The organism is Streptomyces yerevanensis, assembly GCF_000716805.1.
Taxonomy (GTDB): Bacteria; Actinomycetota; Actinomycetes; order Streptomycetales; family Streptomycetaceae; genus Streptomyces; species Streptomyces flaveus.
Map to the genome: position 1 here is coordinate 57672 of NZ_JNWJ01000024.1, position 56673 is coordinate 114344.

Sequence of the window (56673 nt, forward strand, 5' to 3'; positions counted from 1 at the left end):
ACATGAATGATCACGAAGTCGATGGGATGGTTCCTCGGACGGTCGGAGACTGTGTAGTTGGAGGGGCTCGCCGGAACCCATTCGGCGAGCGGGTAGTCGAACGCCGGGGTCCGGGCGCCGGCTCGTGTGCTGGGCAGTAACGCGGTGGAGAGTGTGGCGAGGGCGGCTGTCTGCAGGATGCGCCGCCTGCTGGGAAGTGACTTGGGCAGGAAGCCGGGACGATTCAAAGGGGGACTGCCTTTCGGTGGTCAGTGGTGGTGAGTCGTTTCGCGCAGCCGAGCGTGCAGCCCGCGAGGTATCTCGCGTTCTGACAGCCGCTCCTTGCGGAGCTTGGCCACGCACGGAAACCCGCCCGCCTCCGACCCGTTCCGGCACCGCAGCAGTACTACTCCTGACATGTGAATCCCCCGATCCCCAGTCCTGGACAACACGGTCCATGGACAAGTCTCCGTCGCCCTGACAGCGGGCGCCTCGCGTGAATCACGGTACGGCGCTTGCCGGTTGAGGAGTAAGTGGGCCGGCCAGATCCGTGGACAACTCGGGAATTGTGGATAACTCGGTCATCCGCAAGGGGGATTGGGGTAGGAGGTACGGCCACCGGACGGGGCCCGGAAGAGACCGCCACGCGGCCGAGCGAGCCCAGGCTTATGCCCTGCCCCCGCCCCCCACCGCCGCCGGATCATCGAGCACGGCCCGCACCACCGAGTGCGCGGCGCCCAGCAGCGGACCCTCGGACCCGAGCCGGGAGACGGCCACCGCGCACACGGGACCGGCCGTGCGCCGCGCCAGCTCCCGTTCCAGCGACGGCAGCAGCCACGGCGCGAGCTCGGACAGGGCCCCGCCCAGCACCACGGCTTCAGGGTCCAGCAGATTGACCGCTCCGGTCAGCGCGATGCCCAGCGCGGTTCCGGCGTCGTGCAGAGCCCGCCGTACGTCCTGGTCATCCTGTGCGGCTCGCTCGGCCAGCAGCCCGACGCGGTCCTCGCCCGGTTCCAGGCCGGCCACGCGCAGTACGGCCTCCTCGCCCGCGTACTGCTCGAGACAGCCCCGCCCGCCGCACGCACAGGCCGGCCCATCAGGACGTACCGGCACATGCCCCAACTCGCCTGCGAACCCGTGCCTGCCGCGCAGCAGCCGACCGTCCACGACCACCGCTCCGCCAATACCGATCTCCGCCGAGACATGCAGAAAGTCGCGCGGTGCCGCCTCGTTGAGCCAGAGTTCGGCGAGCCCGCCGAAGTTCGCCTCGTTGTCGACCGTCAGCGGGAGCTCGCCGGGCAGCAGCGCACCGAGGTCCGTGTCATGCCAGTCGAGGTTGGGGGCGCGTACCACGGTCCGGGCGTCGCGGGCCACCAGCCCGGGCACGGCGACGGCGAGACCCGCGGGCCACAGGCCTTCCCGGTCCGCGTCGGTGATGACCTGGCGCACCAGCGCGGTCAGGTCTCTCAGCACCGGTTCGGGCGACCGGCCACGGTTGGCGGTGTGCCGCACCGCCCGTGCCCGCACCTCGCCGCGCAGATCCACCGCGCACACGGCGAGATGGTCGACGCCCACTTCCGCGCCGATCCCGGCGGGACCGTGCCCGCTGACGGCCAGCGCCGAGCCGGGCCGCCCCACCCGGCCGGGACGCTCGGGGCCGAGCTCTTCGAGAAGCCCCGAGCGGATCAGTTCGTCCACGAGCGTGGAGACGGCCGCCCGGGTCAGCCCGATGCGGGAGGCGACGGCGGCACGGGACAGCGGCCCCTCGGCGCTGACGGTGTGCATCACGCGCGAGAGGTTGCGGCGGCGCATGCCCTGCTGGGTGTCGGGCAGGCGGCGGCCGGGACTGCTCGGGTGGGCCTCGTGCAGCGGTGCGGTCATGCCTCCGTCAGTCCTCGTCCGGCCGACCCCTGTCAGGGCCGGCCTGGTCAGTGCGGGCCGACGCCCGCGGAGGTGGGTCTCGTCAGCGCTGATCCGGCCGGCGCTCCAGTAGCGGGGCCGCGTCGGAGAGTACCCCGGCGATTCGCGCCAGTGCCGCCTCGTCCCGCTCCACCGCCTCCAGCACCGGTCCGCGCGCGGTGTCCCAGCGCCGGGCCACCGCCGCCGCGTCCTCGCCGGTCAGCACACCTGCGGCCTGCGCGGCGGCGCCGAGCGCGACCAGTTCCTTGGCCTCGGGCACCTGAACGGGGCGTCCCGACAGGCGCCGTACGGTCTGCTGCCAGGCCGTTCCGCGCGAGCCGCCGCCGATGAGCAGCAGCGGAGCCGAGCGGTCCGCGTCCGCGTCGAGCACCAGGTCGAGGGCGCCGAGCAGCGAGTGGACCGCGCCGTCGTACGCGGCCTGCAGCAGTTGCCCGGGCGTCGTGTCGTGGCGCAGTCCGTGCAGCAACCCCGAGGCGTGCGGCAGGTCCGGTGTGCGCTCGCCGTCCAGGTAGGGGAGCAGGGTCACGCTCGTACCCGGCTCGACGGCCTCGCGGTCGATGCCCAGCAGGGTGGCGACGCGGTCCACGGCAAGCGTGCAGTTGAGGGTGCAGGCCAGCGGCAGCCAGTCGCCGCGCGCGTCGGCGAAGCCCGCCACGGTGCCGGTCGGGTCGGTGGGCCGGCGCGTCGAGACCGCGTACACCGTGCCGGACGTGCCGAGGCTGAGCACCGCGGTGCCCGGGCGCAGCCCGAGTCCGAGCGCGGCGGCGGCGTTGTCCCCGGTGCCCGGGGCGACCAGCGTGCCCTTGGAGAAGGGCAGGTCGCCGCTGTCGCGCACCGTTCCGACCACCTCGCCGGGCCGGACGACCCGGGGCAGCAGGGCCGGGTCGAGGCCCACGTGGCGGAGGACCTCCTCGTCGTACGCTTCGGTCCCGGACGCCCACCAGCCCGTACCGGAGGCATCGCCCCGGTCGGTCGTGCCCAGACCCGTGAGGCGCTCGGTGAGGTAGTCGTGGGGCAGCCGCACTGCCGCGGTCGCACGGACCGCCTCGGGCTCGTGCTCGGCGAGCCACGCCCACTTCGTGACCGTGAAGGACGGGCCCGGCACGCTGCCCGTGCGCTCGGCCCAGGCCTTCGGGCCGCCCAGTTCCTCCACCAGGCGCCGGGCCTGCGGGGCCGAGCGCACGTCGTTCCACAGCAGGGCAGGGCGCACGGGGTCTCCCTGGGCGTCCAGCGTGACGAGCCCGTGCTGCTGGCCGCCCACGGACACCGCCGCGGCCTCGTGCGCCGCGTCGCCGCACTGGTGCAGCGCTTCGCGCAGCGCGTCCCACCACTGCCGTGGATCGCTCTCGCGTCCCGCCCCGGAGGAGACGGTGTGCGGCGCCTGCCCGCTCGCCACCACCTCTCCGGTGGCCGCGTCCACGACCAGTGCTTTGGTGGACTGGGTGGACGTGTCCACGCCGACGACGAGCGGACCCTCGGCTGCTGACATCGGGCTCTCTCCCTCTTTCCGCGGCTCCGCGGGATACGGCCTGCTTCCGGGCGCCCGGACCGACACGGGTCCGGCTTTCACACCTCGTCTCTTCCCAGAGATGCCTCCGCATACTAATTTGTTAAGCGCCATGACGAAATAGTCGGAGCGAACAAGGAGCCGCGGCATGAACTACCAGCCCACCCCCGAGGACAGGTTCACCTTCGGCCTGTGGACCGTCGGCTGGCAGGGAAGGGACCCGTTCGGCGATGCCACCCGGCGTGCCCTTGACCCCGTCGAGTCGGTGCAGCGACTGTCGGAACTGGGTGCCTACGGAGTGACCTTCCACGACGACGACCTGATCCCCTTCGGGTCCTCGGACACCGAGCGCGAGTCGCACATCAAGCGCTTCCGGCAGGCGCTCGACACGACCGGCATGACCGTGCCGATGGCCACCACGAACCTGTTCACGCACCCCGTCTTCAAGGACGGCGCGTTCACCGCCAACGATCGGGACGTGCGCCGCTACGCGCTGCGCAAGACGATCCGCAACATCGACCTCGCGGTCGAGCTGGGTGCCCGGATCTACGTCGCCTGGGGCGGCCGGGAAGGCGCCGAGTCCGGCGGTGCCAAGGACGTACGCCTCGCACTCGACCGCATGAAGGAGGCCTTCGACCTTCTCGGCGAGTACGTGACCTCCCAGGGGTACGATCTGCGCTTCGCGATCGAGCCCAAGCCGAACGAGCCCCGCGGCGACATCCTCCTGCCGACGGTCGGCCACGCCCTGGCGTTCATCGAGCGCCTGGAGCGGCCGGAGCTGTACGGCGTCAATCCCGAAGTGGGCCACGAGCAGATGGCCGGGCTGAACTTCCCGCACGGCATCGCCCAGGCCCTGTGGGCGGGCAAGCTCTTCCACATCGACCTCAACGGTCAGTCCGGCATCAAGTACGACCAGGACCTGCGCTTCGGAGCCGGTGACCTGAGGGCGGCGTTCTGGCTGGTGGACCTCCTGGAGAGCGCCGGTTACGCGGGGCCGAAGCACTTCGACTTCAAGCCCCCGCGCACCGAGGACCTCGACGGCGTGTGGGCTTCGGCCGCCGGCTGTATGCGCAACTACCTCATCCTGAAGGAGCGTTCGGCCGCCTTCCGCGCCGATCCGGAGGTCCAGGAGGCCCTGCGCGCCTCGCGTCTGGACGAACTGGCACAGCCCACCGCCGCGGACGGCCTTCAGGCACTGCTCGCCGACCGCGCGGCCTTCGAGGAGTTCGACGTGGAGACCGCTGCCGCGCGCGGGATGGCGTTCGAGCGCCTGGACCAGCTGGCCATGGACCATCTGCTGGGCGCCAGGGGCTGATCCGCCTCCGCTGATGACGCCCTGCGCGGAATTCTGCGGAATCGTGCGGTCCATGCCATGAGTCCGTATCAAGTTCCGCGCAGGGGTCGCATGATGACCGGTTGGAGGCGACTCTTGACGGTATGGCCATGCCGCCCTTACCGCCCCAGCCACCTCGGCCGCCGGACGACACGCTGCCTCCGGGCAACGGCGGCTTCGGTCCGCTGCCCGAAGGCTTCGGTCCGCCTCCCGAGGGTTACGGCACGCCTTCCGGGGGTTACGGCCCGCCCCCTGGGGGCTACGGGCCGCCGCCCGGAGGCGGTGGCCCGCCGTGGCAGGGCGGCGGGGACTGGCAGCAACCGCCGCCCCCTGGCCCACCTGGCGGTCCGGGAGGGCGCCGCAACGCGCTGTTCATCGTGCTTGCCGTGATCGTGGCGATCGGGGCCGTCGCCGCGGTGGTGCTGGTGGTCACCAGCAACGACGGCTCATCGGGGAAGCAGTCGCCTGCCGAGAGCAGCGACACCACAGGGAGTACGCCCACGCCGTCGCTGAACATCCCCTCGGACCTGCCCAGCGAACTGCCCTCCCTGCCCTCCGGTGTGCCCGATCTGCCGAGTGACCTGCCCAGCGGCCTGCCCACCGACCTGGAGTCGCTGCTCCCCACTCCCGCGGGCAACGAAGTGCCGTACTACATGCTGAAGGTCGGTGACTGCTTCAACGTCGACAACAGCAGGCCCGGCCAGGCCGAGAAGCGGTCGTGCCGTACGGCGCATGACGCCGAAGTCGTGAAGGTGACCGAGCTGGAAGGCACCTACTCGACGGATGCCGCCCTCAAGAAGGCGGCATCGGACCTGTGCCGGAAGCCCCTGCAGGCCAAGGCGGTCAAGCAGCCGGCAGGGACCGTGCGCGGCACCCTGGTGCAGTATCCGGACTCCACCGGCTTCAAGCTCGGCATCGACAACGTCGCGTGCAGCCTGTCCGCGGACCCCGGCGGGAACCGCAAGCTCACCAAGCCGCTGACGTGAGCCACGCGCGCGTAGTGCACGAACGTCGGCTACGCGCGCGTACCGGATGAAAACGCGAGCCGCGCGTTCAGATTCCGCTTCCGCGCGGCAGCCGTACGTACGTCACCGTCGTCTCGACCCCGCTGTCCACCAGGCGTCCCTGTGCGTCGAACGCGCCCTCGCCGTCCGTCATCCCGAAGTCGTTGTCGTTGATGAGGGCGAGTGTGTCGTGGTCCACGCGCGCGATGCCCTCGATCTTCCCGGGCACCCCCTCGACCTTGCCCAAGTCGACGAGGAGGCGCTTGCGCAGCACCGGAACACCGGAGGCGGCGGGATCGTCGAGCTGCTCCAGGGACGGGGACGTGGTGTCGTCGTCCCACTTGTCACCGAGGATGTCCGCGCCGCGGCTCAGCTTCGCGACCTGCAACCTGACGGCCTTGTCGGTGCGCTCCTCGACGAGCAGCCGGTCACGGCCGACGGCCACCACAGAGGAGATCTTCAGCTCGGAGGTGTCGTCCTCGCTCGGGTCGACCACGTTCACCGGATCGAAGCGGTACGCGTACTCGGCCGTGACGGCTCGCTTCTTCGGCGAGAAGCGCAGCAGGCGCGTCGTGAGCGATGCCTCACCCGCGTCCTCGTCCGGCACGGACAGCGGGCTCTGTACGGCCATCACCAGGTCCCCGCCCGGGAGTTGGGCGAGCCCTTCGAAGCCCCGGTTGACCTTCCTGTGCAGCAGGATCGAGGGCAGTGCCTCGACGACCGGGTAGTCCGTCCCGGTCAGGTCCAGCCCCTCGGGCACATAGCGGGTGAGGACCTTCCCGCGCGCGGAGACATGGATCAGCGAGGGCCCGTACTCGTCCACGAGCCAGAAGCTCCCGTCCTCGGCGCGCACGATGCCCTCGGTGTCCACACCGTTCGGGTTGTACGAGAGCGGTGTCTTCGCGTCGTACGAGTACGGCGCTTCGTCGCGCCCCTTCTGGTTGGGCAGACCGGTGACGGGCTTCCCGGATGAGGCGGTGACCGGGATCGCGTCCAGCACCTTCACGGTGTCCCCGGACACGCGGATCTTCACGATGGCCGGATCGAAGCCGGGCACGGGGAACGTACGGCGCTTCTTGCCGTCGACCGTGATCTGGCCGTTGGGACCGCGATCGGTGACCGTCCAGAACTCGCCCTTGCGGCCGGCCGGGTAGATGTCGCTGCCGATGCCACCGAGGTCCACACCGCGGTCGTTGTCCACCGTGCCCGGCAGCGACGCGTTGCTGAACGCGCCGAGCGGGATGTCGCCGAGCGTCGCGGTGTGCGTGACCCGCGCGTCCCCTGAGGGGGTGCCGGCAGCCGTGCCTGCCACCACGAGGGTGGCCAGCAGGGCCAGCGGCACGCCCGCGGCGACGGAACGGTGGACGTGGCGCCGACCGACGGCGTGCGGGGACATCGGGCCTCCTGAGGCACAGGTTCGTGGACAGCGGCCAGATTTCGCCCTCGCACCGAACGCCGTACGGCCGACAGGTGAACGCCGAGCGTCAACCACTCATCCGCTGGGCGGTGTTGGGTTCACTCGTGGCCTTCCGCCAGAGCGAGGGCTGTCGCCGGATCCTGTGCGGCCGGGCCCACGGGAGCCCATCGTCCTCGTTCCTTGCGATACGGCCACCAGCGGCCGTCGAGTCCCAGTCGCAGTTGCGCCTGTCCACCGACGACGGTCCAGCGACTGCGGGACGCCCGCAGTCGCGGCCGCTCGTCCTCCTCCCAGGCCGACTCGAGAGCGGCACGTGCGCGTGCGAGCGTTTCCGCCTCCACCGTCCACTCGGACTCGAGTACGTCGAGCGCGGCCACACCTCCGTACTCCCAGGCGCGGACGCCGAGCTCCAGCCCCTCACGGTCGCGGCCCGACCCTTCGCAGAGCCGAGCGGTCACCGGGAACTCCGGGGTTTCCGCGGCACCCACGGCCAGCCGCACCGCATCCTGCGCGGCCGTAAACTCCGCTTCCACGGGATGCGCTTCGTGATCGGGCCGGAGCGCCTCGGCGAGCAGCCGGTGGGCCTCGCGAGCCGTCTGCGTCGCCAAGAACGCCAGGGCGTTCGGATCGACGCCGGGTGCGGGTCCTGTCTCCGTGTCCAGCAACGGCGGCTGTCCCGGCTCTCCGGGCAGCACAGGAGCGGCGGGCAGCGGCGGCAGGATGTCCGCCGCCGCGTACGCCTCAGCGGCGTCCACGCCCTCGTACGGCTCATCCCGCGCGGGGGCCGCTTCGGCCCGCGGGACACTCCGCTCCTGCAACTCGTCCAGCAGTTCACGCTCCGCCCGGCCGCGCATCAACAGCAGCACGAACGGGTCCTGGTCCAGCAACCGCGCCAGCTGGTAGCACAGCGCCGCCGTGTGACCGCAGTGGTCCCACGCACCGCAGTCGCACTCGGGCTCCAGATCGCCCAGCCCCGGCAGGAGTTCGACGCCTGCGGTCTCCGCGTCCTCGACCAGATGCGGCGGCATCTCACGATCGAGCAGCGCCGCGATGTGCCCGGCTCGCTCGACAGCCATGCCCAGGAAACGGTCCCACTGGTCCTCGGACAGTTGCTGGAGCAGGACATCGGCGCGATGCGGAGTACGGTCGCGGTCCTGGACCACCGCGGTGATGCGCCCCGGACGCACCGACACGGCTCCCACGGCACCCGCGCGCGCGAGACTGCGGCCCGTCTTCACCTGCTGCGAATCCAGTGCCGCGTCCTCCAGCGCCTTCAGCCAGGCCTGCCCCCACCACGTCTGTGCGAAGCCCCGCCCGCGCGCGGGCGGCAGCGCGTCGAAGGTGCGCTCCGGGCTGTCTTGATACGAATCGCTCATCGGGTGCCTCCTCGCAGCTCCACCAGGTCGGCCAGTTCGGTGTCGGTCAGTTCGGTGAGAGCCGACTCCCCGGAGCCGAGCACCGAGTCCGCCAGCTCCTGCTTGCGCGCCAGCATGTCCGCGATACGGTCCTCGATCGTCCCCTCGGCGATCAGCCGGTGCACCTGCACCGGCTGGGTCTGCCCGATGCGGTACGCGCGGTCGGTGGCCTGCGCCTCGACGGCCGGGTTCCACCAGCGGTCGTAGTGCACGACATGCTCGGCCCGCGTCAGGTTCAGACCCGTGCCCGCGGCCTTCAACGACAACAAGAAGACCGGCACTTCGCCCTCCTGGAAACGCTGCACCATGGCTTCCCGCCCGGCGACGGGCGTGCCGCCGTGCAGGAACTGAGTGGGCACCCCACGCGCCGCCAAGTGGCGCTCGATCAGCCGCGCCATCCGCACGTACTGCGTGAAGACCAGAACACTCGCCCCCTCGGAGAGGATGGTGTCGAGCAGCTCGTCCAGCAGCTCCAGCTTTCCGGAGCGGCCCACGATCTTCGGGCTCTCCTCCTTGAGGAACTGTGCCGGGTGATTGCAGATCTGCTTCAGCCCGGTGAGCAGCTTCACGATCAGGCCGCGCCGCGCCATGCTGTCGGCGCCCGAAATCTCAGCGAGCGTCTCGCGGACCACCGCTTCGTACAGGCCCGCCTGCTCCTTGGTGAGCGACACGGCACGGTCGGTCTCGGTCTTCGGCGGCAGCTCGGGAGCGATGCCCGGGTCCGACTTGCGGCGGCGCAGCAGGAACGGCCGTACGAGCTGGGCGAGCCGATCCGCCGCGCCGGGGTCCTGCCCGCCCTCGACGGCCTGTGCGTACCTGCTGCGGAACGTGCCGAGCCTGCCGAGCAGTCCAGGAGTCGTCCAGTCGAGAATCGCCCACAGCTCGGAGAGATTGTTCTCCACCGGAGTCCCGGTGAGTGCCACGCGCGCGCGTGCGCCGATCGTCCGCAGCCGGCGTGCCGTGTCCGAGTACGGGTTCTTCACGTGCTGCGCCTCGTCCGCGACGACCATGCCCCATGACGCCGCGGCCAGCTGCTCGGCGTCGAGTCGCATCGTGCCGTACGTCGTGAGGACGAACTCACCGTCGGCCAGGTCCTCCAGGCTTCGTCGCGGCCCGTGAAAACGGCGCACAGGGGTGCCCGGAGCGAACTTCTCGATCTCGCGCTGCCAGTTGCCCATCAGGGACGTCGGGCAGACGACGAGTGTGGGACCCGCCGCCGACTCGTCGCTCTGCCGGTGCAGATGCAGGGCGATCAGCGTGATCGTCTTGCCGAGGCCCATGTCGTCGGCCAGGCAGCCGCCGAGTCCCAACGAGGTCATCCGGGCCAGCCAGTTGAGGCCCCGCAGCTGGTAGTCCCGCAGAGTCGCGGCGAGAGCGGCGGGCTGACCGATCGGCTCCTGCCCCTCCGGGTCCGCGAGTCGCTCCCGCAGCGTGGCCAGCCACCCTGTGGGCCGTACGTCGACCTGGCGGCCGTCGACCTCTGTGGAGCCCGTCAGAGCGGCGCTCAGCGCGTCGATGGGCGTGACCTTGTGATCCTGCTGCGCACGAGCGCGGTGCACCTCTTGCGGATCGACGAGCACCCACTGGTCACGCAGCCGCACCATGGGCCGGTTCGCCTCGGCGAGCCGGTCCAGCTCCTGCCGCGTCAGCTGCTGATCACCCAGCGCGAACGACCAGTTGAAGGCCAGCAGCGCATCGGCCGACAGGAACGACGGCACGTCCGACGACAGCCGCCCCGGACCCTGCTCGTCATCCGGCGGTCCGATGACCGCGCGGGCCGTCAGCTTGCGCGCCAGCTCCTTGGGCCAGTGCACCTCGACCCCGGCGGCCGCGAGCGTCCGCGCACCTTCGCCGAGCAGTTCGGTGATCTCCTCGTCGGCGAGGTCGAGCGCGTCGGGCACGGCCGCCGACAGCAGGGGCGTGAGTGGAGCCCAGGCCCGTGCGGCCCGGCGCAGGGCGAGCAGGGCGTCCAGACGCGCGCGAGGACCGAAGGCCGGACCCGACGAGCCCGCTTGGGCCCACACTTCGGCGGCGTCCGCGATCAGAGCCGGATCGCTCACACTGTGCAGCTGGAGCACCGCACGGAAGGGCAGCCGTGTCTCGTCCGCCATGGCCGAGTCCAGGCCCGGAACCTCGATACGCAGCGAGACCCGTACGCCCGCGTCGTGCCCCGCGGCGACGTCGGCGGCCCAAGCCCGCTGCTCGGGGATGTGCTGCGGTGCGGGCGCCGCGAAGGCCGCGCCGCCCGTGGCGAGCGGCGCCGCAGCGGACCGGGGGAGCGTGTCGGCGACCGCGTCGAGGAAGGCGCGCACCAGCCGCTCCGGGTCGGGCAGACGCAGCGGCTCGGTCTCCTCGACCGGCACCGCGTGCGCGTGCGGTGGCATCGCGGCGGCGAGTTCGCGGATCCGTTCCACGTCCTCCGCCCGCAGTGGACCGACACGCCACGCGTCATGGTCTGCGGCGCTCAGACCGGGCAACAACAGTCCGCGCGCAGCCAGTTGAAGCGCGAGCAGGGTCGCCGCGCCCCAGAAGGCGGCCGCCCTGTGTGCGTACGCGGCGGCACGCGCGCGCGTGAGGACCGGAAGCGCGGCTCGTACCGGCAACAGCACGGCCGGCACGCTCACCAGCTCGACACCGCCTTCGCCGGGCAGGACGACGGTCAGCTCCTCGACGGAGCCTGTTCCGACGGCAGGAGGATCGTCGCCGTCGGGACGCCAGAAGGCGACGCTGCCGGTGCGGGCCGGTTCGGCGGGCACGAAGACAGTGCAGCAGCGGGCCAGTTCGGAGATCTCGGAGGGAGTTGCCGCGGGATTCCTCTGCACAGGAATAGCTTATTCCTCAAACTTGACTACTGGGGGACGGAGTGGCCGAGGGTACAGCACCGTGGGCATTCGAGAGGCAGGGCATGGCTATGACGTAGGCCACTTCCTCTGAGGGTGTTATCAGATCCACCTGAAGGCGGGTGGATGCCCCAGCGTGGATACGGGTGGTGCCGCCATGGTCGCCCAAGGTCACTGATCCGTACGTTTCTTCAGGTCAGCCCGTTCCCGGAGAGACCGGAGACCACCATGCCCCAGACCGCCGCAGCCGTCGCGGAACACCCTCCCCGAACTGCCGTCGGAAGCGAGTTCACGCCGCTCCTGCGCACCGTCAAGGGTCAGGGTCTCCTCGACCGCAGGCACGGCTGGTACGCCCTCGGCATCACCGTCAACGCACTGGCCCTGGCCGCTGTCGTCGTCGGCGTCGTCCTGATCGGCCACTCCTGGTGGGTGCTTCTCCTGGCCCCGCTGCTCGCCGTCCTGTCCGCGCGGACGGCCTTCATAGGCCACGACGCGGGCCACTCCCAGATCACCGGCAACCGGTCCGCGAGCCGCCTGATCGGGCTCGTGCACGCCAACCTGCTGCTGGGCATGAGCTACTCGTGGTGGAACGACAAGCACAACCGCCACCATGCCAACCCCAACCACATCGACAAGGATCCCGACGTCGCCGCCGACGTCCTGGTCTTCACCAGCGAACAGGCAAGGAGCCGGGCAGGCTTCCGCCGCTGGCTCACCCGCAACCAGGCCTGGCTGTTCTTTCCGCTCACCCTCCTCGAAGGCATTGCCCTGAAGATCTACGGCTTCCAGGACCTGCGTCGGCAGCCTCCGCGCGAGCGCACGGTGGAGGGCCTCCTGCTGGTGGCCCATGTCGCCGCCTACGCAACACTGCTCACCTCCATGTCCGTCGGCCAGGCCCTTGCCTTCGCCGCACTCCATCAGGCGCTCTTCGGCCTCCACCTGGGCATGGCCTTCGCGCCGAACCACAAGGGCATGGAAATGCCCGACCCCGAAGGCGAGCGCTGGGGCCATCTGCGCCGCCAGGTGCTCACCTCCCGCAACATTCGCGGCGGCGCTCTGACCGACTGGTTCCTCGGCGGCCTCAACTACCAGATCGAGCACCACCTGTTCCCGAACATGCCGCGCCCCCACCTGAGGCTGGCCCAGCCCCTGGTGCGCGCCCACTGCCGAGAGTTGGGTATCCCTTACGCGGAGACGGGTCTCGTCGACTCCTACCGTGAGGCCCTGCGCCACATGTACGAGGTCGGGGAGCCACTCCGGAGCAAGTAGGGGTCGCGACTCAGGGTTGTATCAGGGTCGCGTCCTGGAACCGCGAAGGGCACGGACCCGTTCTCACGACAGAGAGCGGCAGTGGCCGCGAAGGAGGCGACACAAGATGTCGAAGAACGCGAAGATCGCCGCGGGAGGCGTGGCGGCCGGGCTCATCCTGTTGATCTGGCTGCCCTGGTGGGCCGCCTTTCTGATCATCGTGGGGGTTCCGGCAGCAGCGTATCTGACGCTGGACCCCTCACAGCGGCGCAGGCTGCGCCGCGTCACGCGCAAGGAGCTCGGCCGCTGAGACTTCACCGACCGGGTCAGTTTCCTTCCAGTGCACGGGAGTTGACCACACCGCCGCTCGCGGGCCTGCCGACGGCACGGTTCGCGAGCGGCGCTCCATCCCGGCGATGAGCGCGTACGGATCAGCTCGGGCGTACGGCCATCTTGTCCAGTGCGGCCAGCAGTCCGGGCAGCTCCGGTCCGCGACCCACGGGCAGGATCTCTCCCGGCTTCTCATCGAGCAGGACGAAGGCGATGTCGTCGGTCCTGGCCACCATCGACCACCCCGGGCCGTCGGCCCGCAGAGTCCGAGCGTCACCCGGCGCGAAGGACGAGCGCACGCGGCCGAGGGGCGGTGGCGTGTCCACGTAGGCGCGGACCTCCGCGAGGACGCGCCGGACACCGCTGCGCGGCTTGCTCCCGCCGTCGCCGCCCTCCTTCGTGTCGTCGTCCCTCTGTGCTGCCGCTTCGTCGGGAGCCTCGCCGCCCGGACGTACGAATTCCGCGTCGTCGATCTGCTCCCGCCAGGCCGCCCACTGGAGCGCTATCTCGTCGGCCCCGAGCCGCCGTTGGGCGGGTCCCCAGACCGAGGTGTCCGGCGGGGACAGCGGCTCCTGTTCGACGACTTCGGGCGCGGGGTCGTGCGGGGCGGGCACATTGGGTGCCGCGACGGCCACGGCCAGCGGCCACCCGGGCAGCGCCGCGACCATCGAGCGCTCGTCGGGCGAGAGGTCGTACTCCATGCCGCAGTCCCACGACGCGATGGCGACGGCGACCAGCGACACGTCGTCGACGACGACCGTCCACCGCGCTCCGTCCCCGTCCTGCCCGAGCACCAGGCCGTATCCGTCGGCGAGGGGTGCCAGTCCGAGCGCCGCGCAGGCCTCCGGGTAGTCGTCCCCCAGCACGCTGGGGAACTGCGCGGGCGTCAAGAGCACCGCCGTCAGCACATACAGCGCGTCGTCGTCCACGGCGGCGACGGTGGTCTCGTCCGTCCCGGCCATCCCAGCCTCCCCATTGCTCCGTCCGTCGGCGCACCTTAGTGCGATCGCTCCGCGGTTGTCACGGGTCCTGGGTGCGCGCGAGGCCGCAGGTATCCGGCCGGCCAGAGGTGAAACGGCCGTCCGTCACGGCCCGGGTCGGCCGTCCGCCGCGTCCCTTGGGTTCTGTCCGGTACCAGCGTCGGTGTCAGACGGCAGGCAGACCGAGGAGCGTCCGCGCCACCGCTGTGGGCGTCTCGTCGCGCTCCCGCGCGAGGGCGATGACCGCCCGGCACGCCAGCTCGTTCACGCCGAACGACAACGCCTCCGGCGACACCCAGGCCGCGGCCTCGTCGATCCGGTCCTGGTCGTCGTCGGCGCACGCCGACACGTAGGCCGCTGCCGCCTCGAACAGGTTGTGAGTGCGCTTCTGAGGACGCCGGTCCTCCTGAGACCCGGCCGCTTCCGGGCGCGAAAGGAACTTGCGGAGTCTGGCTAGCATGCCGGACATGCGGGCCACCTTCCCCCTGTGTGAGTGCCACCGCTGATCGCTCACCTGCTGGTAATCAACGTAGAGACGAAGTCCCGGCACCAGAAGAGGGACGGTGCGGTGAACCGGCACGGCGCCGCAACCCGGGGTTACCGGCGCAGCCTCGCCGTAGTGTCCTCAGGAGTCTCGTACAGCGAGTGCGAGGAACCGGGCGTCCTCGTCGACGTACGACGTCATACGCCAGCCGGAGCCGGACAGAAGCGGGCCGAGGTTGGCCTCCGCACGCAGGTCGTCCGGTGTGATCTGCCGTCCCTGGCGGGCTGCGAGGGCCGCCCGGCCGATGGGATGGAAGAGCGCCAGCTTCCCGCCGGGCCGTACGACACGTGCCAACTCCCGCAGATTCTCGGCAGGGTTCGGCAGATGTGCGACGAGGCCCGCCGCGAAGACCGCCTCGAGCGAGGCCGTGCGCAGGGGAAGCGCGGCCACATCGGCCAGCAGCAGCCTTCCCGCACGGTCCCGTCCCGCCCGTACCGCGGCCTCCAGCATGGCGGGAGTCAGGTCCGCGCCCAGAACCACTCCGGAGGGTCCCACGGCCTCCCTCAGCGGCGGCAGGGCCCGTCCTGTGCCGCAGCCCGCGTCCAGTACGTGATCGCCCTTCCGTAGGCCCAGTTCGGCGACCGCCGCGGTGTACGCCGGACCGTCGTCGGGAAACCGGGCGTCCCACTCGGCCGCGCGGGCCGAGAAGAACTCCTGCACGTGTGCGTGGTCGTCGCTCATGCTCCGCATGATCTCGCACCGGCGCCCAGCCGGATGTTTTCGTACCAGCGCCGAGCCGCATGATCGGCACTGACGTGAACCGCGAGGCGGTGCACACGTTCGAGCATGACGCGATCGTTCAAGTACACCTTGGCGTCATATTCCAACACCTTTCGAAATGCGCCCCCTTCATGTACTCCAGACCGGGCTAGCGTCCCGGAGCCATGGGACACCTGGACCACGCCACCTTCGGCTGGCTGACCCCCGCGTTGTCGTACGTGATGGCCTGCATAGGCGCCGCCCTGGGGCTGCGCTGCACGGTCCGTGCGCTGGGCGCCTCGGGGCGGTCGCGCCGCAACTGGCTGCTCACCGCGGCCTCCGCCATCGGCACGGGCATCTGGACCATGCACTTCGTGGCGATGCTCGGCTTCAGCGTCAGCGGCACCGAGATCCGCTACGACGTGCCACTGACCATCCTCAGCCTGCTCGTCGCCATGGTCGTCGTCGGCGCGGGTGTCTTCGCCGTCGGCTACGGCCATGACCGAGGCAGGGCACTGGTCCTCGGCGGCCTCACCACCGGCATCGGCGTGGCGAGCATGCACTACCTGGGCATGGTCGCCCTGCGGCTGCACGGTGACGTGAACTACGACCCGGTGCTGGTCGGGATCTCCGTCGTGATCGCCGTGGTCGCGGCGACCGCCGCACTCTGGGCGGCACTGAACATCAAGTCGCCCATCGCGGTCGCCGTCGCCTCCCTCGTCATGGGAGTGGCGGTGAGCAGCATGCACTACACCGGGATGATCGCGGTCAGCGTGCGTGTCTCCCCTTCGGGCGATGCCCTGCCCGGGGCCACGGCGATGCAGTTCATCTTCCCCCTCGCCGTCGGCCTCGGGTCCTATCTCTTCCTGACATCGGCGTTCGTCGCGCTCTCCCCGACCGCTGGAGAACGCGAGGCATCCGCATCGGCCCAGCGACCCGTCGAGAGCGCCGCCCACTAGCGCAGAGACCGCGACCTGCAGGCGCGCCCCGAACCACTCCGAGCGAGGAGGCCATGCGTACACCCCGTAGGACCCCAGCAGGCGGCTCCCAGCCGCCGCCCCCGACTCCCGCACGGGGCCGCCGCGCGCACGCCGGGCCACCGGCCGACGAAGACTCCGCACCGGAAGAGCAGGCCGGTATCGCGCCGAGTGAGATACCCACGCGCGCGGGACGTTGGAGTCCGCGCCCCCGCACCGTACGGGCGAAGATCGTCTGCCTGTTGATGGTGCCCGTCATCTCCTTGCTCGCGCTGTGGGCGTACGCCACCGTCACCACGGCCCAGGATGTCGCACGGCTGCGGCAGTTGCAGCGGGTGGACTCCCAGGTACGTACCCCGGTGGCCGCCGCCGTCGCCGCGCTCCAGGCCGAGCGCACGGCCGCCGTACGCCGTGCGACCGACCCCGCCGCCGAGCAGGAGAGCCACCTCAAGCAACTGGCGGCACGCACCGACCGGGCCGTGGCGAAGCTGCGGCTCGGGGAGCACAACACCGTCGCCGACAGCCAGGAACTGCCCTCCGGAGTGGCACAGCGCCTCGAAACCTTCGTCACCCGGGCCGAGCAACTGCGTTCCCTGCGGACCGCGGTGCTCGAACGGCGGACGGGATGGAAAGAGACGTACGCGCAGTACACGCAGACCATTTCGACGGCCTTCTCGGTGGGCGGTGCGCTCACCGGCATCCAGGACGCCGATCTCGGCTCCGACGCGCGCGTGGTGCTCGAGTTCGCCCGCGCGGGGGAGGCCCTGGCCCAGGAGGACGCGGTGCTCGCCGGCGCCCGGCTCTCCGGAACCCTTGACGGAGAGCGGCTGCGACTGTTCAACGGTGCCGTCCACACACGCCGGTTGCTCACCGAATCCGCTGTCCCGGACCTGCGCGGGCCCGAGCGGGCCGCGTGGGGTGGACTCGCGGAGGAGAGCGCGTACGCCGGCATACGCGCCGCCGAGGACAAGGTGCTCGCGAGCCGAAACGGCTCCAGGGCCGTTCAGGCCGCTCCCGAGGAGGACTGGAAAGCAGCGCACGCGCGCGTGCAGGACGCCATGCGGACGATCGAGGCGGGCGCGGGTCACGGCGTCGCGGATCGCGCCGACCCGTTCCGGCGCGGCCTGCTCTCACCGGCCGGTGCCGCGGTCCTTCTCGGCCTCGTCGCTGTGGCGGCGTCCCTCGTGATCTCTGTACGTATCGGACGCGGTCTCGTCGTCGAGTTGGTGAGTCTGCGCAACAGCGCACTGGAGATCGCCCGTCGCAAACTCCCGCACGCCATGCGCAGACTGCGGGCGGGAGAGGAGATCGACGTCCGCGCCGAGGCCCCTCCCGGCCCGCCCGCGGAGGACGAGGCAGGCCAGGTCGCGGAGGCCCTGGGCACCGTGCACCGCGCCGCCCTGCGCGCCGCGGTCGAACGCGCGGAACTCGCCAGCGGCATCTCCGGAGTCTTCGTCAACCTCGCCCGCCGCAGCCAGGTCCTCGTGCACCGCCAACTGAACCTGCTGGACAGCATGGAGCGCCGGTCCGAGGACCCGGACGAACTGAGCGACCTGTTCCGGCTCGACCACCTGACCACGCGTATGCGCCGGCATGCGGAGAGCCTGATCATCCTCTCCGGAGCCGCTCCCGGCCGGGCCTGGCGGATGCCGGTGTCGCTCGCGAACGTGGTCCGTGCCGCCGTATCCGAAGTCGAGGACTACGCGCGCGTGGAGGTACGACACCTCCCGGAGACGTCGGTCGTCGGAGCCGCGGTCGCGGACCTCACCCACCTCCTCGCCGAAATCGTCGAGAACGCCGCCCAGTTCTCGCCGCCCCACACCAAGGTGCGCATCACCGGCGAGCCGGTCGGCAACGGCTACGCGCTGGAGATCGAGGACCGGGGCCTCGGCATGGGCAAGGAGACCCTCGCCGAAGCGAACCGCCGCATCGAGCAGTCCGAGGCTCTCGACCTGTTCGACAGCGACCGTCTCGGGCTCTTCGTGGTGAGCAGGCTCGCCGCCCGGCACGGCATCAAGGTGCACCTGCGGACCTCGCCCTACGGCGGCACCACCGCGGTCGTCCTGCTGCCCACCGCACTGCTTCACACAACGGCCGCGGAACGTTCCGGTGCCAACCGGGCGGAGACCGGACCGCCCGAGGAACGCGAGTACGCGCGCGTGCCCGCCGCCCCGCAACAGGACTCCGTGGAGCCCCTGAGCGAACGGCCCGCTCTGGTGGCCCCCGCACAGGCGGCCACACAGGCCTCCGGGAACCTCCCGGGAGCCTCCGGGAACGGCCCGCACGACGCCCCACCGCCCGGCGTCACGACCCTGCGGCTGCACCGCCCGGCCGACGACGCCCAGGAATCCGAAGGGCTCCCACAGCGCGTACGACAGGCAAGCCTCGCCCCGCAGTTGCGTGAGGAGCGCCCCGCCGAGCCCGCGGCAGCGGCGAACCCTCAGGTCGACGAGGAGCGCACCCCCGAGCTGGTACGGGACCGTATGGCGGCCTACCGCGCAGGCTGGGCCCGCGGCGGCGGTCGCTCGCCCGGCCTCGGCGCAATTCCCGACCCCGCCTCGGACGGCGACGGCAGCGAAGGAGACCTCGCATGATCCACGACCGGGATATGGGAACCGCGCAGCGGACCGGTGAACTCGACTGGCTGCTGGACGACTTGGTGATGCGCGTCGGTGAGGTACGCCATGCCGTGGTGCTGTCCAACGACGGGCTCGCGATGGGCGCGTCCGGCGGCCTCACGCGGGAGGACGCCGAGCACCTCTCCGCGGTCGCCTCGGGCTTCAACAGCCTGGCCAAGGGCGCGGGCCGCCACTTCGGCGTCGGCGGCGTACGCCAGACGATGGTGGAAATGGACGATGGCTTCCTGTTCGTGGCCGCCGCGGGCGACGGCTCCTGCCTCGCCGTCCTCAGCGCCGTGACGGCCGACATCGGGCTGGTCGCCTACGAGATGGCGCTCCTGGTCAAGCGGGTGGGCGAGCACCTCTCCACGGCGCCGCGGGTCGCCGCACGACCGGCCCCGTCCGGGTGAGCGAAGGGCGGCCAGACATGACCGAGGACAGAACCGGCCCTCCTGAGCAGCCGGGCAGCCAGTGGTACGACGACGAGGCCGGGCCGCTCGTCCGCCCGTACGCGATGACAGGCGGACGAACCAAACCCGGACCCACCGGGGTGCGCTTCGACCTGATCGCACTCGTCACCCTGGACATGAGCGCCCCGGACGTCGGCGACGACACCTCACTCGGCCCGGAACACCTGGCCCTCATCGACCTCTGCCGTGCGGAGACCCAGTCCGTCGCCGAACTGGCCGCGGGCGCCGACCTGCCTGTCGGCGTGGTCCGAGTGCTCCTCGGAGACCTCCTGGAGCTGGGCTGCGTCACGGTCAGCCGCCCGGTGCCACCCGCCCAACTGCCCGACGAACGCATCCTGCGCGAGGTCATCGAGGGACTGAGAGCGCTGTGAAGACGGACCCGAACCCACACCGGCCATGGCCGGCACTCCCGAGAGAAGTGATCGATGGTCTCCGAGCACTCCGACACCCCGAACGGTGAGACGGCCCCACTGGCCTTGAAGATCCTGGTCGCCGGCGGATTCGGCGTGGGCAAGACCACCCTCGTAGGAGCCGTCAGCGAGATCAGGCCGCTGCGCACCGAGGAACTGCTCAGCGAGGTGGGCCAGTCGGTCGACGACACCGGCGGTGTGGACCAGAAGGTCACGACGACCGTCGCCATGGACTTCGGCCGCATCACCATCAGGTCCGGTCTGTCGCTCTACCTGTTCGGCACACCGGGACAGGACCGGTTCTGGTTCCTGTGGGACGAACTGTCCCAGGGCGCCCTCGGTGCCGTCGTCCTCGCGGACACCCGGCGGCTCGGGGACTGCTTCCCTGCGGTCGACTACTTCGAGCACCGGCGCATCCCGTTCGTCGTGGCCGTCAACTGCTTCGCGGATGCGCGTACTTACGGAGCCCACGAGGTATCACGCGCCCTCGACCTCGACCAGGGCACACCCGTGGTGCTCTGCGACGCCCGTGACCGCGACTCGGGGAAGGAGGTGCTGATACGTCTCGTCGAGTACGCCGGGCGGATGCACACCGCCCGGCTGCTCGACTCCGTCGGCTGACGCTGCGGCTCGCTCAGTCCGAGACAGCGGCCTGGGCGAGGACCTTCTCGATGCTCACCCGCACGAGGAGTTCGCCCGGCACGCCGTTGCGGGCGGCGAACTCCTCGGCCCGGTCCTCGCCCATGTAACGCGCCCCTATCCGCCCGGCCCACAGCCGGACCTCATCGAGATCCTCCGAGATCCGGGCGCGCCCTCGCAGGACCACGAAGGCGTACGGGGGCCGGTCGTCGTCCACGCACAGGGCGACCCGGCCGTCCCGGGCAAGATTGCGCCCCTTGACGGTGTCCTTCCCTGTGTTGAAGACAAGGTCGTCCCCGTCGAGCACGAACCAGATCGGTGCCACATGCGGACTTCCGTCCGCTCGGACAGTCGACAGCTTGCCGGTGCGGGTGCCGTCCGAGACGAACGCCCGCCATTCCTCATCAGTCATGTTCTGTGCCATACACCCATCCTGCTTGCCCGGACGGCGGCTGTGGGGAAGGCTGGCTCGTCAGATCCTCAGGCCAGAGGTGACTCACAACACGGGGAGACGGATCATGGAGCCGAACCAGGGACTCGGCTGGCTGCTGGACGACCTGACCGAGCGCGTCGAACACGTACGACATGCGCTGGTGCTGTCCAACGACGGGCTGGTCACGGCGGCCAGTACGGGACTCAGGCGCGAGGACGCCGAACACCTCGCCGCCGTCTCGTCGGGGCTGCACAGCCTGGCCAAGGGCTCGGGCCGGCACTTCGGCGCAGGCCGAGTCCGGCAGACGATGATCGAGTTCGATGACGCGGTCCTGTTCGTCACGGCGGCGGGCACCGGCAGCTGTCTGTGCGTGCTCAGTGCGGCCGAAGCGGACATCGGCCAGGTCGCCTACGAGATGACGCTCCTCGTCAACCGCGTCGGTGAACACCTCGACATCGATGCGCGACAGCCGGAACACGCACCCGCCATAGACCCCTGACCTGCAGAGACGTTGACCCGCTTCAGGTTGTCCACAGGCTGAGCGGGGGCGTGGCAAACCGGCTACGGTTTTTCCCGAAGCGAGCGCACGCATACGGCGCAAGCAAGGCAAAGGCACGCAATCGCATGTCGCTGTACGGGGGAGAACCATCATGTCCGGCAACACCATCACGCAGTCCGCCCTGCCCACCACCCCGGCCGCCACGGCGGCGGTCCGGCCGTCGCTCGCGCCGAGCCGCGCGGCGCGGGAACTGGGCCTGAAACGAGGCGAGTTCGACCTCGGCGTCCGACTCGGATGCATCAGGACCCTTCCCGACGAAGGGGGCGGAGGCAGTCGCGTCGCCCGCGCGGAGATCGACCGGGTGCGTTCCGAAACCGGTTTTCCCGAGGCGCTGCGCGAGCGCGTCAAGGCCGTGGGCACCGCGGAGGGCGCGGCCCTCATGGGGGTGTCGGCAGCCCGGTTCACGCGGTTCGCACGCCTCGGCCTGATCACGCCCGTAAAGTGGTATTTGAACCGTTACCGCGCTGTGGTCTGGCTGTATCTGGCCGAGGAACTACGGCAGTTCGCCGCGAGCGAGGACAACGCCCCGCTGTTGAGCGGCCGTACGCCCGAGGGTCTGCGCGACCAGTTGGACGCGGGCGTGGACCTGCGGGCCTGGACCTGCGGGCCCGCAACTGGCGCGGGCGGCACGTGGGATTTCTGCTGCGGCAGACCGGGGATCCCTGGGAGCGCGCCGCGGCCGTGGCGTCCCTGCTGGATCCCGTGCAGGTCGCGGAGATCATCGAGGACCCGTACGAACGCGCCTATCTGAACCGCTTCCGCCCGGAGCAGCCGGCCCACGGCGCGCCTGATTCACCCGCCGCCCACGTCGTCGCACGGATCACGACTGCACAGGACCCGGACGAAATCAGCTGGCTCCGCAGCGACTTGGCGAACACGATCGATGAGGCACGAGAGGACCGGCCCGCCCCACGTCCGACACCGAGGGGAGCCGAGGCACCGTGTGCTCGTCGGGAACCACGGCTGATCGAGGAGCGGCAGAGCGTCGGGGAACCGGAACGCTCCCGCGGCCTCTTCGGATGGCTGCGCCGCAGAAGCCCCTGACCTGTCAGGCCTCGAGCTTGCGGAACAGCCCTTCCTGGACGACCGAGACGAGCATCCGTCCGTCCCGGTCGTAGATGCGCCCACGCGCCAGACCCCGGCCACCCGTGGCGATCGGCGACTCCTGGTCGTACAGGAACCACTCGTCGGCGCGGAACGGCCGATGGAACCACATGGCGTGGTCCAGAGAGGCCATGTCGAAGCCGCGCGGGCCCCAGAGCGGTTCCACCGGGATGCGGACGGCGTCCAGGAGGGTCATGTCGCTCGCATACGTGAGCGCGCAGGTGTGGACCAGCGGGTCGTCGCCCAAGGGGCCGACGGCGCGCATCCACACGGCGCTGCGCGGCTCGGCGTGTTCGACCTCCTCGGGGGTCCAGCGCATCCGGTCCACGTAGCGGATGTCGAAGGGCTGGCGCCGGGCCATGCGCTCCAACGTCTCGGGGAGCTCGCCCAGATGCTCCTTGATCTCCTGAGTGACGGTCGGGAGCGACTCAGGATCCGGGACCTCGCGGGCCGGCGGCAACTGGTGCTCGAAGCTCCCTTCTTCAGGCTTGTGAAAGGAGGCGGTCAGATTGAAGATCGTGCGGCCCTGCTGCACAGCGGTGACGCGGCGCGTGGTGAACGACCGCCCGTCGCGGACCCGTTCGACCTGGTACACGATCGGCACACCCGGGCGGCCCGGGCGCAGGAAGTACGCGTGCAGCGAGTGCACAGGCCGCTCCCCGTCCGTGGTGCGGCCGGCGGCGACCAGGGCCTGGCCCGCCACCTGCCCGCCGAAGACCCGCTGCAAGGACTCCTGCGGGCTGCGGCCACGGAAGATGTTGACCTCGATCTGCTCCAGGTCGAGCAGATCGACGAGTCGTTCCGCTGGGTTCGTCATGTGTCGCGTTCTCCTGTGCTCACAGCTGGCCGACGTCGGTGACCTTGACGATGGCACGTCCCTCGGCGTCGGAGGCAGCGAGGTCGATCTCCGCGCTGATGCCCCAGTCGTGATCGCCGTTCGGGTCTGCGAAGGTCTGTCGCACGCGCCACAGGCCGTTCTGCGGCTCCTCCTCGATGAGCAGCAGTTTGGGGCCGCGTGCGTCGGGGCCGGTGCCGAGGTCGTCGTACTCGTCCCAGTACTTGTCCATGGCCTCGCCCCAGGCGTCGGCGTCCCAGCCGGACTCGGCGTCCATCTCCCCGAGTTCCCCGACCTGGTCGAGGGCGGCGAGCTCGACACGGCGGAACATGGCGTTGCGGACCAGGACGCGGAAGGCACGCGAGTTCGAGGTGACCGGCTTGACCTGGTCGGCCTTCTCCTGGGCCTCCTCGGCCGTCATCTCCTCCGGGTTGGCGAGCTGCTCCCACTCGTCGAGGAGGCTGGAGTCGACCTGCCGCACCATCTCGCCGAGCCAGGCGATCAGGTCCTCCAGATCGTCGGACTTGAGGTCGTCCGGGACGGTGTGATCAAGCGCCTTGTACGCGCTGGCGAGGTAGCGCAGCACGATGCCCTCCGTGCGGGCGAGTTCGTAGTGGGAGACGAACTCCGTGAAGGTCATGGCCCGTTCGTACATGTCACGGATGACGGACTTCGGCGACAGCGGATGGTCACCGACCCACGGGTGGCTCTTGCGGTAGGTGTTGTACGCGTGGAAGAGGAGCTCCTCCAGCGGCTTGGGGTACGACACGTCCTGGAGCCGCTCCATCCGCTCCTCGTACTCGACGCCATCCGCCTTCATCGCCGCGACAGCCTCGCCGCGGGCCTTGTTCTGCTGGGCAGCGAGGATCTGCCGGGGGTCGTCCAGCGTCGACTCGACGACGGACACCATGTCCAGCGCGTAGGAAGGGGACTCCGGTTCCAGAAGCTCGAACGCGGCGAGGGCGAAGGTGGACAGTGGCTGGTTGAGCGCGAAGTCCTGCTGCAGATCGACCGTCAGGCGCACGATGCGGCCCTCGGCGTCCGGCTCCTCGAGCTTCTCGACGATGCCGCCGTCCAGGAGCGAGCGGTAGATGGCGATCGCGCGCCGGATGTGCCGCAACTGCTGCTTGCGCGGCTCGTGGTTGTCCTCCAGCAGATGGCGCATCGCGTCGAAGGCGTTGCCGGGCCGGGCGATCACCGACAGAAGCATCGTGTGGGTGACGCGGAAGCGGGAGGTGAGCGGCTCCGGATCGGAGGAGATGAGCTTCTCGAAGGTGTTCTCCGTCCAGCCGACGAACCCCTCGGGAGCCTTCTTGCGGACCACCTTGCGACGCTTCTTCGGATCGTCGCCCGCTTTGGCGAGGGCCTTCTCGTTCTCGACGACGTGCTCGGGAGCCTGGGCGACGACGAATCCCGCCGTGTCGAAGCCGGCCCGTCCGGCGCGGCCCGCGATCTGGTGGAACTCACGCGCACGAAGCGTCCGCACACGGTTGCCGTCGTACTTCGCCAGAGCGGTGAACAGCACCGTGCGGATGGGGACGTTGACGCCGACACCGAGGGTGTCCGTGCCGCAGATGACCTTCAGGAGGCCGGCCTGCGCCAGCTTCTCCACCAGCCGCCGGTACTTGGGCAGCATCCCGGCGTGATGCACACCGATGCCGTGCCGGACGTAACGGGAAAGATTGCGGCCGAACTTGGTAGTGAAGCGGAAGTTGCCGATCAGCTCGGCGATCTGGTCCTTCTCCGCACGCGTGCACATGTTGATGCTCATCAGCGCCTGGGCCCGCTCCACCGCCTGAGCCTGAGTGAAGTGCACGATGTAGACGGGAGCCTGCTTGGTCTCGAGGAGCTCGGTGAGCGTCTCCGTGAGCGGCGTCAGCCGGTACTCGTAGGAGAGAGGCACAGGCCGGGTCGCCGAGCGGACGACCGAGGTGGGGCGGCCGGTCCGGCGAGTGAGGTCCTCCTCGAACATCGAGACATCGCCGAGCGTGGCCGACATCAGGATGAACTGGACCTGCGGCAGTTCGAGGATCGGGATCTGCCAGGCCCAGCCGCGGTCGCCCTCGGCGTAGAAATGGAACTCGTCCATGACGACCTGGCCGACATCGGCCCGCTTGCCGTCGCGCAGCGCGATGGACGCCAGGACCTCGGCTGTGCAGCAGATGACGGGGGCATCGGCGTTGACGGAGGCGTCGCCGGTCAGCATGCCGACGTTCTCGGTGCCGAAGAGCTTGCACAGCTCGAAGAACTTCTCCGAGACGAGCGCCTTGATCGGTGCCGTGTAGAAGGTGACCTCGTCACGGGCGAGCGCCGCGAAGTGCGCGCCGGCGGCGATCAGACTCTTGCCGGAGCCCGTGGGTGTCGACACGATCACGTTGGCACCCGACACCACCTCGATCAGCGCCTCCTCCTGGTGGGGGTAGAGCGCGATACCGCGTTCCCCGGTCCACGACTCGAAGGCTTCGTAGAGGGCGTCGGGATCTGCGGTCTGCGGCAGCTGATCGATAAGGGTCACGTCCCCATCTTGCCTGTGATCCCGGGCAATGAGGGAATCGGTTGCCGGACAGAAGATCACGAACGTTACGCTGTGGCGCCGACGAGGGATCAGCGCACCTGGACGACCGGGCGCGAGTACACGAGGAATGGGGCGGGCCACGGCCATGATGGGACCAGCACACTCACTGTCGGGGGCCGCGGCCTGGCTGGGCGTCGGAGCCGCGGCGGCCGCCGCCGGGTACACGATGCCCTGGCCGGTCCTCCTGGTCGGCGCGCTGATCTGCGCCGGCGCCGCGCTCGCCCCGGACCTCGACCACAAGGCGGCCACCATCTCGACGGCCTTCGGCCCCCTCTCACGGGGCCTGTGCGAGATCGTCGACAAGCTCTCGTACGCCGTCTACAAGGGGACGAAGAAGCAGGGCGACCCGCGTCGCTCGGGCGGGCACCGCACCCTGACGCACACCTGGCTGTGGGCGGCGCTGATCGGTGCGGGCACCTCCGCCATCGCGATCACAGGGGAGCGCTGGGCGGTCCTGGCGATCCTCTTCGTGCACATAGTGCTCGCCATCGAGGGGCTGCTGTGGCGGGCGACGCGTGGCCAGAGCGCCGACGTACTGGTCTGGCTGCTCGCCGCGACCAGCGCCTGGATCCTCGCGGGAGTCCTGGACCAGCCGGGCAACGGCTCCGACTGGCTGTTCACGGCGCCAGGCCAGGAGTACCTGTGGCTGGGGCTGCCGGTCGTCCTCGGCGCGCTGGTGCACGACATCGGGGACGCACTGACGGTGTCCGGCTGCCCGATCCTGTGGCCGATTCCCATAGGCCGCAAGCGCTGGTACCCGGTGGGGCCGCCCAAGGCGATGCGGTTCCGGGCGGGCAGCTGGGTCGAGCTGAAGGTGCTGATGCCGGTATTCATGGTGCTCGGAGGAGTGGGCTGCGCGGCGGCGCTCAACGTCATCTGAGCTGTCTACGCCGCGTCGTCCCCGCCCGAGGCCGGGCCACTGCTGCCGTACCGCTTCTCGAAGCGGGCGATCCGACCTTCCGTGTCCACGGTGCGTGCCTTGCCGGTGTGGAAGGGGTGGCTCTCCGAGGAGATCTCCACATCGACGACGGGGTACGTCCGCCCGTCGTCCCAGTCGATCGTCTGGTCGCTGGTCGCGGTGGACCGGGTGAGGAAGGCGTAGCCGGCGGCACGGTCGCGGAAGACGACCGGGTGGTAGTCGGGGTGCTTGTCCTGCTGCATATGTGCTCCTCGCATGGGGAGTCGGTGCGCGGGCAGGGGGCCGGGACTTGTGGATCAGCCGTACTGGGCGTCCTCGTCCACGATGTGCATGGCGGCCTCCTCCGCCGAGGCGGCGGCGCCGTCGATGCCGACATCGGTGGCGATCAGCCCGCTCTCCTCGTCCTCATGCGCACCTTCGTCGGGCGCCACGAGACGCCCGGAGCGGATGGCGCCCACCTCGTTGTCCAGGGGCTCGCCGTCGGAATCGAGGCTGTCGCCGATACCGTCCCCGTCGGACGGCGCGACCTCCGGCAGTTCCTCCGCGAGGCGTTCGTCCAGCGTCTCGCCGCGAAGCCGCTCGGCCGCGGTCACATCCCGGCGCTCCACGGCCCACGGCCGCTCCGGCGGCGACCAACCCCGGTCCAAGGGGTTGTTCACACCGTCGGATTCCAGGGTGTCCTCGGCGTCGAGCAACCCCGCGTCGTCCTGCACTTCGGACTGGTCGGGCTGGTAGACGTCGTCTCCCCATCCGTCGGTGCTGTCCACGGGTACCTCCAGGTGATGCGGGCCGACCCGCTGCCACCGCGTTCGGCGGCAGGCGCGCGGGCCGCCGGGCTCAGGCCTCGCTCATACGGAACCGGGCGGTGCCGGTGCGCTCCCCGAGCCCGTGCCCATGTCCACCCTTCCACCCCTGGCCGACACACCGCAACGCCACGGAGCGGACCGCCGGCCGGGCCCGCCCTCACGGGAGGGCATGGGCCCTGGCCAGACCACCGGTACGGCCGCGGTGCCGGTCCGCCCGAACACAGGCGGACCTGGCACCGGAGCGGTGACTCACCCGTGCCAGGACCGCCACAGCGCGGCGTACGCGCCGTCGGCGGTGACCAGTTGGTCGTGGCTGCCGAGTTCGCTGATGCGGCCGTTCTCGACGACGGCGATGACGTCGGCGTCGTGGGCGGTGTGCAGCCGGTGGGCGATGGCGACCACGGTGCGGCCGTCGAGGACGCGGGCCAGGGAGCGTTCCAGGTGGCGGGCGGCGCGCGGGTCGAGGAGCGAGGTGGCCTCGTCCAGGACCAGTGTGTGCGGATCGGCGAGCACCAGCCTGGCCAGCGCGATCTGCTGGGCCTGGGCCGGGGTGAGGCCAAGGCCGCCCGAGCCGACCTCGGTGTCCAGACCGTCGTCCAGCGCCTGTGCCCAGTCGTCGGCGTCGACGGCGTCGAGGGCCGCCCACAGTTCGGCGTCATCGGCATCTGTACGGGCGAGGAGCAGGTTGTCGCGCAGGGACCCCACGAAGACGTGGTGTTCCTGGTTGACCAGCGCCACATGGGAGCGGACGCGTTCGGCGGACATCTCGGACAGTTCGGCGCCGCCCAGGGTGATGTGGCCGACGCGGGGCGCGTAGATCCCGGCGAGCAGCCTGCCCAGCGTGGACTTGCCCGCGCCGGACGGGCCGACCAGGGCCAGCCGGGTGCCCGGCGCGACCTCCAGCGAGACCTTGCGCAGGACGTCGATGCCTTCCCGGTAACCGAAGTGCACCCGGTCGGCGCGCACCTCGCGCCCCTCCGGGTCCAGCGACCCGTCACCGGCATCCGGCTCGATGTCGCGCACGCCCACCAGCCGGGCCAGCGACACATGGGCCACCTGCAACTCGTCGTACCAGCGCAGGATCAGGCCCACCGGGTCGACGAGCATCTGCGCGATGAGCGCGCCCGTCGTCAGCTGGCCGACCCCGATCCAGCCCTGGAGCACAAAGTATCCGCCGATCATCAGGACCGAACCGAGGACCGTGACATGCGTGATGTTGATGACCGGGAAGAGCACCGTCCGCAGCCACAAGGTGTATCGCTCCCATGCGGTCCATTCCTGGACGCGCTGGTCCGACAGGTCGATGCGGCGCTCGCCCAGGCGGTGGGCCTCGACGGTGCGCCCGGCATCCACGGTCTCGGCGAGGACGGCGGCCACGGCGGCGTAACCGGCGGCCTCGGAGCGGTAGGCCGACGGCGCGCGCTTGAAGTACCAGCGGCAGCCTGCCACCAGGAGCGGGACAGCGACCAGCACAGCCGGTGCGAGCGGCGGTGCGGTCACGGCGAGCCCGCCGAGCAGCAGCGCCACCCACACCACACCGATGGCCAGTTGGGGCACGGCCTCGCGCATGGCGTTGGCGAGCCGGTCGATGTCCGTCGTGATCCGGGACAGCAGATCGCCCGTGCCGGCCCGCTCCAGGACACCCGGCGGCAGCCCCACCGACCGTACGAGGAAGTCCTCGCGCAGGTCGGCCAGCATGCGCTCGCCGAGCATGGCGCCACGCAGCCGCACCTGACGTACGAACACGGCCTGGACGACCAGCGCGAGGACGAAGATCGCGGCGGTGCGTTCCAGATGCAGTTCGCGCGCCGCGCCGGCGCTGTCGGAGACGCGCTCGACGAGGGAGCCCAGCAGGTAGGGGCCCACCATCGAGGCGACGACGGCGACCGTGTTGACGGTGATGAGCAGCAGGAAGGCCCGGCGGTGCCGTTGGAACAGTTCGGCCACGTAGGCGCGTACGGTCGCGGGTGCGCCGACGGGCAGGGTGTTCGCCGTCGTCGGGGCCGCCGGGTCGTAGGCCGGTGGCGCCACGCCGATCATGCGGTCTCCTCGATCTCTTCGAGTGCTTCCAGGTGGTCCATGTCGACTGCGGCGGCCTCGTCGTCGGTCTCACGGGTCACCACGGCTCGGTACCGGGGTTCGCTGTGCACCAGTTCGCGGTGCACGCCGACCGCGGCGACCTCGCCCTCATGGACGAGTACGACCCGGTCCGCGTGGTCCAGGAGCAGCGGGGACGAGGTGAAGACCACCGTCGTACGCCCTTGGCGCAGGGACCGGATGCCGTCGGCGATCCGCGCCTCGGTGTGCGAGTCGACGGCGGACGTCGGCTCGTCCAGGACGAGCACCTCCGGGTCCGTGATCAGGGACCGCGCCAGCGCGAGGCGCTGGCGCTGGCCTCCCGACAGGGAGCGACCGCGTTCGGTGATCCGGGCGTCCATCGGGTTCTCGGCGTCCAGCGAGCCCTGGGCGAGCGCGTCCAGGACGTCACCGCACTGCGCGGCGGCCAGCGCGTCCTCGGCACTGACGCCACCCGAGGCGGGCACGTCGAGCAGTTCGCGAAGGCTTCCGGACAGCAGCACCGGGTCCTTGTCCTGGACGAGGACAGCCGTGCGGGCGGAGTCGAGCGGCAGCTCGTCCAGCGGTACGCCGCCGAGGAACGCGGAGGGCAGATCCGAGGAGGCCGCGGCGTGTCCGCCGAGCCGCTCGGCCAGCACACCCGAAGCGTCCGGGTCGCCGCACACCACAGCGGTGAGCCGGCCGGCCGGAGCGAGCAGCCCGGTCGCCGGGTCGTACAGATCCCCGGCCGGCGCGACAGCCGCGCGCGAGCCCTCGCTGTCCATCGCGCGCTCCAGTGCCAGCACCCGGGCCGCACGTTTCGCGGACGGCCGGGAGAAGGAGTACGCCATCGCGATCTCCACGAAGTGGTGCAGGGGATACGACATGATCATGACGGCGCTGTACACGGTGATCATCTCGCCGACGGTGATCCGGCCCTCGCGGGCCAGGTTCACGCCGTGCCAGACGACCGCGATCAGCAGCAGACCGGGCAGCAGCACCTGGACCGCGGCGATCAGCGACCACATCCGGGCGCTGCGGACCGCGGCGTGGCGTACCTCCTGCGAGGCCCGGCGGTACCGGTCAAGGAACAGCTCCTCGCCGCCGATGCCGCGCAGCACGCGCAGACCCGCGACCGTGTCCGAGGCCAGCTCGGTGGCGCGGCCCGCCTTCTCGCGCTGGAAGTCGGCTCGCCTGGTGGCGCGCGGCAGCAGTGGCAGCACCGCGAGTGCCAGGACGGGCACGCCCACGGCGACGACGATCCCGAGCGCGGGCTCGTACACGACCAGGGCGACGCAGACGACGACGATGGTCACGGCGGCCGCGGTGAACCGCGACACGGCCTCCACGAACCAGCCGATCTTCTCCACGTCGCCCGTGGACACGGCGACCACCTCACCGGCCGCCACGCGCCGCGTCAGCGCGGAGCCCAACTGGGCGGTCCTACGGGCCAGCAGCTGCTGGACGCGGGCGGCCGCGGTGATCCAGTTGGTGACCGCGGTCCGGTGCAGCATGGTGTCGCCCACCGCGATACCGAGCCCGCACAGCGCGATCAGCCCACCCGCCAGAGCCAGCCGTGCGCCGGAGCGGTCCACGACGGCCTGGATGGCGAAACCGACACAGAAGGGCAGCCCGCACACGGAGAGGAAGTGCAGCAGTCCCCAGGCCAGGGACTTCAGCTGTCCGCCGAGTTGATTCCGGCCGAGCCACACCAGGAATCGGGGCCCCGAGCGAGCGTCCGGCACACCCGGGTCGGGATACGGAAGGTCTTGAATCTGCATGACGTCCCAGGGGCTCGTAGAACGGGGTGGGGGGAGGCAACAAACCGTGAAAGGTTCGCGCCACAGAGTGTCCGAAGGCAAACGATTTTCCGACGCCCGGCAAAGATTCGGCCCGGACCGCCCGCATATGGCCGGGATACCCCGGTGCCGGGCGCAATCATCCGGAACACGGTGCGACGATGGATCGCATGCGAATTGGCGGTGCGATGCGTACGGCAGCTGCGGCCGCGGCCTGTGGTGTCCTGCTCATGTCCCTGACGGCCTGCGGCGGTTCGGACGGCGGAAGCGGTGGCGAGAGCGACGCGCAGTCGAGTGACCGGCCGCGGCAGGCCCAGGCGCGCACCGTCGACCTCAAGCGCATCCCCGACGTCGGGGACAGGCTGCGGAAGCAGATCCCGGCCAACTCCCGCCAGGTCGTGGCGGTCTACGGCGAGGGCAAGGACTCGGCGGACTCCAGGATCGTCCTCTACACGAAGTCCGGTTCCACCTGGGACCAGGCGCGCAGTTGGCAGGGGCACAACGGCAAGAAGGGCTGGACCACCGACCACCGCGAGGGCGACAACCGCAGCCCTGTCGGAGTGTTCACGCTCAGCGACGCGGGCGGTGTCCTCCCCGACCCGGGTGCCAAGCTTCCGTACACGCGGTCCGCAGGCTTCCAGGCCCCGCGCTACTGGGCCAAGTCGCACTGGCACGACTTCGACTACGTCATCGCCATCGACTACAACCGGATCAAGGGCACCTCGCCCAACGATCCGACCCGTCCCCAGGGCCAGTCCAAGGGCGGCAGCATCTGGCTGCACATGGACCACGGCAGCGGTACGTCGGCCTGTGTGAGCCTGCCCAAGTCGGGCATGGAGTACCTCCTGCGCACCCTCGACCCGGCCAGGCACCCGGTCGTGGTGATGGGCGACAAGGCGAACCTCAAGGCCTGACGAACGTTGGCCCGAGGCCTCATTGCGGGCAGCGCCAACTCCCCGTAGAACTCCGGCCATGAGAAGACGGATCATCATGTCCATGCTCGCCGGAGCAACCCTCGTGGCGAGCACCCTCCTCGGCGCGGCCCCCGCACCGGCCGCCCCGTCCCACGCCCCAGCCGCCGATTCCGCCGCCCCGCCCGCCGAGTTCGGCACCGACTGGCATGACCCCCTGACCGCCGCCCCGCCCGTCACCACACCCGACGACGCGAAGTCCTGCGACATCACGGTTGCCGAAGCTCAGTTCCGCGACTTCACGCCGTACAAGGGCACGTACACACCCCCGCGCGGCTGCGGCGACCGATGGAGCAAGGTCGTGCTGCGGCTCGACGGCAAGGTGAAGGGGCGGCAGTTCGACCGGCTCGGCTATCTGCACATCGGCGGAGTCGAGGTCTTCCGCACCTCCACCCCGCAGCCCTCGCCGGACGGCATCGAATGGTCGGTGGAGAAGGACGTCACGCGCTACAGCGACACGTTCCGGCAGAGCCAGGACGTCGAGATGCTCATCGGGAACGTCGTCGACGACACGTACACGGGCATCATCGACGTCAAGGTGACGCTGACCTTCTACGAGGGCAGGCCCGCGGCCACCACCCCCGACCGCGTCCTCACCCTCCAGGACGGCACCCTCACCACGCCCCGCAACAGCGAACGCATCGTCGCCGAGGTGTACGCCACTGGATCCGGTGGTGGCTGCGAGGAGTACTGGTATCTGACGGTGCCCGAGACCGCGCCGTACTCCTGCAAGGCGGACGACGGCCCCTACCGCGAGGTGCAGATCAAGGTCGACGGGCAACTGGCGGGCATCGCCACGCCGTTCCCGACCGTGTGGACCGGCGGCTGGTCCAATCCCTTTCTCTGGTACGTGATTCCGGGGCCGCGCGCCTTCGACATCAAGCCCATCGAGTACGACCTGACACCCTTCGCGGGGCTGCTCAACGACGGCCGTCCGCACCGGATCGAGGTCTCGGTGGTCGGCGTTCCGGAGGGGCAGTCCGGCTGGAGCACCCCGGTGAACGTCCTCGTCCAGCAGGATGCCAAGAGCAGGCAGGTGACCGGAAAGCTGACCGCGCACAAGGCGGGCGACCTCGCCAACTCCTCGACGTACACGCCCGGTTCGGAGCACCGGCTGGACACCGACGCCGGTCACCGGCTGACCGTGTCCGGGTATGTCGACACGTCGCACGGCCGCGTGACGACCACCATCAGCCGCAAGCTGGCCAACAAATCCGTGCACCGGTGGACCGACGGCGAGAACAGCGACGCCCTGAAGGCGACCTGGACCGACGACGAGACGATCACCGTCGACGGGCGCGGACCGGCCAAGTCGACCCGCATGCACCGCACGTACACGATGGACGGCACCACGACGCTCGGCGCCGGGGACCGGCTGCGGACCGTCATGTCGCTGGGGGACCGGGCCATGATCCTGGAGACGCGGGGAGGCCGGCGCACAGCCTGGTCCCGGCTCGACGACAGCTACGCGGGCGACGCGACGTATACGGCGAATGTGCCTCGCGACCAGCGGCGTGCGGTCGGCACGACGAGCGAGCGCTACCGGATGTACGGCTCGGCCGGTTGCTACGACCGGAGCCTGGTCACCGTGCAGGGGGCGCTCACCGAGGATCGAGACGGCTGCTGAGAGCAGAGCCTGTGTGACGTGTCACACCCTCCATCATTTACATGGACGTGACATGGGCGTTGTCAGCGGTAGCAAACTCCCCCGATAGTGATCGACGCGGAAGTGCTTTTCCGCATCACAGAAGTCCCATTCGGAGGAGTGCCCGTGCCGCCGCCTGTACCGTCCCCAACGCGACGCGTCGCACGCATATTGCGTACCTCATTGTTCGCGCAGGTCGCCGTCGCCCTTGTGCTCGGAATCGTCGTCGGAAGGTTGTGGCCGGACACGGCCACAACCTTCCAGCCGCTCGGCGACGGTTTCATCCGGCTCATCAAAACGGTGATCTCGCCGCTCGTGTTCTGCGTGGTCGTCGTCGGCATCGCCAAAGCCGGCAACCTCAAGGCCTTCGGGCGGATCGGGCTCAAGGCCCTGATCTGGTTCGAGGTCGCCTCTACGGCCGCGTTGATCATCGGCTTGGTCGCCGCCAACGTGGTCAGTCCCGGCTCCGGCATGAACGTCGACCCGTCGCAGCTCGACACCTCGGCGGTCGACGACAAGACCGCGGGCGGTTCACTGCCGTCGACCACCGAGTTCATCCTGGAAGCGCTGCCGCAGAGCGCGGTCGGCGCCTTCGCCGAGAACTCGCTGCTTCAAGTGCTGGTGCTGGCCTGCCTCGTCGGTGCCGCGCTGCTGCACCTCGGCCAGACCAAGGTTCCCAAGATCCTGCCGGCCATCGAGCAGGCCCAGGAGGTCATCTTCGCGATCGTCGGCTTCGTGATGAAGCTGGCGCCGCTCGCCGTGTTCGGCGCGATGGTCCACCTGGTGGGGGAGTACGGGCTGGGCGTGATGAAGACGTACGGCAAGCTCATCATCCTCTGCTACGCCGTCGCCGCGATCTTCCTCGTGCTGCTCGGCGTCGCGCTGAAGCTGGTCACCGGGCTCAGCCTGTGGAAGTTCGTGCGCTACACGCGCGAGGAGATGCTGCTCGCGCTCGGCACCGCCTCCAGTGAATCCGTCCTGCCGCGCATGATGCAGAAGCTGCGCCAGGCGGGCGCCCGCGACGACGCCGTGGGCCTGGTGCTGCCCACCGGCTACTCGTTCAACCTCGACGGCGCCTCCATCTACCTCTCCATCGGCACGCTGTTCATCGCGCAGGCCGTCGGGGTGGACCTCAGCCTGAGCCAGCAGATCACCGTGGTCCTGGTCCTCATGCTGACCAGCAAGGGCATGGCCGGCATCCCCGGTTCGGCCTTCCTCGCCCTGTCGGCGACCGCCTCCTCGCTCGGCGCCATCCCCGCCGGGGCCGTGGCCCTGCTGCTCGGCGTCGACCGCATCATGGACTCGATGCGCGTCGTCACCAACCTGCTCGGCAACTGCGTCGCCGTGTTCGCGGTGTCGAAGTGGGAGGGGGCGCTCGACACGGAGCGGGCCAAGAAGATGCTCGACGGTGAGATCGCGTTCGTGGAGGAAGACGAGGCCGACGAGGACACGCCGAAGACGGAGACCGCCGCGGATGCGCCGAAGACGGAGGCGCCCGCTTCCGAGGACACCGCTTCCGAGGACACCGCTTCCGAAGGCGCGGCTTCGGAAGGCACCGAGGTCAAGACGTCGGCCAAGTAGCCCGCAGGCGAAGCGAGTTGAAAAACGGGGCCCGGCGTACCACACGCCGGGCCCCGTTCTGTCAGTCCTCCACCGCGGGCATCCCGTCGACCAACGTGTCCAGCAGCCCCCCGAGCGCCTTGCGTTGCTCGTCCGTCAGGGGGGCCAGGATGTCCTCCGCCGCGGCCCGGCGCGCGCCGCGCAGCTCGCGCAGCGCCCGGCGCCCGTCGTCCGTGAGCTCGATCCGTATCACCCGGCGATTGGTCGGGTCGGGTACGCGACGCACCTTGCCGCTCGCCTCCAGACCGTCGACCAGCGTCGTCACGGCCCGGGGCACCACCTCCAGACGCTCGGCCAGATCGGTCATGCGCGGCGGCGAACTGTAGGGCGCGAGGGTACGCAACAGCCGTGACTGGGCCGGGGTGATACCGAGCCCGCGCTGCTCCAGATGACGCTTCTGGATGCGGTGCACACGACGGGTCAACCGCAGCAACTGCTCGGCGAGCACGCCGTCGGCGTCGGGGGTGTTCATAGCGGGAACAATATCAGGACGTTGTGCATTGTGAGTATAGGTAACAATGAGCTACGCTCCCTCAGATATCGTCCTCACACACCCCGTAGGAGCCCATGCCCCGCGACGAAGTCACCTGGACACCGCCACCTGTCGAACCCGGACAACCGCGGCAGGTGCGCCGCATCCTGAAGCTCTTCCATCCCTACCGCGGCCGGCTCGCCGTCGTCGGCCTGCTCGTCGGCGCCGCGTCGCTGGTCTCGGTCGCCACGCCCTTCATGCTGAAGGAGGTCCTCGACACCGCGATCCCGCAGGGCCGCACCGGCCTGCTGAGCCTGCTCGCGCTCGGGATGATCCTCAGCGCCGTACTCACCAGCGTCTTCGGCGTGCTGCAGACCCTCATCTCCACGACGGTCGGGCAGCGCGTCATGCACGACCTGCGCACCGCCGTCTACGACCGGCTGCAGCGCATGTCGCTCGCCTTCTTCACCAGAACGCGCACGGGCGAGGTCCAGTCGCGTATCGCGAACGACATCGGCGGCATGCAGGCCACGGTCACCTCGACGGCCACCTCACTGGTCTCCAACCTCACCAGCGTCATCGCCACGATCGTCGCGATGGTCGCCCTGGACTGGCGGCTGACCGTCGTCTCGCTGCTTCTGCTGCCCCTGTTCGTATGGATCAGCCGCAGGGTCGGCAACGAACGCAAGAAGATCACCACCCAGCGGCAGAAGCAGATGGCCGTGATGGCCGCCACGGTCACCGAATCGCTCTCCGTCGGCGGCATCCTGCTCGGCCGCACCATGGGCCGCACCGACTCGCTCACCCGGTCCTTCGCGGACGAGTCCGAGGGTCTCGTCGACCTCGAAGTGCGGTCGAACATGGCGGGGCGCTGGCGCATGGCCGTCATCTCGATCGTCATGGCCGCCATGCCCGCCGTCATCTACTGGACCGCGGGCCTGGCGCTCCAGTTCAGCGGCCCCGCCGTCTCCATCGGCACGCTCGTCGCCTTCGTCTCGCTCCAGCAGGGCCTGTTCCGGCCGACCGTCAGCCTGCTCTCCACCGGTGTGCAGATCCAGACCTCGCTCGCCCTGTTCCAGCGCATCTTCGAGTACCTCGACCTGCCCATCGACATCACCGAGCCCGAGCGCCCGGTCCACCTCGACCAGGTCAAGGGCGAAGTCCGCTTCGAGGACGTCGAGTTCCGCTACGACGACAAGAGCGCGCCGATACTGGACGGCATCGACATCACCGTCCCCGCGGGCGGCAGCCTCGCCGTCGTCGGCGCCACCGGTGCCGGAAAGTCCACGCTCAGCTATCTCGTGCCCCGGCTGTACGACGTCACCGGGGGCCGCGTCACGCTCGACGGGGTCGACGTGCGGGACCTGGACTTCGACACGCTCGCGCGCGCGGTCGGCGTCGTCTCCCAGGAGACGTACCTCTTCCATGCCTCCGTCGCCGACAACCTGCGCTTCGCCAAGCCGGACGCCACCGACGAGGAGCTGCACACCGCTGCGAAGGCCGCCCAGATCCACGACCACATCGCGTCCCTGCCCGACGGCTACGACACGTTGGTGGGCGAACGCGGACATCGCTTCTCCGGGGGTGAGAAGCAGCGCCTCGCCATCGCCCGCACCATCCTGCGCGACCCGCCCGTGCTGATCCTCGACGAGGCGACCAGCGCGCTGGACACCCGCACCGAGCGCGCCGTGCAGGAGGCCATCGACGCCCTCTCGGCCAACCGGACCACGCTCGCCATCGCCCACCGGCTGTCCACCATTCGGGGCGCCGACCAGATCGTGGTCCTGGACTCCGGGCGCACGGTCGAACGCGGCACGCACGAGGAGCTGTTGGAGCGCGAGGGCCGTTACGCCGCTCTGGTCCGCCGGGACGCCCAACTGGAGCCAACAAGATGAAGATATGCCGGATTTGCTCCCTTATGCGGGTTAGCGTGCCCGCATGCAGACCCACACTCCGCCACGGAGACCGATTCGACTGACGCGCCGGGGCCGGATCGCCCTCATCGCGACCGGTGCCTTCGTGGCGGCCACCGCCGTGGCGGTGCCGCTGCTGAGCACGGACGAGGCCGAGGGGCCGGAGCTCCTGGTGATCCCGGAGGGCTGGCGCGCCGGCCAGGTGTACAAGGCCGTCGACAAGGCCCTCGCCCTGCCCGCGGGCACCACCAAGAAGTTCATGGGCGCGGCCCGTCTGGGGCTCCCCGAGGACGCGAACGGCAATCCCGAGGGCTACCTCTTTCCGGCCACGTATCCGATCGACGAGAAGTCGACTCCGGCGTCCCTGCTCTCGTACATGGTCAATACGGCGAACAAGAAGTTCAGCGGCGGCACGGTCACGGCCGGGGCCGAGCGGAACGCGATGAGCGTCTATCAGACGGTCACCGTCGCGAGCATGGTCCAGGCCGAGTCGGACACCAAGGCGGACATGGGCAAGGTGGCGCGCGTCATCTACAACCGCCTCGCCCGCGGTATGCCGCTCCAGATGGACTCGACGATCAACTACGCGCTGAACCGCACCACACTCCGCACCAGTGAGAGCGAGACCAAGCTCAGCAGCCCGTACAACACGTACCAGCGGATGGGCCTGCCGCCCACGCCGATCGCCAACCCCGGCGAGGCCGCGATGCGTGCCGCGGTCAGTCCGGAGCAGGGCGACTGGCTGTACTTCGTCATGGTCAAGCCGGGCGACACACGTTTCACGGCCGACTACGAGCAACACAAGAAGAACGTCGCGGAGTTCAACCGCCACCGCCGGAGCGCGTCCGCGTCCCGCTGAGCCGTGGCCCAGCGGACCTCACGCGGCGACCGGCACCCCCGCCAGCAGCCGGCGGATGTCCCGTACCGCTGAGCGCCCGGCACGGTTGGCGCCGATCGTGCTGGCCGACGGCCCGTACCCGACCAGATGGATGCGCGGATCGGCGACCGCACGCGTCCCCTCGACCCGGATGCCGCCGCCCGGCTCCCGCAGCCGCAGGGGTGCCAGATGGTCGATCGCCGCGCGGAAACCAGTCGCCCACAGGATGACGTCGGCGTCAACACGGCGCCCGTCGTCCCATTCCACGCCGTCCGGAGTGATCCGGTCGAACATCGGCAGTCGGTCCAGGACACCGTCATCGATCGCCCGCCGGATCGTGTCGTTGAGCGGCAGCCCCGTCACCGACACGACACTCTGGGGCGGAAGCCCCTGCCGGACCCGTTCCTCGACGAGTGCGACCGCGGCCCGCCCCGTGCCCTCGTCGAAGGGCCCCTCGTGGAAGACCGGCGGTCGCCGCGTCACCCACGTGGTCTCGGCCGCGTACGGCGCGATCTCCATCAGATGCTGTGTGCCGGAGGTGCCGCCGCCCACGACGACGACCCGCTGACCGGCGAACTCCTCGGGACCGGGGTACTGAGCCGTGTGCAACTGCCGCCCCCGGAAGGTCTCCTGGCCCGGATAGCGGGGCCAGAACGGCCGGTCCCAGGTGCCCGTCGCATTGATCAGCGCCCGCGTCGACCATGTCCCCGCCGAAGTCTCCACGAGCAGGCGCCCTCGGTCGCCCTCACGCACGGTCCGTACGTCGACGGGCCGCCGTACGCGCAGGTCGAAGGTCTGCTCGTAATGGTCGAAGTACTCCGCGATGACCTCGGAGGACGGGCGGGCCGGGTCCGCGTCCATCAGTTCCATGCCGGGCAGCGAATGCATCCCGTGCACCTTGCCGTACGTGAGCGAGGGCCACCGGAACTGCCATGCGCCGCCCGGCTGTGGCGCGTGGTCCAGAACCACGAAGTCCCGCTCCGGCTCGAAGCCGGTGCGCCGCAGGTGGTAGGCGCTGGACAGTCCGGCCTGCCCAGCCCCGATGACGACCACGTCGACTTCTCGTGCCGCGTCTTGTACCCCGGTTTCGTTCACGCTTCTACTAACTCGGCGGGGAGTCCGGATCTTCCCGTCAGCGCCCACTCGTGACAGACAGCGGCACGCCTTCCCGGGCGGCGACAGGCGGCGGAGGCCACTCGCTGCAGGTCGATGTGACCGCGCGTGGTGAGCAGGGCTGAACGCAGCAGGCCGCCGAAAGCAGCCAGATGGACCGTGCACGGTCAGCGGCGTCTCGCGAAGTGGGCTGCGTGTATCACCTGTCAGGCGACCGGCCAGGGCACGGGACCCGGCCGATGCGCCAGGATTGACTCATGTCCGATGCCTTCACCACCCGCGTACTGAACGTCGCCACCGGCTCCTCGGAGAGGATCGTCGACCTCACCCATGAATGCGAGGCCTTCCTCGGGGAGGCGGCGGGCGACCGTGACGGCCTGCTGAACATTTTCGTGCCGCACGCCACCGCCGGAGTCGCGATCATCGAGACCGGAGCCGGCAGCGACGACGACCTCCTCGCCGCCCTCCACACCCTGCTCCCCGCCGACGACCGCTGGCAGCACCGCCACGGCAGCCCCGGCCACGGCCGCGACCACGTACTCCCCGCGCTTGTGCCCCCGCACGCCACGCTGCCGGTCCTGAGGGGCCGCCTGGAGTTGGGGACCTGGCAGTCGGTGTGCCTGGTCGATACGAATCGCGATAATTCGGACAGGCGGGTTCGTTTGTCGTTCCTCGGCTGAGGGTGCGAGCAGTTTCCGTGCCGCTCTGCCGGTGGAGAGCCCTCTGACGTCTGGCTGGTCAGAACAACTCCGACGACAGTAGTTCGGCGGCGGGCCGCAGAGTCCAGAGGTCGCCGCCGGGCGGTGGGGTGAGCCGGGGCAGCGCCGCCTGCGCGTTGCGGTCGCCCGCGTCGGCGGCTGCGTGGATGACGTCGTCCGCCTTCCATATCTCGAAGTTCGACTCGGGGTAGGGCCAGGGCACCGTGCCCGTAGCGGCCGGGAGGAGGAAGTCGACGGCCTTGAACACGCTCTGGCCGTCGGGGCCCTGATACTTCCAGAGGTTGATGCCTACGTGCCGTCCGACGTCGGCGAGCCGGGTCAGGGCGAGCAGGTTGAAGGCGGAGTAGTGGTAGCTACGGGTGCGGCGGATCTCCTGCGGCTGGCTGCCGTCTGGGGAGATGCCCTGGTCGATGCGGGTGGTCCGCGCCTGGGCGACGGTCTGGCGGGCCAGTTGGGGGCGCCCGACGGCCAGCGCGATGGCGGCCACCTGCATGTCGGCGAAGGTGCCGTGGTTGTTGACGGCCGCGGATTCCGCCTTACCGAAGTCGCTTGTGGTCAGCCAGTCGAGGAACTGGGTGGACCAGGAGCGGAATCCGTCATGGTCGGCAGGGGTCCAGCCGGGGGCGCCGGTGTCCAGGATCGCGGCCGCGTCGAGCAGGCTCGTGAAGCCCAGGGAGAATTCGATGAGACCGGCCGCCCGGCCGTCGTCACCACAGGGCACGAACTGGGCGTTGATCAGGCGTGGGTTCATCCTCGTCTCCGGAGTGACGAACCAGGTGCGCAGGATGTCGGCCGCGTGCCGGGCGTACGCGGCCTCGCCGGTGTAGTGCCAGGCGAGGCTGAGGGTGTAGGTGGATGCGAAGACGTAGGCACGCTCGGCGTGGTCGGGGATCAGGTCGGCTTCCGGGTTGCGCTGGCCGTCCTTGCTCACGTACGGGCAGCCCAACGGGTTGTCGGGCGTCTTCGGCTGGCTGGGCCACCAGTACGGGGCCTGACTCAGGTAGTCGTGCTTGTCACCGCTGGGCGGGGTCTGCGCCTTGTCGGTGACGCTCCACGGCCCCTGGCCGAGCCAGTTGTCGGCCTGCCGGACCAGGTCGGCGAGAGCGCGTCGCCGCACCGGGTCGCCCTGGTTGAGGCGTTGTTTCGCGTGCACCAGGCGTTTGCCGTCGAGCACGACGGTTCGGGGAACGCGCTGCTCGGCTACCACCGTGCCGGCCGGGACAGCCGCTCCGGTCGGGACCGCGGCGACGAGCAGCGACAAGATGGCCACGCCGAGGGACAACAGGCCAACGGTACGTTTGTGCATGACGGCTCCTCATCACATGGATGAACGACGTTCACATGCGTACCTGTTGGACGGTAAGAGCGTCACTCGCGGACGGCAATACCCGTGACATGACATCATCCGATGAATAAGGGCAACTCTGCTGGAGATCGCCGTGATCCATAATTAGTTCCGCTCCGCACGCGCCGAGAGATCGGATGTATGGGGAGGTGCGCGCCGCCCGGTCAGGTCCTCGATCGCCCGGACATCGCGACGGCCTGCCTGCCGCGAAAGGGCCCGTCGGCGAGGCCGGCATCAGCAGCAGGAGTGGTGGATGTGTTCCTCCCGGTGCCACCAGAAGCGGTCGCGGGCCGGTTGCTGGGGCAGGTCGGGCAGGGCGGCGTTGTGGACGGCCGTCCGACTCCGCTTCGTATTGGCCGTCAGGTCCGCGACGGTGTGCGGGATGCCGCCGACGACGACCTGGCGTACGGCGGCCGCGGCCGCGATGTCCGTCGTCGGGTCGCCCTCGACCAGGACGAGGTCGGCGAGCTTGCCCGGCTCGACGGTGCCGAGCTGGTCGGACAGGCCCAGGGTGCGGGCGCCCTGGACGGTGGCGGAGCGCAGCGCCTCGTAGGGGCTGACGCCGTGGCGGACCATGGTCTGCAGGTTGAGGTGGTAGTAGACGCCGGGCGGGACGAGCGGGCTGTCGGTGCCGACGGCGACGTGGGCGCCCTGTTCGACCAGGCGGCGTACGGTCTCGCCGTGCCGGGCGACGAAGGCGAGTTCGGCGGTCGGCTCCTCGGCCAGCGCCGCCTCGATGCCCTCGCGCAGCTCCGCGTACTCGGCGGCGGTGAGCAGGGAGGTCAGCCGGGTGTCGTCCAGGGCCCACTCCGCGTAGCGGTAGAGGGCGGCCCGTACGGCGGACAGGCCGAGGCCGGACAGCCCGAAGGTGGGCGTGAACGCCATGCCGCTCGCGGCCAGCGGGCCGGTGACGTCCTGGTAACTGTGGCCGAGGTGAGTCTCCTTCTGGCGGCGGCCGTAGCGGCTGGTGCCGCCGATGTGCTCGACTCCGTCGGCGCCCAGGTCGAGCGGGCCGAACAGGTAGTGGGACGCCGTGCGCAGGCCGATCCGGTGGGCGGCCCGGACGGCTGTGCGCTGGAGGGCGTGGGGCAGCCGGACGTACGTCTTGACCATGTCGCGGGTGAGGTCGTCTGCGCGCAGCACGGACTGGGGGTGGGAGCGCCCGGACCGTGAGCGCCGCCGGGCCAGCGCCACCGTACGAACCACCAGGCCGTCCTGAGGATTGCTGACCGCACGGCACACTTCGGGTGCAGGCATCGAGATGCTGGTGATCGTGGACACCGCAGCGGTGGATGTCCGTGCGGCGATCGCGGCTGAACGGTCGCAGTCACTGCCGATGTGTCTCTCGGAGTCATGTCATACCGCTGAAATGTTGACCTGGGAGTCTGGCCCGACATGGGCAACCGCGTTCCGCATGCCAGGACGATGTCTTGCATTGACGCAAGGGCTCTGGCCCGCCATAGTGCTGCGAATACTCCTCGGGATCTGGTTCGGCAACCCGGTCCGGAAGAACCCGGAGCTGAAGCCGGACTGCTGTATTGGGGAGAACGGGATGAAGGCCGATGCCACCTCCGGTCTTGGCGGAGACTTCATGCTGGCTGTGTACCTGGACGGACAAGGCCGTGTTCCCGGGTATCGCAGCGGTCTCGGCTTTGGCCTGAGCGGCGCGATGCTGATGGAACTCGCTCTGGGCGGCTTCATTTACACCGTTGACGGATACATTGTCGCCGTCCATGGAGCACTGCCGCATGACCGGGCGCTCGGCGAGGTTCTCGTGCGGATCCGTTCCTCTCGCAAGCTGCGCACGACATCGCAGTGGGTCAGAGCCCTGAGCGCCGGTGCGCACAAGCGTCTGTCGGCCGGCTTGATCGCTGAGGGTGTCCTCGTTCGCACGCCGAGACGGTTGCCGTTGCCGGCCGGGTGGGCTCGTCGCTACGACGTCCTGCGCAGCGAAAGGCGGGATGCCGTGGTCCGGTCTCTTGGCGGTGCGGCCGATTCCTCCGAGCGCTCGGTCGCGCTGGCCGCACTGGCGAGTGCGTGCAGGGCCGCGTCGGGCGGTCGGGAGTGGAGCGAGTCCGAGGTGATGCTGCGATCCATGAACCCGGCCTGCGCCCAGATTCTCACTGCGGTTGCCGCCTGTGTGTGGCTCGCAGTGCTCTCTTCCTGGACCTGAACCCGCCGCCTGGTCCGTGTCGCCGTGCCGCGGCGGGAATCGGTGCGTCCGTCGGTCAGTGCGGTCGGCCGATCTCGCGGAAGTCCGACTTGCGGATCCTTGCGTGGACGCCCTTCACGTCGTCTACGACCTGGGAGACCGCGAAGTCGCCTGCCGCGCTGAGGTACGCCATCGCCAAATGGCGGTCGATGCCGTAGTCGGTCGCGAGCAGGTCCAGCGCGCAGCGCACGCAGTCGCGCATCGCCTCGTTCAGGTCCTTGTCCAGGCCGATCGGCACCAGGTAGTCGTCGGTCTCGGCGAACGGGGCGACGCGGCCGTGGCCGGGCCGCAGAGCCGCACCGCCGGGTACCACCTCGAGCTTGACGGTGGCGCGCAACGACGCCTCGAACGCGGTGAGGGCGACCTCGCCGTCGCCCTGGGCGAAGTGGGGGTCCCCGAAGTAGACCAGCGCGTCGTCGACCTGTATTGGCAGGAACAGCGTGGCGCCCTCGCCGAGCAGGGAGATGTCGATGTTGCCTCCGTGGCGCCCCGGCGGCACCGAGTGCGGCCGCTCGTCCCCGGGCACCGCCACACCCATCACGCCGAGGAATGGCCGCAGCGGGAAGCGCAGTGAGCCGCGGGAGGGGTCCGCCGGATCCACCGCCATCCGGCCCCAGGCGCCGTGGCGATCCGCGTGGGCCGTGGCGAAGGTGAACACGGGACCGGGCAGCGACGGCATCTCGCCGGGGAGTGCGCCGAAGCCGTGGCGTGCGGAGACCATGCCGTAGGGAACCCGCGGGGTGAGGCCGAGGACGGTGATGGCGAGCAGATCGCCGGGCCGGGCGCCGGCCACGGCGATCGGGCCGGTGACGAGGTGCGGCCCGTCGTCGTCGAAGTCGTGCGGCATACCGGAGTCCGCCACCTGCTGGGCGTCGTCGAGCACATGGCCGCCGCTGACGCCGTAACGGCCGAAGAACTGGGCGGGGTCGCGGCCCTGGTCCTCGAGAACTCCCTCGTGACTGAGCGTGTCGACCGTGACGACGGCGCCCGGTTGCACGACCGCGCACGGTGCGTCCGCCTCGCACGGAAGGCGACCCCACAGGGTGTTCCCGGGCGTGGCCGGGACGTAGGCCGTCGACGCGATCGCTCCGTGGCCTGGCTGGAGGATCGGGAAGCCGGTCGCGGCGATGTCGAGAAGGGGCGAGTCGATCGCAGTCATGGCCGACCTTTCATGGAGGGGAAGGGCTGGCCCGACGCTAGGAACGTTGCGTTGCCCCGGTGTTTCCGGTCGAGGTCCGTGCCGTAACGCTGTCTCGTATGGCAACATGGCATCTCGCATAAGTTGTTGTGGAGGAGACCCGGATGGACGTCGGCGACGTTGTTCTCATCGGCGGTGCCGGCCTTGTCGGCGGATTCGTCAACTCCATAGCCGGCGGTGGGTCGCTGCTCCTCTTCCCCGCCCTGGTCGCCGGCGGGCTGGGTACGGTGGCCGCCAACGTCACCAACTCCGTGGCGCTCTGGCCGGGCTACCTGGGCAATGTCGCGGCACTGCGGGGGTCTTCCCGCCCGTCTTCCGTGACGTCGCTGGCGGTCGTGTCCGCGGTGGGTGCCGCCGCCGGATGTGCGCTGCTGCTGCTCACTCCGTCGCGGGCCTTCTCGGTCGCGGTGCCGTTCCTTGTCCTCGGCGCCGCTGCCCTCCTCGCTTTCCAGCCCAAGTTGCGGGCACTGCTCGGCGCCGCTGACGGCGACCACCGCGGGAAGCTCTACGCCGGTACGCTCGCCGGCGCTGTCTACGGCGGTTACTTCGGAGGTGGGCTGGGAGTCATCCTGATGGCCCTGCTCGGCCTGACGCTGTCCGCTCCGCTGACCGAGGTGAGCGTCCTCAAGGGGACGTTGCAGCTGGTCGTTGCCACCGTGTCGCTCGTCGTGTTCGCGTTGCTCGGCCCTGTGCACTGGATGATCGCGCTCGTGGTCGCGCCGTCGTCCCTTGTTGGCGGAGTGCTCGGCGGTCGGCTGGCGACGAGGATGAGCGAGCCGGTGTTGCGTGCCGCCGTGGTCGGCTTCGGCGTGCTGGCCGGCGTCTGGCTGGGTATCCGCGCCTTCGGCTGACCCCAGCGCTACGAAGAGGGGTGGATCGTCAGGCCGTGCAGGCCAGCCACCGCGCGGGTCCAACGGTGAACGTCACGTCCGCTGTCGGACCCATGCGGCAGCCGGCCGCCGGCCGGGGGCGCACAGGCCGGAGACGGCTCAGAGGTCGAGGACGAGTCGGTCGCCCTGACACCGGCCGACACAGATCATCATCGTGCGCCCAGCAAGGCGTTCCTCGTCGCTGAGTACGGAGTCCCGGTGCTCCGGCGTCCCGGCGAGCACACGGGTCTCGCAGGCGCCGCAGTATCCCTTCTCGCAGTCGTAGGACAGGCCGCTCACGGCGTCGCGCAGGACCTCGATGAGGCGGCGGTCGGCCGGCACGGTGAGCGTGACTCCCGTGCGCGCGAGCTGGACCGCGAAGGTCCGGTTCTCCGCGGCGTCGAACGCCGTCTCGAGGTCGTCGCCGGCGGTGAAACGCTCCAGGTGCAGCCGGTCGGTGAGATCCAGGCGGGCGCACTCGCGCTCGACGGCCGCCAGCATCGGCGCCGGCCCGCACGCGTAGATGGCGGTGTCCGCGTCCAGCCCGCCCAGGACCCGGGGAAGGTCCGGCAGCCCGGTCTCGTCCTGCGGGAGCAGGGTGAGCGCGTCGCCGGCGACGGCGGAGAGCTTGTCGGCGAACGCCATCGTGGAGCGGGTGCGCCCGCCGTACACGACGGCGAAGGGCGTGCCGCGTCCGGCGGCCTCGCGGACCATGGCGAGGATGGGTGTGACGCCGATGCCGCCGGCGAGGAACAGGTAGGACGCCGCCGGCACGAGCGGGAAGTGGTTGCGTGGCCCGCGTACCGCGAAGGTGGCTCCCGGGCGGGCCAGTTCGTGGAGTTCGGCCGACCCGCCTCGGCCATCGGACTCGCGCAGGACGCCGATGCGCCACGTCGTGGCGTCGGCGGGGTCACCGCACAGCGAGTACTGACGCAGCCTGCCCGAGGGCAGACGCAGCTCGACGTGCGCGCCGGGTCGCCACGCGGGGAGTTCGCCTCCGTCCGGCAGGCCGAGGTCGACGGCGACGACGTCCTGCGCCGCCGCGCGCACCGCGGTCACCCGCAGCGGGGTGGGCGTGGTCAGCGCGCGGACCGAGCCTGCCGCCGCACTCGCCCGGAGACCGGGCGTGAAGACCGCCGGGACCGCGTCCCAGCCGGACTGGTTGCCGCGCGTCGGGTAGGGAACCAGCCCCTCCTCGATCACCCGGTAGTCGGGCAGCCGGGTCAGGACCTGCGTCATCATCGCGCGGAACATGGCTCGAGCGAGGTGCGCGCCGGCACAGCGGTGCGAGCCGATCCCGAAGCTGAGGTGCCGACTGGCGTCGCGGTCCAGCCGTACCTGCTCGGGGTCGGGGAACACCGCGGGGTCGTGGTTCGCGGCGACCCACGGGATCAGCACCCGGTCACCCGCGTGCATTGGGCAGCCGCCGACCTCGGCGTCCTGGGTGACCGTGCGCGCCATCGACTGCGACGGGGCGAACGCGCGGAGGAACTCCTCGGTCGCGGTGTCCAGCAGGTCGGGGGAGTCGATCAGCCTCTGGCGCTGCTCGGGATTGCGAGCGAGGTGGACGAGCGTCGATCCGGTCAGGGAGGTGGTGGTGTCGACGCCACCGGCGATGAGCAGGCCGATCACCGACACCAGCTCGTCCTCGCCGAACTCGCTGCCGTCGGCACGCCGGCCGGCCACCAGAGCGCTGACCGCGTCGGCCCGCGGCGCGGAGCGGCGCTCGGCGATCAGCTCGCGGATGCGCTGATCCATGTAGGCCAGCCCGGCGGCCCCGCGCACGGCGCGCTCGCTGCCGGCCGCCGCGGCGAAGATGTCGTGGATCGGCCCGGCCAGCTTCGCCCAGTCCTCCTCGGGGAAACCGAGCCAGTCCAGGGTCACCGCGGCCGGCAGCGGGTTGGTGAGGTCACGGACGAAGTCGCAGGAGCCGAGCTCGACGAAGTCGTCCACGACGCGCGCGGCGTGGCGTTCGATCATGGGCACCAGCCGCTCGATCGCCTCCGGGGTGAGCAGCGGGTTGATCAGGTGCCGGTACTCGGTCGACCGCGGCGGGTCGAGCTCGATCGGATACTGGTCGAGCCCCGGTCCCTTGGGGATGACGATGCCGACGCCCTGGCCGCCATGGTCGCTGCGGGCCGAGGAGAACGTCTCGTCGTCGCGGGCGATGCGGGCCACGTCGGCATACCGTGTCGTGTAGTTGAAACCGCCGTGGGCGGCAGCGCGGCCTACCGGGCAGGTCTCGCGGAAGCGCGCGTAGTACGCGATCGGATCGGCGTTGGCCTCGTCGGAGTGGTGATCGAAGTCGATGTCGGCGGACATGGTGGGCACGCTCCACGTGCTCGTGTCTTCTGCGCGGTGTTGTCCGGCCACGCCACCGGAATGTCTGGTGCCTCATCGGCGTCGGCCACACTAAGTGCTGCCGCCGTGTGGGACAACGTCTCTTGGACGACGTTCAGAAGGTCAGCACGGCTTTGCCGACCGAGCCGGACCGGACGGCCAAGACGGCCTCATTGATCTGCTCGAACGGGAAGTAGGTGATCATCTTCTCGACCGGAAACTGGCCCTTGGCGTTGAGCGCGAGCAGTTGGGGCAGGAACACCTGCGGCAGGCTCGACCCGGCGATGATGCCGGTGACGCTGCGCCCGTTGAGGATGCTGCGCCATTCGAAGCTCATCGACTCGTTCGCGCCGATGCCGATGACCCCGGCGCGACCGAGCGGCCCGAGCGACTCGACCGCGACGCGCAGGACGTCCTCGCGCCCGGTCGTGTCGATCACGAAGTCGAACCCCTCGGGGACGAGGGCGGCCAACTGCTCGGCGGCCGGTCCGGCCGAGGAGTCGGAGGAGTCGACGGTGTGCGTGGCGCCGAAGCCGCGGGCCGCCTCCAGCTTGGCCGGGTTCACGTCGACGGCGGCGACGATCGCGCAGCCGCTCAGCGAGGCGGCGATGACGGCAGCCACGCCGACAGCCCCCACCCCGAAAATCGCGATCGACGAGCCGGGGCGGGGCTGCAGCACATTGAGCACGCCACCGGCGCCGGTCTGGAAGCCGCAGCCGAAGGGTCCGGCCCGCAGCAGGTCCAACGACGGGTCGATCTTGACGACCGCCCGCTCCGGTGCGACGACGTGGCTCGCGAACGACGACTGGCCGAGGAAGTGGGCGTTGACCTCGCGCCCCTCATGGGTCACCGCGGTGGAGCCGTCGGGCCGGCGGCCGGAGAAGTTCACCGCGTCGAAGCTCCGGCAGTAGGCGGGCGAGCCGGTGCGGCAGAGCGTGCACGTGCCGCACGACGCGAAGGACATGGTGACGGTGTCGCCCGGACGCAGGGAGGTGACGTGTGCGCCGACCTTCTCGACGACGCCCGACCCCTCGTGCCCGAGCAGCGCCGGCGTGGGGAAGAAGGTGGCGAACTCGAGGTCGGTGCCGCAGATGCCGACGCCGGCGACGCGGACCAGCACCTCGTCGGGGCGGGGTTCGTCCAGGTCCACCTCGGTCAAAACGAAGGGCTGTCCGGGTTGCTCCAGCAGAGCGGCGGTGGCGCGCACAGGATCTCCTCGATGACTCACATCGCGAGATCGCATATTGACATGCGTGACATGGAGGGTCAAGGTTCACCTATGGCGGCTGTTGACTTCCCTTCTTCCCAGCACTTCATCGACGGCGAGTGGGTCGCTGCCCGCGACGGCGGCACCCTGGACATCCTCGATCCGGCCTCCCAACAGGTGATCACCAAGGTGGCGCTGTCGGGCGGAGCCGATGTCGACGACGCGGTCGCCGCGGCGCGCCGCGCCTTCCCTGCCTGGGCGGCGACCAGCCCCACCGAGCGCGGGGCACTGATCCGGAGCTGGGCCGACCTGATCCTCGCCGACGTCGAGGCGCTGGCGGCCGTCGAGGCGAGGGACGTGGGCAAGCCACTGTCCGGGGGCCGGACGAACATCTACATCGCCCACGACATCATCAACTACTTCGCTGGCGCGGCCGACAAGCTCACCGGGGTCACGCTGCCCACCCGCAGCCCCGACTACCTGGGCTACACGGTTCCCGAGCCGTACGGCGTGTGCGCCGTCGTCATCCCGTGGAACGTGCCTGCCGTGCTCATGGCCGCGAACGTCGCGCCGGCGCTCGCCGCGGGCAACTCGGTCGTCCTCAAGCCGTCCGAGATCGCGCCGCTGGCCCCGTTCGCCCTCGCTGAACTAGCCCGCCACGCCGGCTTCCCGCCAGGAGTGATCAACGTCGTCGCGGGCGGCCCCGAGGCGGGCGTCGCGCTGACCTCGCACCCGGACGTCGACCACATCAGCTTCGTCGGCTCCACCGTCACCGGGCGGGCGATCATGACGGCCGCCGCACAGAACCTCGTACCGGTGAAACTGGAGCTCGGCGGCAAGTCGCCGAACGTGCTGTTCGCCGACGCCGACCTCGACACGGTGATCGAGGCGGTCGTCGCCTCGATCACCGAGAACGCGGGACAGAACTGCTATGCCGGTTCCCGGCTGCTCGTGGAGGGCTCGGTGCACGACGAGGTCGTGGAGCGGGTCGCCGCCGCCATGGCCGCCGTCAAGACCGGACCCTGGGAAGCCGACCTGGACATGGGGCCGCTGGTCAGCGCCGCGCAGTTCGCCCGCGTCAGCGGCTTCCTCGAGGACGCGCCTCGCGAGGGGGCGCGGCTGGTCACCGGGGGCGCGCCCACCGGCGAGGGGTGGTTCGTCCAGCCGACCGTGTACGACCGTGTGGACGCGGGCATGCGCGTCGCCCGCGAGGAGGTCTTCGGCCCGGTTCTCGCCGTCCAGTCGTTCCGCGACTCCGCCGAGGCGACCGAGTTGATGAACGCGACGGACTTCGGCCTGCTGGCCTGCATCTGGACCAACGACGTCTCCCGGGCCCTGCGGCTGGCGAAGGATGTCCGCTCGGGGCAGGTGGCGGTCAACCAGTTCCACGACGCGGGAGTGATCGGCTTCCCGTTCAACATGCAGAAGGACAGCGGCTTCAGCCGGGGCGGCGGGTACGGAGCGCTGCGCGAGTACACCCAGGAGAAGGGCGTGGCCATCCGGCTGCTGGCCCGCTGAGACTCGACATCATGGGAACCGTCGCCGGAGCGCGGTCCGGATCGGCCCGGGAGAGGGTGGGGCCGGACGCCGAACCCGCCGTGCTGGAGCGGGAATTGACCGAGGCCGTGCTTGCCGGCGCCGCGCGCTCGGACGTGCTCCGGGCGCTTGGCCGGGCGACCGGCGGGCATGTACGCCTGCTGTCCGCAGAGGGCGTGCCGCTGGCGTCCACCGACGGCGGCTCAGGACTGCCGGCCACGGTGGCGGACGGCGTGCTCGCGGGTGTGGCCGGACCGGTGGTCGACACGCTCGACGGACTGCGGGCCACGGCGCTGCCCGTGCGTGCAGGGGCGACAGTGGCCGGTGTGCTGCTGACCGTCGGTCCCGGCGATCCGCACGTGCAGGCGCTGGCCGGTGCCGCCGTCACCGCGCTGCTCATCGACGCCGTGCGCGGAGGGGACGGCTCCGCCGAGGTCTCACCGCAGCACACACCGGCCGACGTCGTCGCCGCGCTGCGGTCCGGGACGGTGTGCCCCTCGGTGTACGCGGCGGCCGCGCACCTGGGGATCGATCTGCAGCGACCGCCGGCCGGTGCCGTACTGCACTACAGCGGCTCCCGCTTGCGCGCCTGGTCCACCGCCCTCACCTGGCTGGAACACCCTGTGCAGCAGGAGGCGCGCACGGCGTGGACGGTGGTGCCCGGCGAGGTCGTGCTCGCCCGCCTGCAAAGCCGGCTGCGCCTCATGACCGGCGACGAGTCCGCCGGTGACCACGTCGTCGCGGCGAGTGGCTCCCACCCCGACTCAACCGTAGGTCTGGCCCGGTCCTTCACCGAGGCCGAACGGCTGCTCGGCCTGGCCCGCACCCGGCGCGTCCCGCTGCTCACCTTCGGTGGCTGCGGGGTGGTCCAGGTGCTGCTGCCCCTTCCGCGCGTGGAGCTCGAGGCGTACGCCGAGGCTCACCTCGGGCCGATCCGGCAGCGTCCGGAGCTGATGGCGACTCTGCGTGCCTGGCTGGCCGAGCGGGGCAGCCGGCAAAGCGTCTCCGAACAGCTCCATCTCCACCGCAACTCGGTGGGTTACCGGGTTCGCCAGATCAAAACTCTCCTCGGCACGGACCCCCTGCTTCCGGCCGCCTCGGCGCAGTTGCACCTGGCGCTCGCGGCGCTTGACCTGCTCGCCGCCGACGACCAGCGGTTGCGCGACGACGACGAGCCGGCTTCCGCCGGACACTGAACCGCCCTTCGCTGTGCCGCCGGGAGCGCGCGGCGCATGCGTCTGCACCGGCTTCCAGCCCGCCGCTTTCTGCGCCGTGAGCCTTACGACTGGGCGAAACGTCGACGAAACCAAGTTGTTCCATCGGAGCGTTGACAGCGCTGGTCGGCATAGGCAGAGTGGCCTCACAATACGTTCCACCGCCTCGCAATGCGAGACGGCTGAGGTGAGGAGGGCCGCGGTGCGAGCGATGGTGCAGACCGATTTCGGGGGAACCGAAGTCGTGTCCCTGCAGGAGGTCCCGGAGCCGGTATGCGGCGCGCGCGACGTCGTCGTCGTCGAGGTCGCGTACTGCGGGCTGAACCGCCTGGACCTGCTGCAGCGCAGAGGGCCGGGCCTGATCCCCGGCTTCCGCCTTCCGCACGTACCGGGCATGGACTTCGCCGGAACGGTGGTGGCGACCGGATCCGCAGTCAGCTCGGTCGTCCCCGGCGACCGAGTCATCGCCGATCCCACCCAGGGCTGCGGCAATTGCCCGCGCTGCTCGGTGGGCGATCGTGCGTACTGCGTCAGCCCGCGCATCCTCGGCGGCAACATCCCCGGCGCTCTCGCCGAATACGTCCTGGCATCTGCAGAATCGATCGTCCGGGTCCCCCAGTCCCTGCCGCTCGCCGCAGCGGTCACCCTGCCCACCGCCTTCGCGACGGCGTGGCACGCGGTGCACACCGTCGGGGCACTGGACGCCGGTGAGACCCTCGTCGTGCACGCGGCCGCGAGTCCCGTCAGCCTGGCGGCCATCGCGCTGGCCAAACAGGCCGGCGCCTCGGTCGTCGCGTTCGCGGGCAGCGAGGCGAAGCTCGCAGCGGCCCGCGCGGCCGGCGCGGACCTGGCGCTGCGCAACGACGACCCGGACCCGGCGAAAGCGGTGTCGGCCTTCACCGATGGCGCCGGAGCGGACCTGGTCCTGGACCACGTCGGCACCGACACCTGGCGCACCTCACTGGACTGCCTCGGCATCCGTGGACGTCTGCTGCTGCTGGGCAACACCAGCGGCGACCAGGTGTCGTTCTCGCTCCAAGAGGTCTTCCACCGCGGCCTGAAACTGCTGGGCGCCGGCGGCTACACCTCGGCCGACTTCGTCGCCGCCACGTCAGCCTGCTTCGCCGACGGCCTGCACCTGCCTACCGCCGCCCTGTTCCCGCTCGGGGATCTCGCCGACGCCTGGGACGTGCTCGCCGCCCGCGACACCATCGGCAAGGTCGTGATCGCACCATGACCGACCTACTGATCGTGGGCGGCGACATCATCACCATGGACCCAGCGCGGCGAGTCCTCACCGGTGCGACGGTCGCCGTGTCCGGGGACAGCATCGCCGCGCTCGGCACGGCCGAGGACCTGCGCGCCCGCTTCCCGGGTGCACAGGAGATCGACGCGTCGGGCTGTGTCGTGATCCCGGGCCTCGTCGACGCCCACCAGCACACGACCGTCGACCCCCTCGTGCGCAGCACGATCCCGGATCACATCAGCTCGCAGGAGTCGATCTTCGACTGGATCGTCCCGCTGCACGCCCACGCCGACGGTGACGACGACGAACTGGCCGCGACGATCACCGCCGTCGAGTGCCTGTCCCGGGGCATCACCACTGTGCTGGAGCCGGGCACGGTGGCCCACCCGGAACGGGTCGCCGCAGGGCTGGTCGCCGCGGGTATCCGCGCGCGGGTCGGCGGCTGGGGCTGGGACGTCGAGGGCGTGCCGTTCGGCGCCCCCGCCGACGAGGTACTCGCCCGGCAGGAGGAGATCGTACGGGCCCTGCCGGCCACTGGGCCGGTCACCGGGTGGGTGACGCTGGTGGGCCACGACCTCGCGAGCGACGAGCTCTTCGCCGGAGCGGCGGGCCTGGCCGAGCGCCTCGACACCGGACTGACCTGGCACGTCTCGCCGGGACCCGCCGACGTCGAGGCCTACGCCAAGCGCTGCGGGCGCCGGCCCGTGGTCCACTTCGGCGAACTGGGAGTACTCGGCCCGCGCCTGCTGCTGGGGCACGCCGTGTGGCTCGACGACGCGGAGGTCGACGCGATCCTCGAGACCCGTACCGCGGTCGCCGCCTGCCCGGGGGCCTACCTGCGTCTCGCCCAGGGATACACCCGCGCCTCGCGCCACGCCGAACTCGTGCGCCGGGGCGGCCGGGTGGCACTGGGCTGCGACGCCCACAACGCCGGCGACGCCCCGGACGTCCTCCTGGCCGCCTACCTGTTCGCCGGCCTCGAACGCGACCGTGACCTGCCCGACCCGATCCGCGCCGAGCAGGCGTTCGCCCTCGCGACGGTCGACGGCGCCGAGGCGGTCGGGCTGGGCGAGCGGACCGGCTCCCTCGAGGTCGGCAAGGCCGCCGACCTCGTCGTACTCGACACCAACGACCCGGCCTGGATGCCCCGCGGCGACCTGGCCCGCCAGCTCGTATGGGGCCACGTATCGCGCACCGTCCGTGACGTGCTGGTCGACGGCCGCGTGGTCGTCCGCGACCGGCAGCCGACCGGCATCGACCTCGCCGCCGTCGCCGAGGCCGCCGCCGAGCGATCCGCCGCCCTCCTGCGGCGCGCCGGCCTCACGCTCCGCCCGACCTGGCCGACACGGCCGGCGGGCACCCCGTAAAGGAGACCATCCGTTGAACGTCATCCACATGGCCGGACGCTCCCCGGCCCACAAACAGGGCCTGCTCTCGCAACTCGTGGTACCGCGGCCGATCGCGATGATCACCACACTCGACCCGGACGGAGGGGTCAACGTCGCGCCGTACAGCTACTACATGCCGGTCAGCGGCGAACCGCCGCTGATCGCGGTCACCATCGGCGCCCAGCGGGAGGCGACTTCGCAGCCGAAGGACACCTGGCTCAACATCGAGCGCACGGGTGAGTTCGTCGTCAACGTCACCACCGCCGAGATCGCCGAACACATCGAGGCGGTGGCCCGCGAGTACCCCCGCGGCGTCAGCGAGATGGACGTCGCCGACTGGCGGTCGGTGCCCTCACAGGTCGTCGACACGCCGTCGCTGGCCGACAGCCCCGCGCACCTGGAGTGCCGTGTGCACGAGGTGATCGACCGTGGCGACCACACGTCCTGCTTCTCGGGCGTGCACATCCTGCTCGCCGAGGTCGTCTGCATCACCACCGACGACTCGATCATGTCCGCCCCGGACCGCATCGACCCCACCCAGGTCCGAGCAGTCGGGCGGATGGGTTTCCCGTGGTTCGTCACCGCCGGTGAGGAGTCCATCTTCCACCAGGAGCGGATCGCCTACGCCGAACTCGGCCGGGCCGACACGTCCGCCAACTGACCCCACCCCCCTCTTTTTTGCCACCGCCTCTACATGGCGGTACCACCCAGCGAATGGAACGCACATGACCGCAAGAAGCTCGCTTCGGCGTGGCAGGGCCCCGCTCGGCCTCGCCCTCGCCCTCACCGGAGCCCTCGCGCTCTCCGGCTGCGCCAGCAACGAGGCGACGGCAGCCAAGACGACCCCCGCGGCGAGCGGCACCGGCGGCTCGGGCCTCAACGAGCCCGACGTCAACGGTGACGGCAAGGTCGTCATAGGTGTCCTCAGCCCCGGCGACATCAACGACCGCGGCTACTACGAGAGTTTCGTCGACTCGGCCGACGCCTTCGCCAAGGAAAAGGGCTGGACGGTCATCAAGCGCGGCAGCGTGCCCGCGAGCGACGCGCTCAGTGCCGCACGCGCGCTGTGCCAGCAGAAGGTCGACATGGTCGCGCTCGCCGCCAGCGAGCTCAAGGCCGCCATCCCGGCCTCCGAGGAGCCGGTCTGCGCCAAGACCGCGTGGTACGTGCCGTCGTCGGCGAACATCGACCAGACCCCGCGGATCATGCTGTCCTCCGACAACCCCAACCAGTCGATGCTCGCCGCCGGCTACGCCGCGGGCCTGAAGATGAAGGCGGCCGGCTACACCAAGGCCGGGTTCGTCACCGGCATCAAGGCCGACTTCAGTGTCCTGGGAGCCAAGGCCTTCCTGGCCGGGATCCGGGAGGTTGTC

49 protein-coding genes and 1 pseudogene (2 of these 50 running past the window's edge) are annotated in these 56673 nt (G+C 70.4%); 26 read left to right on the forward strand and 24 right to left on the reverse strand.

The annotated features are described in order from the left end of the window. From OP79_RS24565 to xylB, 3 genes are all read right to left on the reverse strand, one after another. Nucleotides 1–227: the start of an N-acetylmuramoyl-L-alanine amidase gene (locus OP79_RS24565; protein WP_245685441.1), read on the reverse strand. Its footprint begins 385 nt before the window's first position; 227 of the gene's 612 nt are visible here — the first part of the coding sequence; the start codon lies at nt 225–227; the stop codon falls past the left edge of the window. 418 nt (nt 228–645) lie between these two features. Beyond that, entirely contained in the window at nt 646–1860 is a 1215-nt protein-coding gene (locus OP79_RS24570) for an ROK family transcriptional regulator (protein ID WP_033322889.1), read from the reverse strand. Between the two features lie 82 nt (nt 1861–1942). Next, complete coding sequence (gene xylB, locus OP79_RS24575) at nt 1943–3388, reverse strand: xylulokinase (protein ID WP_033322891.1); 1446 nt, start codon at nt 3386–3388, stop codon at nt 1943–1945. Nucleotides 3389–3554: 166 nt separating this feature from the next. Between xylB and xylA the strand changes: the two genes are divergently transcribed. Both xylA and OP79_RS56440 read left to right on the forward strand, forming a co-directional pair. Next, nucleotides 3555–4721: a xylose isomerase gene (gene xylA, locus OP79_RS24580; RefSeq protein WP_033322893.1), complete on the forward strand. Its 1167-nt coding sequence runs from the start codon at nt 3555–3557 to the stop codon at nt 4719–4721. Nucleotides 4722–4849: 128 nt separating this feature from the next. Beyond that, nucleotides 4850–5725 (forward strand): hypothetical protein, encoded by an 876-nt coding sequence (locus OP79_RS56440; protein WP_211270857.1) that lies wholly within the window; start codon nt 4850–4852, stop codon nt 5723–5725. Between the two features lie 67 nt (nt 5726–5792). On the opposite strand, the gene OP79_RS24590 is transcribed toward OP79_RS56440, so the two are convergent. The 3 genes from OP79_RS24590 to OP79_RS24600 form a co-directional block, all read right to left on the reverse strand. Next, the gene (locus tag OP79_RS24590; protein WP_033322895.1) at nt 5793–7139 is read right to left on the reverse strand and encodes an esterase-like activity of phytase family protein; all 1347 of its coding nucleotides are present in this window, start codon (nt 7137–7139) and stop codon (nt 5793–5795) included. Nucleotides 7140–7258: 119 nt separating this feature from the next. After that, a complete protein-coding gene (locus tag OP79_RS24595) occupies nt 7259–8536 on the reverse strand; it encodes an SWIM zinc finger family protein (RefSeq protein ID WP_033322897.1) in 1278 nt (425 codons plus the stop codon). Then, complete coding sequence (locus tag OP79_RS24600; RefSeq protein ID WP_033322899.1) at nt 8533–11397, reverse strand: DEAD/DEAH box helicase; 2865 nt, start codon at nt 11395–11397, stop codon at nt 8533–8535. Before OP79_RS24600 ends, OP79_RS24595 begins: the two co-directional genes overlap by 4 nt. 246 nt (nt 11398–11643) lie before the next feature. Between OP79_RS24600 and OP79_RS24605 the strand changes: the two genes are divergently transcribed. Then, complete coding sequence (locus tag OP79_RS24605) at nt 11644–12684, forward strand: acyl-CoA desaturase (RefSeq protein WP_033322901.1); 1041 nt, start codon at nt 11644–11646, stop codon at nt 12682–12684. Between the two features lie 106 nt (nt 12685–12790). After that, nucleotides 12791–12973 (forward strand): hypothetical protein, encoded by a 183-nt coding sequence (locus OP79_RS24610; protein ID WP_033322903.1) that lies wholly within the window; start codon nt 12791–12793, stop codon nt 12971–12973. 121 nt (nt 12974–13094) lie between these two features. Here OP79_RS24610 and OP79_RS24615 read toward each other — a convergent pair whose 3' ends face one another. From OP79_RS24615 to OP79_RS24625, 3 genes are all read right to left on the reverse strand, one after another. After that, nucleotides 13095–13955: a hypothetical protein gene (locus OP79_RS24615; RefSeq protein WP_033322905.1), complete on the reverse strand. Its 861-nt coding sequence runs from the start codon at nt 13953–13955 to the stop codon at nt 13095–13097. A 184-nt stretch (nt 13956–14139) separates the two neighbouring features. Then, a complete protein-coding gene (locus OP79_RS24620) occupies nt 14140–14433 on the reverse strand; it encodes a hypothetical protein (RefSeq protein WP_033323004.1) in 294 nt (97 codons plus the stop codon). A 165-nt stretch (nt 14434–14598) separates the two neighbouring features. Further along, nucleotides 14599–15207, reverse strand: coding sequence for a class I SAM-dependent methyltransferase (locus tag OP79_RS24625; RefSeq protein ID WP_211270858.1), 609 nt, complete (start codon nt 15205–15207; stop codon nt 14599–14601). Nucleotides 15208–15401: 194 nt separating this feature from the next. Between OP79_RS24625 and OP79_RS24630 the strand changes: the two genes are divergently transcribed. Genes OP79_RS24630 through OP79_RS24650 form a run of 5 tightly spaced genes read left to right on the forward strand, consistent with a single transcriptional unit; the run spans nt 15402 to nt 20312 of the window. Continuing rightward, the gene (locus OP79_RS24630; protein WP_033322909.1) at nt 15402–16175 is read left to right on the forward strand and encodes an MHYT domain-containing protein; all 774 of its coding nucleotides are present in this window, start codon (nt 15402–15404) and stop codon (nt 16173–16175) included. 53 nt (nt 16176–16228) lie between these two features. Further along, nucleotides 16229–18787 (forward strand): sensor histidine kinase, encoded by a 2559-nt coding sequence (locus tag OP79_RS24635; protein WP_033322911.1) that lies wholly within the window; start codon nt 16229–16231, stop codon nt 18785–18787. Next, the gene (locus OP79_RS24640; protein WP_033322913.1) at nt 18784–19221 is read left to right on the forward strand and encodes a roadblock/LC7 domain-containing protein; all 438 of its coding nucleotides are present in this window, start codon (nt 18784–18786) and stop codon (nt 19219–19221) included. Before OP79_RS24635 ends, OP79_RS24640 begins: the two co-directional genes overlap by 4 nt. Before the next feature lie 17 nt (nt 19222–19238). Further along, on the forward strand, nt 19239–19652 hold the full coding sequence (locus tag OP79_RS24645; RefSeq protein WP_033322914.1) for a DUF742 domain-containing protein: 414 nt from the start codon (nt 19239–19241) through the stop codon (nt 19650–19652). A 54-nt stretch (nt 19653–19706) separates the two neighbouring features. Next, nucleotides 19707–20312 carry a GTP-binding protein gene (locus OP79_RS24650; protein ID WP_033322916.1) on the forward strand — a complete coding sequence of 202 codons (606 nt, stop codon included), beginning with the start codon at nt 19707–19709 and terminating at the stop codon, nt 20310–20312. A gap of 13 nt (nt 20313–20325) precedes the next feature. On the opposite strand, the gene OP79_RS24655 is transcribed toward OP79_RS24650, so the two are convergent. After that, nucleotides 20326–20754: a PPOX class F420-dependent oxidoreductase gene (locus tag OP79_RS24655; protein ID WP_033322918.1), complete on the reverse strand. Its 429-nt coding sequence runs from the start codon at nt 20752–20754 to the stop codon at nt 20326–20328. 94 nt (nt 20755–20848) lie between these two features. Here OP79_RS24655 and OP79_RS24660 point away from each other — a divergent pair, with 94 nt between their 5' ends. Continuing rightward, nucleotides 20849–21262 (forward strand): roadblock/LC7 domain-containing protein, encoded by a 414-nt coding sequence (locus OP79_RS24660; protein ID WP_033322920.1) that lies wholly within the window; start codon nt 20849–20851, stop codon nt 21260–21262. A 151-nt stretch (nt 21263–21413) separates the two neighbouring features. Then, nucleotides 21414–22366, forward strand: a pseudogene (locus tag OP79_RS49835) (DUF6397 family protein). A gap of 4 nt (nt 22367–22370) precedes the next feature. On the opposite strand, the gene OP79_RS24670 reads toward OP79_RS49835, so the two are convergent. Further along, nucleotides 22371–23243: an acyl-CoA thioesterase gene (locus tag OP79_RS24670; RefSeq protein WP_033322922.1), complete on the reverse strand. Its 873-nt coding sequence runs from the start codon at nt 23241–23243 to the stop codon at nt 22371–22373. Between the two features lie 19 nt (nt 23244–23262). Further along, nucleotides 23263–25776, reverse strand: coding sequence for a DEAD/DEAH box helicase (locus OP79_RS24675; RefSeq protein WP_033322924.1), 2514 nt, complete (start codon nt 25774–25776; stop codon nt 23263–23265). Nucleotides 25777–25921: 145 nt separating this feature from the next. Here OP79_RS24675 and OP79_RS24680 point away from each other — a divergent pair, with 145 nt between their 5' ends. Further along, the gene (locus OP79_RS24680; protein WP_033322926.1) at nt 25922–26716 is read left to right on the forward strand and encodes a metal-dependent hydrolase; all 795 of its coding nucleotides are present in this window, start codon (nt 25922–25924) and stop codon (nt 26714–26716) included. A 5-nt stretch (nt 26717–26721) separates the two neighbouring features. On the opposite strand, the gene OP79_RS24685 is transcribed toward OP79_RS24680, so the two are convergent. From OP79_RS24685 to OP79_RS24700, 4 genes are all read right to left on the reverse strand, one after another. Then, nucleotides 26722–26997 (reverse strand): type B 50S ribosomal protein L31, encoded by a 276-nt coding sequence (locus OP79_RS24685; protein ID WP_033322927.1) that lies wholly within the window; start codon nt 26995–26997, stop codon nt 26722–26724. A 54-nt stretch (nt 26998–27051) separates the two neighbouring features. Beyond that, the gene (locus tag OP79_RS24690) at nt 27052–27522 is read right to left on the reverse strand and encodes a DUF5709 domain-containing protein (RefSeq protein ID WP_033322929.1); all 471 of its coding nucleotides are present in this window, start codon (nt 27520–27522) and stop codon (nt 27052–27054) included. 288 nt (nt 27523–27810) lie between these two features. After that, the gene (locus OP79_RS24695; RefSeq protein WP_033322930.1) at nt 27811–29601 is read right to left on the reverse strand and encodes an ABC transporter ATP-binding protein; all 1791 of its coding nucleotides are present in this window, start codon (nt 29599–29601) and stop codon (nt 27811–27813) included. Then, nucleotides 29598–31397, reverse strand: a complete 1800-nt coding sequence (locus OP79_RS24700; RefSeq protein ID WP_033322932.1) for an ABC transporter transmembrane domain-containing protein — start codon at nt 31395–31397, stop codon at nt 29598–29600. The genes OP79_RS24695 and OP79_RS24700 overlap by 4 nt, the downstream gene beginning before the upstream one ends. Nucleotides 31398–31585: 188 nt before the next feature. On the opposite strand from OP79_RS24700, the gene OP79_RS24705 reads away from it, so the two are divergent. From OP79_RS24705 to OP79_RS24715, 3 genes are all read left to right on the forward strand, one after another. After that, nucleotides 31586–32329 (forward strand): hypothetical protein, encoded by a 744-nt coding sequence (locus tag OP79_RS24705; protein ID WP_211270859.1) that lies wholly within the window; start codon nt 31586–31588, stop codon nt 32327–32329. Nucleotides 32330–32387: 58 nt separating this feature from the next. Continuing rightward, nucleotides 32388–34013 (forward strand): peptide-N4-asparagine amidase, encoded by a 1626-nt coding sequence (locus OP79_RS24710; protein ID WP_033322936.1) that lies wholly within the window; start codon nt 32388–32390, stop codon nt 34011–34013. Between the two features lie 144 nt (nt 34014–34157). After that, nucleotides 34158–35612: a cation:dicarboxylate symporter family transporter gene (locus OP79_RS24715; protein ID WP_033322939.1), complete on the forward strand. Its 1455-nt coding sequence runs from the start codon at nt 34158–34160 to the stop codon at nt 35610–35612. A 61-nt stretch (nt 35613–35673) separates the two neighbouring features. On the opposite strand, the gene OP79_RS24720 is transcribed toward OP79_RS24715, so the two are convergent. After that, nucleotides 35674–36123, reverse strand: a complete 450-nt coding sequence (locus tag OP79_RS24720) for a MarR family winged helix-turn-helix transcriptional regulator (protein WP_033322941.1) — start codon at nt 36121–36123, stop codon at nt 35674–35676. Nucleotides 36124–36218: 95 nt separating this feature from the next. Here OP79_RS24720 and OP79_RS24725 point away from each other — a divergent pair, with 95 nt between their 5' ends. Both OP79_RS24725 and mltG read left to right on the forward strand, forming a co-directional pair. Beyond that, complete coding sequence (locus OP79_RS24725) at nt 36219–38018, forward strand: ABC transporter ATP-binding protein (protein ID WP_033322943.1); 1800 nt, start codon at nt 36219–36221, stop codon at nt 38016–38018. A 43-nt stretch (nt 38019–38061) separates the two neighbouring features. Further along, nucleotides 38062–38895: an endolytic transglycosylase MltG gene (gene mltG, locus OP79_RS24730; RefSeq protein ID WP_033322946.1), complete on the forward strand. Its 834-nt coding sequence runs from the start codon at nt 38062–38064 to the stop codon at nt 38893–38895. Nucleotides 38896–38913: 18 nt separating this feature from the next. On the opposite strand, the gene OP79_RS24735 is transcribed toward mltG, so the two are convergent. Continuing rightward, complete coding sequence (locus OP79_RS24735) at nt 38914–40008, reverse strand: NAD(P)-binding domain-containing protein (RefSeq protein WP_033322948.1); 1095 nt, start codon at nt 40006–40008, stop codon at nt 38914–38916. Next, nucleotides 40005–40178: a putative leader peptide gene (locus tag OP79_RS58580; RefSeq protein ID WP_425428601.1), complete on the reverse strand. Its 174-nt coding sequence runs from the start codon at nt 40176–40178 to the stop codon at nt 40005–40007. The genes OP79_RS24735 and OP79_RS58580 overlap by 4 nt, the downstream gene beginning before the upstream one ends. Before the next feature lie 105 nt (nt 40179–40283). Here OP79_RS58580 and OP79_RS24740 point away from each other — a divergent pair, with 105 nt between their 5' ends. Next, complete coding sequence (locus tag OP79_RS24740; RefSeq protein WP_033322950.1) at nt 40284–40706, forward strand: secondary thiamine-phosphate synthase enzyme YjbQ; 423 nt, start codon at nt 40284–40286, stop codon at nt 40704–40706. 58 nt (nt 40707–40764) lie between these two features. On the opposite strand, the gene OP79_RS24745 is transcribed toward OP79_RS24740, so the two are convergent. Continuing rightward, nucleotides 40765–42051, reverse strand: coding sequence for an alginate lyase family protein (locus OP79_RS24745; protein ID WP_033322951.1), 1287 nt, complete (start codon nt 42049–42051; stop codon nt 40765–40767). 273 nt (nt 42052–42324) lie between these two features. Continuing rightward, complete coding sequence (locus OP79_RS24750; protein WP_078491994.1) at nt 42325–43347, reverse strand: amidohydrolase family protein; 1023 nt, start codon at nt 43345–43347, stop codon at nt 42325–42327. Between the two features lie 4 nt (nt 43348–43351). Between OP79_RS24750 and OP79_RS24755 the strand changes: the two genes are divergently transcribed. Continuing rightward, on the forward strand, nt 43352–44263 hold the full coding sequence (locus OP79_RS24755; protein WP_078491986.1) for a GOLPH3/VPS74 family protein: 912 nt from the start codon (nt 43352–43354) through the stop codon (nt 44261–44263). Nucleotides 44264–44318: 55 nt separating this feature from the next. Here the strand turns inward: OP79_RS24755 and OP79_RS24760 are convergent, their stop codons facing one another. Then, complete coding sequence (locus tag OP79_RS24760) at nt 44319–45461, reverse strand: acetamidase/formamidase family protein (RefSeq protein ID WP_051744885.1); 1143 nt, start codon at nt 45459–45461, stop codon at nt 44319–44321. Between the two features lie 143 nt (nt 45462–45604). On the opposite strand from OP79_RS24760, the gene OP79_RS24765 reads away from it, so the two are divergent. Beyond that, nucleotides 45605–46351 carry a sulfite exporter TauE/SafE family protein gene (locus tag OP79_RS24765; RefSeq protein WP_033322957.1) on the forward strand — a complete coding sequence of 249 codons (747 nt, stop codon included), beginning with the start codon at nt 45605–45607 and terminating at the stop codon, nt 46349–46351. A gap of 138 nt (nt 46352–46489) precedes the next feature. On the opposite strand, the gene OP79_RS24770 is transcribed toward OP79_RS24765, so the two are convergent. Next, on the reverse strand, nt 46490–48691 hold the full coding sequence (locus OP79_RS24770; RefSeq protein ID WP_051744886.1) for a cytochrome P450/oxidoreductase: 2202 nt from the start codon (nt 48689–48691) through the stop codon (nt 46490–46492). A gap of 133 nt (nt 48692–48824) precedes the next feature. Then, nucleotides 48825–49916, reverse strand: a complete 1092-nt coding sequence (locus tag OP79_RS24775) for an NAD(P)-dependent alcohol dehydrogenase (protein ID WP_033322959.1) — start codon at nt 49914–49916, stop codon at nt 48825–48827. A gap of 72 nt (nt 49917–49988) precedes the next feature. Here OP79_RS24775 and OP79_RS24780 point away from each other — a divergent pair, with 72 nt between their 5' ends. The 6 genes from OP79_RS24780 to OP79_RS24805 all read left to right on the forward strand — a co-directional run. Then, entirely contained in the window at nt 49989–51434 is a 1446-nt protein-coding gene (locus OP79_RS24780; RefSeq protein WP_033322962.1) for an aldehyde dehydrogenase family protein, read from the forward strand. Nucleotides 51435–51445: 11 nt separating this feature from the next. Beyond that, nucleotides 51446–52648, forward strand: coding sequence for a PucR family transcriptional regulator (locus OP79_RS24785; RefSeq protein WP_033322964.1), 1203 nt, complete (start codon nt 51446–51448; stop codon nt 52646–52648). Nucleotides 52649–52877: 229 nt separating this feature from the next. Further along, nucleotides 52878–53903: an alcohol dehydrogenase catalytic domain-containing protein gene (locus tag OP79_RS24790; RefSeq protein WP_106972471.1), complete on the forward strand. Its 1026-nt coding sequence runs from the start codon at nt 52878–52880 to the stop codon at nt 53901–53903. Next, nucleotides 53900–55279, forward strand: coding sequence for an amidohydrolase family protein (locus tag OP79_RS24795; RefSeq protein WP_033322968.1), 1380 nt, complete (start codon nt 53900–53902; stop codon nt 55277–55279). The genes OP79_RS24790 and OP79_RS24795 overlap by 4 nt, the downstream gene beginning before the upstream one ends. Before the next feature lie 13 nt (nt 55280–55292). Further along, a complete protein-coding gene (locus OP79_RS50550; protein ID WP_051744887.1) occupies nt 55293–55961 on the forward strand; it encodes a flavin reductase family protein in 669 nt (222 codons plus the stop codon). A gap of 64 nt (nt 55962–56025) precedes the next feature. Continuing rightward, a protein-coding gene (locus OP79_RS24805) for a BMP family ABC transporter substrate-binding protein (RefSeq protein ID WP_033322970.1) crosses the window boundary here: on the forward strand, nt 56026–56673 show its 5' portion. The gene runs 447 nt beyond the window's last position; only the first 648 of its 1095 coding nucleotides appear in the window; the start codon lies at nt 56026–56028; the stop codon falls past the right edge of the window.

Excerpts from the sequence above, each read along its gene's own strand:
- OP79_RS24570 (WP_033322889.1), bottom strand. The coding sequence starts at position 1,860 with ATGACCGCACCGCTGCACGAGGCCCACCCGAGCAGTCCCGGCCGCCGC.
- xylB (WP_033322891.1), bottom strand. The coding sequence starts at position 3,388 with ATGTCAGCAGCCGAGGGTCCGCTCGTCGTCGGCGTGGACACGTCCACC.
- xylA (WP_033322893.1), top strand. The coding sequence starts at position 3,555 with ATGAACTACCAGCCCACCCCCGAGGACAGGTTCACCTTCGGCCTGTGG.
- OP79_RS56440 (WP_211270857.1), top strand. The coding sequence starts at position 4,850 with ATGCCGCCCTTACCGCCCCAGCCACCTCGGCCGCCGGACGACACGCTG.
- OP79_RS24590 (WP_033322895.1), bottom strand. The coding sequence starts at position 7,139 with ATGTCCCCGCACGCCGTCGGTCGGCGCCACGTCCACCGTTCCGTCGCC.
- OP79_RS24595 (WP_033322897.1), bottom strand. The coding sequence starts at position 8,536 with ATGAGCGATTCGTATCAAGACAGCCCGGAGCGCACCTTCGACGCGCTG.
- OP79_RS24605 (WP_033322901.1), top strand. The coding sequence starts at position 11,644 with ATGCCCCAGACCGCCGCAGCCGTCGCGGAACACCCTCCCCGAACTGCC.
- OP79_RS24610 (WP_033322903.1), top strand. The coding sequence starts at position 12,791 with ATGTCGAAGAACGCGAAGATCGCCGCGGGAGGCGTGGCGGCCGGGCTC.
- OP79_RS24615 (WP_033322905.1), bottom strand. The coding sequence starts at position 13,955 with ATGGCCGGGACGGACGAGACCACCGTCGCCGCCGTGGACGACGACGCG.
- OP79_RS24620 (WP_033323004.1), bottom strand. The coding sequence starts at position 14,433 with ATGCTAGCCAGACTCCGCAAGTTCCTTTCGCGCCCGGAAGCGGCCGGG.
- OP79_RS24625 (WP_211270858.1), bottom strand. The coding sequence starts at position 15,207 with ATGCGGAGCATGAGCGACGACCACGCACACGTGCAGGAGTTCTTCTCG.
- OP79_RS24630 (WP_033322909.1), top strand. The coding sequence starts at position 15,402 with ATGGGACACCTGGACCACGCCACCTTCGGCTGGCTGACCCCCGCGTTG.
- OP79_RS24635 (WP_033322911.1), top strand. The coding sequence starts at position 16,229 with ATGCGTACACCCCGTAGGACCCCAGCAGGCGGCTCCCAGCCGCCGCCC.
- OP79_RS24640 (WP_033322913.1), top strand. The coding sequence starts at position 18,784 with ATGATCCACGACCGGGATATGGGAACCGCGCAGCGGACCGGTGAACTC.
- OP79_RS24645 (WP_033322914.1), top strand. The coding sequence starts at position 19,239 with ATGACCGAGGACAGAACCGGCCCTCCTGAGCAGCCGGGCAGCCAGTGG.
- OP79_RS24650 (WP_033322916.1), top strand. The coding sequence starts at position 19,707 with ATGGTCTCCGAGCACTCCGACACCCCGAACGGTGAGACGGCCCCACTG.
- OP79_RS24655 (WP_033322918.1), bottom strand. The coding sequence starts at position 20,754 with ATGGCACAGAACATGACTGATGAGGAATGGCGGGCGTTCGTCTCGGAC.
- OP79_RS24660 (WP_033322920.1), top strand. The coding sequence starts at position 20,849 with ATGGAGCCGAACCAGGGACTCGGCTGGCTGCTGGACGACCTGACCGAG.
- OP79_RS24670 (WP_033322922.1), bottom strand. The coding sequence starts at position 23,243 with ATGACGAACCCAGCGGAACGACTCGTCGATCTGCTCGACCTGGAGCAG.
- OP79_RS24680 (WP_033322926.1), top strand. The coding sequence starts at position 25,922 with ATGATGGGACCAGCACACTCACTGTCGGGGGCCGCGGCCTGGCTGGGC.
- OP79_RS24685 (WP_033322927.1), bottom strand. The coding sequence starts at position 26,997 with ATGCAGCAGGACAAGCACCCCGACTACCACCCGGTCGTCTTCCGCGAC.
- OP79_RS24695 (WP_033322930.1), bottom strand. The coding sequence starts at position 29,601 with ATGATCGGCGTGGCGCCACCGGCCTACGACCCGGCGGCCCCGACGACG.
- OP79_RS24700 (WP_033322932.1), bottom strand. The coding sequence starts at position 31,397 with ATGCAGATTCAAGACCTTCCGTATCCCGACCCGGGTGTGCCGGACGCT.
- OP79_RS24705 (WP_211270859.1), top strand. The coding sequence starts at position 31,586 with ATGCGAATTGGCGGTGCGATGCGTACGGCAGCTGCGGCCGCGGCCTGT.
- OP79_RS24710 (WP_033322936.1), top strand. The coding sequence starts at position 32,388 with ATGAGAAGACGGATCATCATGTCCATGCTCGCCGGAGCAACCCTCGTG.
- OP79_RS24720 (WP_033322941.1), bottom strand. The coding sequence starts at position 36,123 with ATGAACACCCCCGACGCCGACGGCGTGCTCGCCGAGCAGTTGCTGCGG.
- OP79_RS24725 (WP_033322943.1), top strand. The coding sequence starts at position 36,219 with ATGCCCCGCGACGAAGTCACCTGGACACCGCCACCTGTCGAACCCGGA.
- mltG (WP_033322946.1), top strand. The coding sequence starts at position 38,062 with ATGCAGACCCACACTCCGCCACGGAGACCGATTCGACTGACGCGCCGG.
- OP79_RS24740 (WP_033322950.1), top strand. The coding sequence starts at position 40,284 with ATGTCCGATGCCTTCACCACCCGCGTACTGAACGTCGCCACCGGCTCC.
- OP79_RS24745 (WP_033322951.1), bottom strand. The coding sequence starts at position 42,051 with ATGCACAAACGTACCGTTGGCCTGTTGTCCCTCGGCGTGGCCATCTTG.
- OP79_RS24750 (WP_078491994.1), bottom strand. The coding sequence starts at position 43,347 with ATGCCTGCACCCGAAGTGTGCCGTGCGGTCAGCAATCCTCAGGACGGC.
- OP79_RS24755 (WP_078491986.1), top strand. The coding sequence starts at position 43,352 with ATGCTGGTGATCGTGGACACCGCAGCGGTGGATGTCCGTGCGGCGATC.
- OP79_RS24760 (WP_051744885.1), bottom strand. The coding sequence starts at position 45,461 with ATGACTGCGATCGACTCGCCCCTTCTCGACATCGCCGCGACCGGCTTC.
- OP79_RS24765 (WP_033322957.1), top strand. The coding sequence starts at position 45,605 with ATGGACGTCGGCGACGTTGTTCTCATCGGCGGTGCCGGCCTTGTCGGC.
- OP79_RS24770 (WP_051744886.1), bottom strand. The coding sequence starts at position 48,691 with ATGTCCGCCGACATCGACTTCGATCACCACTCCGACGAGGCCAACGCC.
- OP79_RS24780 (WP_033322962.1), top strand. The coding sequence starts at position 49,989 with ATGGCGGCTGTTGACTTCCCTTCTTCCCAGCACTTCATCGACGGCGAG.
- OP79_RS24785 (WP_033322964.1), top strand. The coding sequence starts at position 51,446 with ATGGGAACCGTCGCCGGAGCGCGGTCCGGATCGGCCCGGGAGAGGGTG.
- OP79_RS24790 (WP_106972471.1), top strand. The coding sequence starts at position 52,878 with ATGGTGCAGACCGATTTCGGGGGAACCGAAGTCGTGTCCCTGCAGGAG.
- OP79_RS24795 (WP_033322968.1), top strand. The coding sequence starts at position 53,900 with ATGACCGACCTACTGATCGTGGGCGGCGACATCATCACCATGGACCCA.